This is a genomic window from Acidimicrobiales bacterium (assembly GCA_035316325.1).
Taxonomy (GTDB): Bacteria; Actinomycetota; Acidimicrobiia; order Acidimicrobiales; family VFJN01; genus DASXTK01.
Map to the genome: position 1 here is coordinate 1 of DATHJB010000012.1, position 49512 is coordinate 49512.

General features: G+C 72.9%; 41 protein-coding genes and 3 tRNA genes. 15 read left to right on the top strand and 29 right to left on the bottom strand.

The window, feature by feature from the left end; translation table 11 throughout:
• Positions 1–173: IS3 family transposase (locus VK611_01510; GenBank protein HMG39968.1), on the top strand; the 173-nt coding region annotated here is incomplete at its 5' end.
• 102 nt (positions 174–275) lie between these two features.
• Here VK611_01510 and VK611_01515 read toward each other — a convergent pair.
• Positions 276–1163: an aldo/keto reductase gene (locus VK611_01515; protein HMG39969.1), complete on the bottom strand. Its 888-nt coding sequence runs from the start codon at positions 1161–1163 to the stop codon at positions 276–278.
• A 44-nt stretch (positions 1164–1207) separates the two neighbouring features.
• Positions 1208–1495, bottom strand: coding sequence for a hypothetical protein (locus VK611_01520; protein HMG39970.1), 288 nt, complete (start codon positions 1493–1495; stop codon positions 1208–1210).
• Positions 1496–1832: 337 nt separating this feature from the next.
• Here VK611_01520 and VK611_01525 point away from each other — a divergent pair, with 337 nt between their 5' ends.
• A complete protein-coding gene (locus VK611_01525) occupies positions 1833–2219 on the top strand; it encodes a CBS domain-containing protein (protein HMG39971.1) in 387 nt (128 codons plus the stop codon).
• Here VK611_01525 and VK611_01530 read toward each other — a convergent pair.
• From VK611_01530 to VK611_01540, 3 genes are all read right to left on the bottom strand, one after another.
• The gene (locus VK611_01530; GenBank protein HMG39972.1) at positions 2203–3492 is read right to left on the bottom strand and encodes an AarF/ABC1/UbiB kinase family protein; all 1290 of its coding nucleotides are present in this window, start codon (positions 3490–3492) and stop codon (positions 2203–2205) included. The genes VK611_01525 and VK611_01530 overlap by 17 nt on opposite strands.
• A gap of 90 nt (positions 3493–3582) precedes the next feature.
• Positions 3583–4005 (bottom strand): SRPBCC family protein, encoded by a 423-nt coding sequence (locus VK611_01535; GenBank protein HMG39973.1) that lies wholly within the window; start codon positions 4003–4005, stop codon positions 3583–3585.
• A gap of 46 nt (positions 4006–4051) precedes the next feature.
• Positions 4052–4897 carry an AraC family transcriptional regulator gene (locus VK611_01540; GenBank protein HMG39974.1) on the bottom strand — a complete coding sequence of 282 codons (846 nt, stop codon included), beginning with the start codon at positions 4895–4897 and terminating at the stop codon, positions 4052–4054.
• Positions 4898–5013: 116 nt separating this feature from the next.
• Here VK611_01540 and VK611_01545 point away from each other — a divergent pair, with 116 nt between their 5' ends.
• Positions 5014–6222 (top strand): amidohydrolase family protein, encoded by a 1209-nt coding sequence (locus VK611_01545; GenBank protein HMG39975.1) that lies wholly within the window; start codon positions 5014–5016, stop codon positions 6220–6222.
• 39 nt (positions 6223–6261) lie between these two features.
• On the top strand, positions 6262–7455 hold the full coding sequence (locus tag VK611_01550; protein HMG39976.1) for a cytochrome P450: 1194 nt from the start codon (positions 6262–6264) through the stop codon (positions 7453–7455).
• Here VK611_01550 and VK611_01555 read toward each other — a convergent pair.
• From VK611_01555 to VK611_01565, 3 genes are read right to left on the bottom strand one after another with little or no spacing between them, the layout of a single operon-like run.
• The gene (locus VK611_01555; protein ID HMG39977.1) at positions 7432–8253 is read right to left on the bottom strand and encodes an SDR family oxidoreductase; all 822 of its coding nucleotides are present in this window, start codon (positions 8251–8253) and stop codon (positions 7432–7434) included. The genes VK611_01550 and VK611_01555 overlap by 24 nt on opposite strands.
• A complete protein-coding gene (locus tag VK611_01560; protein ID HMG39978.1) occupies positions 8250–9719 on the bottom strand; it encodes an aldehyde dehydrogenase family protein in 1470 nt (489 codons plus the stop codon). The genes VK611_01555 and VK611_01560 overlap by 4 nt, the downstream gene beginning before the upstream one ends.
• Complete coding sequence (locus VK611_01565) at positions 9709–10770, bottom strand: amidohydrolase family protein (GenBank protein ID HMG39979.1); 1062 nt, start codon at positions 10768–10770, stop codon at positions 9709–9711. Before VK611_01565 ends, VK611_01560 begins: the two co-directional genes overlap by 11 nt.
• Before the next feature lie 226 nt (positions 10771–10996).
• Here VK611_01565 and VK611_01570 point away from each other — a divergent pair, with 226 nt between their 5' ends.
• From VK611_01570 to VK611_01580, 3 genes are read left to right on the top strand one after another with little or no spacing between them, the layout of a single operon-like run.
• Complete coding sequence (locus VK611_01570) at positions 10997–11140, top strand: hypothetical protein (protein HMG39980.1); 144 nt, start codon at positions 10997–10999, stop codon at positions 11138–11140.
• A 1-nt stretch (position 11141) separates the two neighbouring features.
• Positions 11142–12596, top strand: a complete 1455-nt coding sequence (locus VK611_01575; protein ID HMG39981.1) for a fatty acid--CoA ligase family protein — start codon at positions 11142–11144, stop codon at positions 12594–12596.
• A 5-nt stretch (positions 12597–12601) separates the two neighbouring features.
• Positions 12602–13270, top strand: a complete 669-nt coding sequence (locus tag VK611_01580) for a TetR/AcrR family transcriptional regulator (protein ID HMG39982.1) — start codon at positions 12602–12604, stop codon at positions 13268–13270.
• Positions 13271–13276: 6 nt separating this feature from the next.
• On the opposite strand, the gene VK611_01585 is transcribed toward VK611_01580, so the two are convergent.
• From VK611_01585 to VK611_01635, 11 genes are all read right to left on the bottom strand, one after another.
• A complete protein-coding gene (locus VK611_01585) occupies positions 13277–14221 on the bottom strand; it encodes an alpha/beta fold hydrolase (protein ID HMG39983.1) in 945 nt (314 codons plus the stop codon).
• Positions 14208–15368, bottom strand: coding sequence for a hypothetical protein (locus tag VK611_01590; protein ID HMG39984.1), 1161 nt, complete (start codon positions 15366–15368; stop codon positions 14208–14210). Before VK611_01590 ends, VK611_01585 begins: the two co-directional genes overlap by 14 nt.
• Positions 15365–15790, bottom strand: a complete 426-nt coding sequence (locus VK611_01595; GenBank protein HMG39985.1) for a Zn-ribbon domain-containing OB-fold protein — start codon at positions 15788–15790, stop codon at positions 15365–15367. The genes VK611_01590 and VK611_01595 overlap by 4 nt, the downstream gene beginning before the upstream one ends.
• Positions 15787–18198, bottom strand: coding sequence for a CoA transferase (locus VK611_01600; GenBank protein ID HMG39986.1), 2412 nt, complete (start codon positions 18196–18198; stop codon positions 15787–15789). The genes VK611_01595 and VK611_01600 overlap by 4 nt, the downstream gene beginning before the upstream one ends.
• Complete coding sequence (locus VK611_01605; GenBank protein HMG39987.1) at positions 18195–21095, bottom strand: branched-chain amino acid ABC transporter permease/ATP-binding protein; 2901 nt, start codon at positions 21093–21095, stop codon at positions 18195–18197. Before VK611_01605 ends, VK611_01600 begins: the two co-directional genes overlap by 4 nt.
• Positions 21092–23212 (bottom strand): MFS transporter, encoded by a 2121-nt coding sequence (locus VK611_01610; protein ID HMG39988.1) that lies wholly within the window; start codon positions 23210–23212, stop codon positions 21092–21094. Before VK611_01610 ends, VK611_01605 begins: the two co-directional genes overlap by 4 nt.
• On the bottom strand, positions 23209–24573 hold the full coding sequence (locus tag VK611_01615; protein ID HMG39989.1) for an ABC transporter substrate-binding protein: 1365 nt from the start codon (positions 24571–24573) through the stop codon (positions 23209–23211). The genes VK611_01610 and VK611_01615 overlap by 4 nt, the downstream gene beginning before the upstream one ends.
• An 80-nt stretch (positions 24574–24653) precedes the next feature.
• Positions 24654–26399: an acyclic terpene utilization AtuA family protein gene (locus VK611_01620; GenBank protein ID HMG39990.1), complete on the bottom strand. Its 1746-nt coding sequence runs from the start codon at positions 26397–26399 to the stop codon at positions 24654–24656.
• Positions 26396–27169: a TIGR03084 family metal-binding protein gene (locus VK611_01625; protein ID HMG39991.1), complete on the bottom strand. Its 774-nt coding sequence runs from the start codon at positions 27167–27169 to the stop codon at positions 26396–26398. The genes VK611_01620 and VK611_01625 overlap by 4 nt, the downstream gene beginning before the upstream one ends.
• A complete protein-coding gene (locus tag VK611_01630; GenBank protein HMG39992.1) occupies positions 27166–29076 on the bottom strand; it encodes a biotin carboxylase N-terminal domain-containing protein in 1911 nt (636 codons plus the stop codon). Before VK611_01630 ends, VK611_01625 begins: the two co-directional genes overlap by 4 nt.
• Entirely contained in the window at positions 29073–30677 is a 1605-nt protein-coding gene (locus VK611_01635; protein ID HMG39993.1) for a carboxyl transferase domain-containing protein, read from the bottom strand. Before VK611_01635 ends, VK611_01630 begins: the two co-directional genes overlap by 4 nt.
• Before the next feature lie 63 nt (positions 30678–30740).
• Between VK611_01635 and VK611_01640 the strand changes: the two genes are divergently transcribed.
• A complete protein-coding gene (locus tag VK611_01640; GenBank protein ID HMG39994.1) occupies positions 30741–31310 on the top strand; it encodes a TetR/AcrR family transcriptional regulator in 570 nt (189 codons plus the stop codon).
• 43 nt (positions 31311–31353) lie between these two features.
• Positions 31354–33561 carry a FadD3 family acyl-CoA ligase gene (locus VK611_01645; GenBank protein ID HMG39995.1) on the top strand — a complete coding sequence of 736 codons (2208 nt, stop codon included), beginning with the start codon at positions 31354–31356 and terminating at the stop codon, positions 33559–33561.
• On the opposite strand, the gene VK611_01650 is transcribed toward VK611_01645, so the two are convergent.
• From VK611_01650 to VK611_01660, 3 genes are all read right to left on the bottom strand, one after another.
• Positions 33558–33737, bottom strand: a complete 180-nt coding sequence (locus tag VK611_01650) for a hypothetical protein (GenBank protein HMG39996.1) — start codon at positions 33735–33737, stop codon at positions 33558–33560. The genes VK611_01645 and VK611_01650 overlap by 4 nt on opposite strands.
• A gap of 59 nt (positions 33738–33796) precedes the next feature.
• On the bottom strand, positions 33797–34375 hold the full coding sequence (locus tag VK611_01655) for a dihydrofolate reductase family protein (protein ID HMG39997.1): 579 nt from the start codon (positions 34373–34375) through the stop codon (positions 33797–33799).
• A 246-nt stretch (positions 34376–34621) separates the two neighbouring features.
• Positions 34622–34695: transfer RNA gene (locus VK611_01660), tRNA-Arg, on the bottom strand.
• Between the two features lie 107 nt (positions 34696–34802).
• On the opposite strand from VK611_01660, the gene VK611_01665 reads away from it, so the two are divergent.
• Positions 34803–34879, top strand: a tRNA-His gene (locus VK611_01665).
• Positions 34880–34884: 5 nt separating this feature from the next.
• Here the strand turns inward: VK611_01665 and VK611_01670 are convergent.
• Positions 34885–37797 (bottom strand): LuxR C-terminal-related transcriptional regulator, encoded by a 2913-nt coding sequence (locus VK611_01670; GenBank protein ID HMG39998.1) that lies wholly within the window; start codon positions 37795–37797, stop codon positions 34885–34887.
• 63 nt (positions 37798–37860) lie between these two features.
• Positions 37861–38745, bottom strand: coding sequence for a hypothetical protein (locus tag VK611_01675; protein ID HMG39999.1), 885 nt, complete (start codon positions 38743–38745; stop codon positions 37861–37863).
• Positions 38746–38923: 178 nt separating this feature from the next.
• Here VK611_01675 and VK611_01680 point away from each other — a divergent pair, with 178 nt between their 5' ends.
• The 5 genes from VK611_01680 to VK611_01700 all read left to right on the top strand — a co-directional run bounded on the left by VK611_01680 (position 38924) and on the right by VK611_01700 (position 43528).
• Positions 38924–40036, top strand: coding sequence for an alcohol dehydrogenase catalytic domain-containing protein (locus VK611_01680; protein ID HMG40000.1), 1113 nt, complete (start codon positions 38924–38926; stop codon positions 40034–40036).
• Between the two features lie 22 nt (positions 40037–40058).
• Positions 40059–40131: transfer RNA gene (locus VK611_01685), tRNA-Lys, on the top strand.
• A gap of 467 nt (positions 40132–40598) precedes the next feature.
• A complete protein-coding gene (locus VK611_01690; protein ID HMG40001.1) occupies positions 40599–41234 on the top strand; it encodes a TetR/AcrR family transcriptional regulator in 636 nt (211 codons plus the stop codon).
• An 86-nt stretch (positions 41235–41320) separates the two neighbouring features.
• Positions 41321–42349 (top strand): NADPH:quinone oxidoreductase family protein, encoded by a 1029-nt coding sequence (locus VK611_01695; GenBank protein ID HMG40002.1) that lies wholly within the window; start codon positions 41321–41323, stop codon positions 42347–42349.
• A 9-nt stretch (positions 42350–42358) separates the two neighbouring features.
• Positions 42359–43528 (top strand): sulfotransferase, encoded by a 1170-nt coding sequence (locus VK611_01700; protein HMG40003.1) that lies wholly within the window; start codon positions 42359–42361, stop codon positions 43526–43528.
• 19 nt (positions 43529–43547) lie between these two features.
• Here VK611_01700 and VK611_01705 read toward each other — a convergent pair whose 3' ends face one another.
• The 5 genes from VK611_01705 to VK611_01725 are packed head-to-tail and all read right to left on the bottom strand — an operon-like array spanning position 43548 to position 49252.
• Entirely contained in the window at positions 43548–43940 is a 393-nt protein-coding gene (locus VK611_01705; protein HMG40004.1) for a hypothetical protein, read from the bottom strand.
• A complete protein-coding gene (locus tag VK611_01710) occupies positions 43937–44653 on the bottom strand; it encodes an ABC transporter ATP-binding protein (GenBank protein ID HMG40005.1) in 717 nt (238 codons plus the stop codon). The genes VK611_01705 and VK611_01710 overlap by 4 nt, the downstream gene beginning before the upstream one ends.
• A 38-nt stretch (positions 44654–44691) precedes the next feature.
• Positions 44692–45447, bottom strand: coding sequence for an ABC transporter ATP-binding protein (locus VK611_01715; protein HMG40006.1), 756 nt, complete (start codon positions 45445–45447; stop codon positions 44692–44694).
• The gene (locus VK611_01720) at positions 45444–47864 is read right to left on the bottom strand and encodes an ABC transporter permease (GenBank protein HMG40007.1); all 2421 of its coding nucleotides are present in this window, start codon (positions 47862–47864) and stop codon (positions 45444–45446) included. The genes VK611_01715 and VK611_01720 overlap by 4 nt, the downstream gene beginning before the upstream one ends.
• Positions 47861–49252, bottom strand: a complete 1392-nt coding sequence (locus VK611_01725; GenBank protein ID HMG40008.1) for a hypothetical protein — start codon at positions 49250–49252, stop codon at positions 47861–47863. The genes VK611_01720 and VK611_01725 overlap by 4 nt, the downstream gene beginning before the upstream one ends.
• Between the last annotated feature and the right edge of the window lie 260 nt (positions 49253–49512).

Sequence of the window (49512 nt, forward strand, 5' to 3'; positions counted from 1 at the left end):
ACAAAGGGCCGTGGCGCACGGTCGAAGACGTCGAGCTGGCCACCCTCGGATGGGTCCACTGGCACAACACCGAACGGCTGCACGGCTACCTCGACGACGTGCCACCAACCGAGTTCGAAGCAGCGTTCTACGCTGCCCAACAGACCGACCACACCGTGGTTGGAATCCAATAGCCCGAGCCTCCACCAGACCCAGGGCGATTCAGACCCCCACCAACCACGACACCAGCTAGATGAGTGATTCCTCCGGTGGGAGTTGTGGCCTCTAGCCCGAACCTAGATGCGTTCGAGGGTGGTGCCGCCGAACAGGGGCTCGACGCCGTGGGTGGCGACGTCGGCCTGCAGCTCGTCGTCGCGGGGCGGCGTCGGGGGCAGCTGCTCGGCGGCCGCCAGCGTCAGGGCGAGGACGCGGGCGTCGCTGGAGGTGTTGAGGAACACCTGCGGGTTGCCCAGCACCCAGTGGACCGCCCGGGCGACGGCGTCGGGGTCGAGCAGCGGCTCGTACCAGCTGAAGCGGCGGTCGTCGTGGTCGTCACGCCAGCGCCGCCGGGCGACGGCCTTGATGGTCTGCACCGCCACCTGCCGCTCGGCGCACACCGCCAGCAGCTCCTCGACGTCGGCCCGGTAGGCGGCGTCCTGCAGGCCGACGAAGCTGTACGGCAGCAGCACGGAGTCGAACGGTTGACGCTCGAGGCTGCGCAGGTGCATGCGGGCGATGCGGTTGCCGTGTCCCGTCACGCCGACGAAGCGCACGAGGCCCTCGTCCCGTGCCTGCAGGAGGGCCTCCACGGCGCCGCCGGGCCCGTGGGCGACCTCCCACTCGTCGGGCTCGACCAGGTTGTGGAGCTGGATGAGGTCGACCGCGTCGACCCGGAGCCGGGTGAGCGACCGCTCCAGCTCGGCCCGGGCCCCGATGCCCGAGCGCTCGCCGGTCTTGGTGGCGAGGAAGAACCGGGAGCGGTGCTCGGGCATCCAGGCACCGATCCGCAGCTCCGAATCGCCGTAGCCCGCCGCGGTGTCGATGTGGTTGACGCCGCGCGCCAGCAGCACGTCGAGCAGTTCGTCGGCCCGCTCCTGGCGCATCGACGCCAGCCCCGCCGCCCCGAAGATCACCCGACTGCTGTCGTGCCCGGTTCGGCCGAACGGCGCCACAGGAAGGCTCACGCCTCCGAACCTACCGGCCGGGGCGTGGCCTCCGCTCCGCCCGGTCAGCTCGGCTGGGTGGCCAGGAGGAACTGCACCTGGCCGTCGGACTCGACCTTGGCGTCGAGCACCATGCCGTCGAGCAGGTCGTCGGCGGTCGGGTCGAGGAACACGCGGACGCCCTCCTCCTCGACGACGTTGTCCTCCTGCCGGGGAGCGAGCGCCCAGGCCAGCGCCAAGCCGTCGGGACTGTCGGCGGGGCCGGCGATGCGCAGCCCGGCATCGTCGGGGAGCTCCGGGTGGTCGCTGAGGTTGCGGATCGCCGTGGCGGCGTTGGAAGTGAGAACGAGCAAGGAGCTTCCTCCGGGTCGTGAGTGGCCGGGTCGGGTCTTCCCACCGCGATCCGGGTCAAACACTTCGCCGCCGCCGGGGAGTCCGACGCCCGGCAACCGGGCCCGGAATGAGAGCGGGTCTCCCGTCACGGCGGAACGACGGGAGACCCGGACTCGATGCGGCCGCGTAGGAACGGCGGGGTGTCCCAGCGTCGCGGCCGCGGTCGGTCGTCTACCCCCACGAGAACATCCCAATCAGATTCTTCGAAAATCTTTTCGCGATCGTCAGTTTGGGGTGGCCAGGTGGGGGAAGCGGCTGCCTCGATGCGGACCGTCGTCGAACGGAGGATCACAACCAGTGACCAAGCTCGTGCGCGACGTCATGGCAGTCACCCCCTGGGCGATCGAGGCGACGACCTCCCTCCAGGATGCTGCCCGGATGATGCGCGTCTGGGATCTGCACGAGGTCTTCGTCGTCGACCAGGGCGTCCTGCGCGGCGTGCTGAGCGACGAGGCGATCGTCGTGCTCGCGATCGCGTCCGGGCGGTCGCCGTCGAGCGTCCTCGCTGGTGAGTCCTGCAACCCCGACGTGCCGCGCGTCCAGAGCTCCCAGCCCGTGACCGAGGCGCTCGCCGTCGTGGAGGAGCGCCGGGCGGCCCGGATCCCCGTGGTCGACGGCGACCGGCTCGTCGGCACCATCTCCCTCGGCGACCTCACCCGGACCCGCATCAGGCCGCGGGGCTGAGCACGCCCTCGCCGTAGACCCGGGCCTCGTCGAGCAGGTCGAGGTCGGGGGCGAGCAGCTCGACGGTCGACTGCACGGTGGCGAGGGCCCGGATCGCTCCGAGGACCACCGGTTCGAGCGTCAGGCCGAAGCGGCGCAGGACGTCGCTGAAGGCGGCGAAGAGGGCCAGGTCGGGCGGTGATCCCGGCCGCAGGTGCCGGGCGACGAGGCGGTCGAGCGCCGCGGCCAGCTCCCGCCCGTCGGGGGCCGCGCCTGCCCGGGTCCCTGGCCGCGGCTGCGGTGGCCCGGCGAGGCCCTCGCTCACCGCGGCGGCCATCAGGCGACCGTCGCGTGCGGCGATGCCGACGCACATCAGCCGCAGCCCGGCCTGCTGCGCCGGGGTCAGCCGGCCGACGGCGCCGCAGTCGAGCAGGGCGATGCGCCCGTCGGCGGTGAGGTGGAGGTTGCCGGGGTGGGGATCGGCGTGGAACACACCGGCGGTGAAGATCTGCTCGAAGAAGCAGTGCAGGAGGCTGCGGGCGAGGTCACGGCGGTGGTCCGGCGCCAGGCCGGCCGCCCCCGACGACAGCGGTCGCCCCTCGATCCACTCCATCACCAGCACCCGGCGGCGGCTCAGCGCCAGGACCGGGGCCGGCACCACGATGCGGTCGTGGCGACCGACGGCGTCGGCGATGGCGCGCAGGTTGCGGGCCTCGACGCGGAAGTCGAGCTCCTCGGTGACGCTGTCGGCGAAGCCCTGGACGGCCACGGCCAGCCGCTGCTCGGCGGCCCAGCCGGTGTGCCGCTCGAGCCGGGCCGCCAGGCGGCCGAGGATGTCGAGGTCGCGGGCCACGCGGGCGGCGACGTCGGGGCGCTGCACCTTCACCGCCACCGGGGCACCGTCGGCCAGCCGGCCGCGGTGGACCTGGGCTACCGAGGCGGCCGCCACGGGGCGGGTGTCGAAGTCGTGCAGCACCTCGGCCGGCGGGCGGCCCAGCTCCTCGACGAACAGCCGGTGCACCGCGGCGCCCGACACGGGCGGGGCGTCCTGCTGCAGGAACCGGAGCTCGGTGACGACGTCGGAGGGGATCAGGTCGGGGCGGGTCGACAGGAGCTGCCCGAGCTTCACGTAGATGCCCCCGGCCTGCTCCAGCGCCTGGCGCAGCGACCGGCCCCGGTCGGACTCGTCGGCCCGCCGCCGGCCCCGCCAGAGCCCGGACCGGGCGACGATCCCGCCCAGCTCGACGTAGCGGGCGAGCCGGTCGGTGCGGGTGTGGAGGGTGTCCCGTCGCATGCCTCGACGGTACGGACAACCCGCCGACGGATCGTCGTACGGTCGGCCGATCCTCCCCTACTCCCCCCGCAGTAGGGCGGGTCCTGCGGGTCAGGCCTCGACGAGGGCGCGGAGGTCCTCCATCTGGCCGGCATCGGTACGACGGACGGCGCGGCGGACGACGGGCCCGATGAGCTTCCACCCTCCGTGGGCGTCGACCTCGACGGCGAGGCGGGCCCGGGTGCTCTCGGGGTCGCCGGTCGGGTCGACCCGGTAGTGGTAGCGGGCGACCACGCCGCCCTGCGTGGACGTCAGCGTGAACGATCGGCCGGGCTCCACCGCCGTGATCTCGCTCGTGTGGGACTTGCCCCGCGACACGAACGTGAGCGTCGTCCCCACCTCGGTCGGGCCGTCGGCGTGCAGCGACTCGACGGCCTCCATCCACTCCGGGGCCCGCTCCCAGTCGGTGAGCGCGCCCCAGACGTCGGCGACGGGGCGCTTGATGGTCGTTTCCGTGGCGAAGGCCTGACTCATGCGACGCAGCGTCACCCGGCCGGGCGAGGGGCCGCTTGTACGGAATTCACGTCTCGGGCACGAAGCCCGGGGCCTGCTGGCCGACGTCGAACACGGCCCGCTGCGCGGCGACGTAGCCGGAGGGCGTCACTCCCGTGTGCCGCTTGAAGTCCCGGATGAAGTGGGACTGGTCGAACCACCCCCACTCCGCCGCCAGGTCGGTCCAGGTGATCGGGGCGTGGACGTCGACGTCGGCGAGGAGGCGGCGCAGCCGCAGGATCCGCGCCAGAGACCGGGGTGTGAGGCCCACCACCCGCGTGAACTCCCGGTCGAGGTGGGCGTGGGAGATGCCCATCTCCTCGGCGACGTCCGAGATGCGCCGCCGCGGGTCGCCCTCCAGCGCCGCCACCGCCGCCGCGCAGCGCTCCCATCCGGGGACGTCGGCCTGCAGCCCCGCCAGGAGCGTGGCTTCCACGGCGTCGAGGCAGGAGAAGGGCGCGATGCCGTCGAGCACCGCTCCGAGCAGCGCCGTCCGGAGCGGGCCCGCGGCCGGCCACACGCCCGGCAGGTCGACCACCCGGCCCCGCAACGGCGACGGGTCGACGCCGAACAGCGCCCGGCACCCGAACGGCGTCGTCACGATCCCGACCGCCAGGGTCTCGGCCGTCGGGGCGTTGATCACCGGGCCGTCGTGCGGTCCGGCGAGCCAACCTTCGGCGGCGACGAACGGCGTGCCGGCGCCGTTGCGGGGCGTCTGCACGATCGGCGACCCGAGCACCACCACCGCCACCGTCGACCCCGTGGGACCGATCCGCTCCTGCCGGTAGGGGATGTGGCCCCGGGCGAACCACACCGACTCGACGAACGGCTCGAGCGGTGGGTCGGGCCGCCGCGTCTCGAACTCGAACTCCATGACAGCTCCTCGCCCGTCAGCCTGCATCCGGGAGTCGACGGGAGGCCAGCGGGCTCAGTGTTCAACAGAATGAACCAGGCTTCATCTTGTTCGCATCGGGATGTACAGTGACCGGCATGGGCCTCGACGAGCGGGACTTCCCGATGATCGTGAGCGTCGACGACCACGTGGTCGAACCGGCGCACGTGTGGTCGACGTGGCTGCCCCGGCGGTTCCGCGACCGGGGCCCCCGGGTGGAGCGGCGGGGCATCGGGGCCATGCGCCACGTCGGCGGCGGCGCCTACGAGCAGTCGTTCGACCCCGACGGCCCGCAGGCCGACTGCTGGATCTACGAGGACCTCGTCTACATCCACAAGCGCCACGTGGCCGCCGTGGGCTTCGACCGCGACGACATGACGATGGCGCCGATCACCTACGACGAGATGCGCGACGGCTGCTACGACCCCCGGGCCCGGGTCGCCGACATGGAGCTGAACCACGTCGAGGCGTCGCTGTGCTTCCCCACCTTCCCCCGCTTCTGCGGCCAGACCTTCACCGAGGCGAAGGACCGGGAGCTGGGCGAGGCCTGCGTGCACGCCTACAACGACTGGATGGTCGAGGAGTGGTGCGGCGACTCGGGCGGCCGGCTCGTCCCCCTGACCATCGTGCCGCTGTGGGACGCCGAGCTGGCCGCCGCGGAGGTGCGCCGCAACGCCGCCCGGGGCGTCCACGCCGTGTGCTTCAGCGAGATCCCCGCGCACCTCGGCCTGCCGTCGATCCACTCGGGGTCCTGGGACCCGTTCTTCGCCGCCTGCGCCGAGACGGCCACCGTGGTCAACATGCACATCGGCTCGTCGTCGCGCATGCCGGCCACGTCGGGCGACGCCCCCACGGGGGTGGCCGCCACGCTGAGCTTCAACAACGCCATGGCGTCGATGAGCGACTGGCTGTTCTCCGGCAAGCTCGTGCAGTTCCCCGACCTGCGCCTGGCCTACAGCGAGGGCCAGATCGGCTGGATCCCCTACATCCTCGAGCGGGCCGACACGGTGTGGGAGGAGCACCGGGCGTGGGCCGGCACGAAGGAGCTCGTGCCCGAGCCGCCCAGCACCTACTACTACCGCCAGGTGTTCGGCTGCTTCTTCAGCGACCAGCACGGCATCGACAGCATCGACAAGGTCGGCGTCGACAACACCACCTTCGAGACCGACTACCCCCACACCGACTCCACGTGGCCCCACACGAAGAAGATCGCCATGGAGATGACCGCCGGCCTCGACCCCGACGTCATCCGCAAGATCATGCGGGGCAACGCCATCCGCATGCTCTCCCTCGACCTCGCCCCGTGACCCCTCGCCACCACTGTCCATAGTGGTTACTATGGTGTGGTGAGCCCTCTCCTCTACGACCCGTCGTCCTACGCCCTGCACGACGACCCGTTCCCGACCTACCGGCGACTGCAGGCCGAGGCGCCGCTCTTCCGCAACGAGGAGCTCGGGTTCTGGGCGCTCACCCGCTTCGACGACGTGATCGGCGGCCTGGGTGACCCCGCCACCTACAGCTCCGCCCAGGGCACGCTCGTCGAGCACATCCAGAGCACCGACCCGCCGCCGGACATGATGATCTTCGCCGACCCGCCCCACCACGACGTGCTGCGCAAGCTGGTCAGCCGGGCGTTCACCCCGCGGCGGATCGCCGACATGGAGGCCAAGGTCCGCACGATGTGCGACGACTGGCTCGACCCCCTCGTGGAGGCCCGGGGCGGCGAGGTGGTGGCCGACCTGGCCGGCCTGCTGCCGATGGCCGTGATCGGCGCCCTGCTCGGCGCGCCGCCCGAGGACAACGCCCGCCTCAAGGCGCTGTCGGACCGGCTGCTGCACCGGGAGGACGGGTCGGTGGCAAGGCCCGAGGACGCGGCTGTGGCGGGCGCCGAGCTGTGGATGTACTTCAGCGAGCTGGTCGCCGCCCGGCGGGCCGCCCCTGGCGACGACATGATGACCGCCCTCGTCGAGGCCGAGATCCCCGACGACGCCGCCGACGGCGCGCCCCGGCGCCTCACCGAGGACGAGATCGTGTACTTCTGCCTACTGCTGGGGGTGGCGGGCAACGAGACGACGGCCAAGATGATCGCCACCGGCACCGTGGTGCTGGCCGAGTTCCCGGACGAGCGGGCGCGGCTGGCCGCCGACCCCGGGCTCTGGCCCGGCGCGGTGGAGGAGCTGCTGCGGTTCGACCCGCCGTCGCACTACCAGGGCCGCGTCACCACCCGGCCGGTGGTGTGGCACGGACACGAGGTCGCCGAGGGCGAGATCGTCCTGCTGGTCAACGGCGCGGCCAACCGCGATCCGGCGGCCTTCGACGAACCGGGCCGCTTCGTCGCCGACCGGCGCATCGAGCGGCACCTGGCCTTCGGGCACGGCGTCCACTACTGCCTGGGCGCCGCGCTGGCTCGGCTGGAGACCCGGGTCGCCCTGGAGGAGCTGGTGCGCCGCTTCCCCGACTACGAGGTCGACCGCGGCGGGATCGAGCGGTTCCACTCGACCAACATCCGCGGCCTGTCACGCGTGCCGTTCGCCGCCTGACCCCGGGTCGCGGGAGGCCGCGGCGATCGCGACCGCCTCCTCGGCGTCGCCCACGGGGGGCGCCGGCGACCGCAGCGTGAGGCGCTCGATCCCGATCGTGGGGGCCACCAGCAGCGAGCCGAGCGTCGCGGCGAGAACGTCGCACACCTGCTCGGTGTCCATGAAGGCGGCCAGCTGGCGGCCGGAGCTGGTCCAGGCATCCAGCGCCTCGACGATCTCGTCGGCGTCGAAGCCGTGGCCGAACTCCGTCGGGACCGTGGCGCCCAGCGAGATCGTGGTCAGCCGCAGCCAGGGGTGCTCCTCGCGCCACTGGGCCAGCGAGTGCTCCAGGGCCGCCTTGCTGGCGCCGTAGGCACCGAGGTGACTGCGCGGCGCCTCGACCACCTCGGACGACACGACGGCCACGACCGACTCGGGCCCCAGGAGGTCGACGAGCGCGACCAGCACGCGGTTGATGCCGACGAGGTTGGTCTCGAGGGCATCGCGCCAGTCCTCGGGCCGGGTCGCCACCAGCCGCCGCAGGGGCGCGGCGCCGGCCGACACGACGAGCAGGTCGACGTGGCCGAGCGTGGCGCGCACGTCGTCGGCGAGCTGCCGGCACGTCTCGTCGTCGCGGAGGTCGACCACCACCGGGCGGCCGCCACCGGCCTCGGTGGCGACCTCGGCGAGGCGGTCGGCCCGCCGGGCGGCGAGGACGACGTCGGCGCCGGCGCGGACGGCGCGCACGGCGACGCCCCGGCCGAGCCCCGACGAAGCCCCCACGACCACGACCCTGCGGCCCGCGAGGGCACTGCTCATGCCGGCTCCGCGATGCTCTTGGTCTCGAGGTACTCCTCGAAACCGGCCACGCCGGACTCCCGGCCCACACCGCTCTGCTTGTAGCCGCCGAACGGCACGTCCGGGGCGTACCACTGGCCGCCGTTGATCGAGACCGTGCCGGTGCGCAGGCGGGCGGCCACGGCGCGGGCCCGGTCGAGGTCGGTGGCGACCACCCCGCCGGAGAGGCCGTAGTCCGAGTCGTTCGCCAGGGCCACGGCGTGGTCGTCGCCGTCGTGGGGCAGGACGCACAGCACCGGGCCGAAGATCTCCTCGCGCACGGCCCGGGCGTCGGGCGGCAGCCCCGTCAGGACCGTCGGCTCGACGTAGTACCCGGTCGGCAGGTGCGCCGGGACCCCTCCCCCGGTCGCGACGGTCCCGCCGGCGTCGACCGCAGAGGCGACGTGGTCGAGCACCCGCCGGCGCTGCGGTTCGCTGATCAGCGGGCCCATGAGGTTGCCGGGGTTGGTGGGGTCGCCGTAGGGGATCGCACCCAGGGTGCGCACGACCGCCTCGACGCCCTCGTCGTAGCGGTCGCGTGGGAGCAGCAGCCGGCTGGTGACCGCGCAGCCCTGCCCGGCGTGGGTGGTGATGTTGAAGGCGGCGATGGTCGCCGCGAGCTCGAGGTCGGCGTCGTCGAGCGCGACGAGGGCCGACTTGCCGCCCAGCTCGAGGAACAGTCGCTTCACCGTGGGCGCGGCGGTCGCCATGATCGCCCGGCCGGTGGCCGTCGAGCCCGTGAACGACACGACGTCGACCCGCGGGTCCTCGACCAGCCGCTGTCCGGCGGCGTTGCGCGACGAGGTGATCACGTTGAGCACGCCGGGCGGCAGGTCGGTCTCCTCGACGGCGATCCGGCCGAGCAGGGCGGCGGTCCACGGCGTGGCCGGGGCCGCCTTGAGGACGACCGTGCACCCGGCGGCGAGGGCCGGGCCCACCTTGGCCAGCTGGATCTGCATCGGGAAGTTCCACGGCACGATGGCCGCCACGACCCCGGCCGGCTCACGGACGACGGCACGGGTGGCGCCCCCGCCGAAGCCCTCCGCCACCCCGAGCTCGCTCCGCCAGGCGTAGCTCTCGGCGAGGTCGGCGGCGTAGGCGAGGCCGGCGATCGGGGTGTCGAGCTGGGCGCTGTAGGTGAGGGCGACCGGCGTGCCGACCTCGGCGACCAGCGTGGGCCGCAGCTCGTCGGCGTGCCGCTGGAGAGCGTCCTGCAGCTGCCGCAGGCACCGCACCCGAAGACCCACGTCGGTCGGCCAGGTCGTGGTGTCGAACGCGGTGCGGGCCGACGCCACCGCCGCGTCGACGTCGCGGTCGGCGGCGTCGGCGGCGATGCCGATCACCTGCTCGGTGGCCGGGTCGACGTTGTCGTAGGTGGCGCCGCCGGTCGCCTCGACCAGCTTCCCGTCGATCAGCAGGCGCTCCTCACGCCACAGCTCAGAAGCCATAGAGCCGCGACGCGTTGCCGGCGACGATGAGGTCGCGCTCGTCGTCGGGGATCCCGGCGAAGTTCTTCTCGACGATCGCGTGCGAGTTGGGCCACGACGTCGCCGGGTGCGGGAAGTCGGTGGACCACATGATCCGGTCGACGCCGATGTCGTGGCGGTAGCCGAGGCCGCGGGGGTCGTCGACGAACGTGAGGTACATCTGCCGGTGGAAGTAGGCGCTCGGCTTGTCGGTGAGGCCCGGGAAGTCGTAGGGACCGGCCGCCATCGAGTCGAGGACGTCCAGGTAGTGCGGCACCCAGCCGAGGCTCGGCTCGACGAGGACGATCTTGAGCTTCGGGAAGCGCTCGAGCACGCCGGGCAGGATCCAGAAGCCGATCGTCTCGGCCAGGCGCATGGCCGGCTGCGAGGTGAAGATGCCCTTCTGGGGCGTCGGGTCACGGCGCAGCAGCTCGAACAGCGACTTCACGAGGCCGAGGTGCTGGCTGATCGACATCCCGGTCTCGGAGATCGCCGACCAGACGGGGTCGTAGCGCTCGTCGTGGTACTCGGCCAGGCCGACCTCGGACGGGAACGTGGGGATGTGCACCGCCCGGGCACCCTCGGCGGCCAGGGCGTGCACCTGCTTGACGGAGTAGTCGATGTCGATGAGCGGCACCTGGTACGCCGGCACGAGCCGCGAGGGGTCGGCCTTCGAGAAGTCGAGGAGGACGCGGTTGAACGCCTCGGACGCCTCCTTCCAGCCCTCGCGCATGTGGGGGTAGTGGCGGAACGCGCTGACCTCGCTGTAGAGGACCTCGGCGTCGACGCCGTCACGGTCCATCGCCTGCAGGCGGGCGACCGGCTCGCTGTAGCCGGGGTTGGTGAACGCCTCGTGGCTGAAACCCGCCGCCAGCACCTTGGGATCGGTGTCACCGAACTCCCGGCGGTGCTCGGCGTCCTCGGCCGCGACGGCGTCGTCCCAGACCGTGTGGAACTTCGACGCCAGGTTGGCCTTGATCTGCTCGGGCTCGATGCGGACGTGCGAATCGACCGAGATCAGCTTGGTGCTCATCGTCCCCCCTTTCGTCGGAGCCGTCCTCGTGACTACTCCATAGTGACTGCTATGGTGACGATAGCGCCGGCGAGAGCCGCCGACAAGCGCCGGAGGTGATCGATGGAACCAGTGCGAACGGGGGCTCGGCTGACCTGCGCCACCTGCGGCACGCAGGTGATGGTGGTCAAGCCGCCGAGCGCCGTCCCCCACTGCTGTGGCATGCCCCTGTCGGAGGTGGGCCGCGATGTCGAACGATCTCGGTAAGCGCTACACGTGCCAGGACTGCGGCGCCATCTACCTGGTCGTGAAGGCGGGCGCCGGCACCGTCGAGTGCCACGGTCGCCCGGCGTTGCAACAGGCCGCCAAGCAGCTGCCCTCGTCGGACTGACGTGAACCTCGCCATCGCGCTGGCCATGGCGGCCGACGGGCACGGCGACCGGACGGCCGTGGTCGACGCCGAGCGCTCCCTCTCCTACCACCGGCTGCACGAGGTCGCCGAGACCGTGGCCGCCCGACTGCCCGACGACGCGGACACCGTGGTGGCCGCCGGCGTCCACGGCACTGCGCTGGCCGCGTCCCTGTTCGGCGCGGCGTGGGCCGGGCGCTCGTTCGCACCGGTCAACCACCGCCTGCCGGCCGACCGGGTCGCCTCCCTCGCCCGGCGTCTGGCACCCGCCCAGGGGGTCGCCGCGCCGCCCTACCTGGCGCCGCTCGACCGGGAGCTGCCCGGCAGCTGGAGCGCCGAGGACCTGTTCGCCGACACCGGCGGGCGCGGCGCGGCGTTCGTGGAGGAGCCGGTGCGCCCGGCCGTCGTCCTCTACACCAGCGGCACGGCGGCCGAGCCGAAGGCCGCGGTCGTCGACCACGACAACCTCCTCGCCTACCTCGTGAACACCGTGGAGTACGGCGCCGCCGGAACCGACGAGGCCGTGCTGATCGCCGTGCCGCCCTTCCACATCGCCGGCGTCGCCGCCGTGCTGAGCGCGGTCTGGGCCGGTCGCCGCATCGTGGCGCTCGACGGCTTCTCCCCCGCGAGCTGGATCGACGCCGTGCGGGCCGAGTCGGTCACCCACGCCTTCGTCGTGCCGACGATGCTGGCCCGCATCGTCGAGGTCGCGGCGCCGCTCCCGTCGCTCCGCTCGCTCGCCTACGGCGGAGCCCGCATGCCGGTCCCGGTGCTGGAGCGGGCGCTCGCGCTGTACCCCCACGTCGACTTCGTGAACGCCTACGGGCTCACCGAGACGAGCTCGACGATCGCGGTCCTCGGGCCCGACGAGCACCGCGCGGGCAACCGGCTCGCGTCGGTGGGGCGGCCGGTGCCGGGCGTGGAGGTCGAGATCGTCGACGACGGCCACGTGCCCGTGCCGCCGGGAGCCACCGGACGGGTGCGGATCCGGGGTGCCCAGGTGAGCGGCCGCTACCTGGGCGACGACCCGCGGGCTCCCGACGGCTGGCTCACCACCGGCGACCTCGGGCACCTCGACGCCGACGGCTACCTCTACATCGAGGGCCGGTCCGACGACGTGGTGATCCGCGGCGGCGAGAACATCGCCCCCGCGGAGATCGAGGACGCCCTGCTGCGGCACCCCGGGGTGGCGCAGGCGGCGGTCGTCGGCGTGCCCCACCCGGAGTGGGGCGAGCAGATCGCCGCCGCTGTCGTGCTCCACGCCGACGCCGACCCGCCGGCACCGGACGACCTCCGCGCCCACGTGCGGAGCCTGCTCGGCGGCCTCAAGTGCCCCGACGTCGTCGCTGTGGTCGACGACCTGCCGCTGACGGCGACGGGCAAGGTGGTGCGCCGCGAGGTGCGCCGGCTGCTGTCCGAGCGCGTCGACATAGGGTGACGGGCGTGACCGACTCCGCTGCAGTTCGACGCGGCCGGCGAGCCGCCGGCGACGGCGCCGACCAGGCCACCCGCCGGGCCGTCATCGACGCCGCCGTGGCCTCGATCCTCGAGCGGGGCTTCTACCGGGCCAGCAGCAACGAGATCGCCCGTCGGGCCAACGTGAGCTGGGGGGTCATCCAGCACTACTTCGGCACCCGCGAGGCGCTGATGCTGGCCGTGCTCCAGGACGGCGCCAGCCGGTTCGCCGACGTGGTCCGCGAGGGGTCGATCGACGGCGAGACGGCCGCCGAGCGCCTCGAGCAGCTTCTCGACATCCTGGCGCGCCACTACGGCACGCCCGAGTACCTGGCGTACATCCAGGTGACGCTGAACCTGGACCACGACCCCGCCACCAGCGCCGAGGTGCGCACCACCATGCGGGAGGTGGCCGAGCGCGCCACCGAACAGCTCAGGAGGCTGATCCGCGAGGCGCTCGGGCCCGCGGCCGGCGAGCCCGACCTGGCGACGACCACGTTCCTCGCCCTCCGGGGCTTCGTCGTGTCCCAGCAGCTCCTCGACACGATGGCCTACGACTCGACGCCACCCAAGACCGACCGCACCGCCCAACAGCGGCGGCTGCTCAGCCGGATCCTGGCCCCGTACATCGAGCAGGCCGCGTCGTCGAAGGGCTGAGGTGACTCATCCGCTCGGTCCGCACGACCGGGCGAACGTGGCCAGGCGGTCCCACAGCTCGGTGCGTCGACCCGCGAGGTTGTGGAGGTGGCCCGACCCCGCCAGCTCGAAGCGGGTCGTCGGCGCGGACGCGTAGCGGTTGGCCGCTCCGTCGATGTCGGTGCAGATGTCGTGCTCGCCGAAGGCCAGCAGCACCGGGACGTCGATGGCGGCCTTGTCGGCGTCGGTCGCACCCGGCACCATCGCGGTGAGGCCGCAGGTGGGGAGCAGCGGTGCCCGTTGGGCGGCGAAGGAGGCCCGGGCCGCGGCCGGCACATCCGGGGCGAAGAAGGCGCCGTGGGTGAGCGCGCGGCGCTCGACCCTCGAGCCGGGAGCGAAGCGCTGCCGGGCCAGGGCGACCAGCTCGGCGTCCGGTCGGCCGGCGGCGCCGCGCTCGGCGTCGGTCAGCACCTCGGGCACGCCGGCGCCGCTGGCCCCGAGCACGGCGATCCCGTCGAACGACCGGTGCCGGGCCTGCTGCACGTCCACGAGCATCCCGCCCATGGAGTGCCCCACCCCCACGACGAGGGACCCCGGGTCGAGCCGCCGGCGCAGGTCGGCCACCGCCGCAGCGTGCGCCGCCGCCACGACGCCGGGGGTCAACTGGAAGAGGTCGTCGACCGGCGTCGACCGCCCGAGGCCGGGGTGGTCGAGGGCGACGACCACGAGGCCCTTGCCGGCGAGGTGCCGCGCCATGCTGTAGCCGTCGAGGCCGGCGGGCGGTTCCAGGTCGAAGTACCCCGTGGTGCAGCCCCCGCCGGCGAGGCAGTACAGCAGCGTGAGAGGCCCCGTGCCGTCGACCTCCCGCGGCACCCAGGCCCGGCCGCCGAGGCGATGGCGCCCCGGGAACGGCAGCTCCGACGACACGTCGACCTCGACGGGCGACACGGCGACGGTGTCACGGCGCGGCATCGGGATGCTGCAGGACCACGCCCGTCCGGCTGGCGGTCACCAGGGCGGTCCAGGCGTCGGGCACCTGGTTGACCGCGGTCCCCCGGAGCTGACGGACGGCTTCGAGCGTCAGGTTCAGGCCGTGGATGTACCCCTCGCCGATGAGCCCGCCGTTGGTGTTGCAGGGCAGCGAACCCTCGGGGCCGAGGTGGCCGTCGGCGACGAAGTCCTTCGCCTCGCCGAAGCCGCAGAAGCCCAGTGCCTCGAGCTGCATCAGCAGGATCGGCGAGAAGGCGTCGTAGACCAGGGCGACGTCGACGTCGTCGCGGGCGATGCCGGTGGCGTCGAAGAGCCGTTTGGCCAGGGCCACGGAGCCGTCCATCACCGCCAGGTCGGGGCGGTAGTGGTTGCTCCCGATCTCCTCCTCGAAGAGACCCGCCCCGGCCGCCGCGGCGATGGCGACCGGGGCGGGCGTGTCGCCGGCCCGGTCGGCGCGGGTGATCACCAGGGCCGCGGCGCCGTCGGTCTCCTGGCAGCAGTCGAACAGCCGGATCGCGGGCTCGGCGATCCAGCGGGAGGCCTGGTGGTCCTCCAGCGTGATGGGCCGGCCGTAGAAGTGGGCCGCCGGGTTGGTGGCCGCGTACGCCCGGAGCTGCACGACCGCCCGCCCGAAGTCCTCGTTGGTGGCCCCCGAGGCGTGCATGTACCGCACGGCGTTGAGCGACATCCACGACGCCGGCGTGATGACCCCGAACGGGTTGGACCACTGCATCGCCGTCGACCCCGAATGGGCGGAGGTCGGGCGCCCGCTGAGCTGGGCGGCGCCGAAGCGCGAGCCGGAGCGGGCCTTGATGGCCCGGTAGGCGACGACCACGTCGGCGGCCCCGACCGCCAGCGCCGCGGCGGCGTGCAGGAGGACGCCCTGCGACCCCCCGCCGCCGTACGGGACCCGGCTGGACCAGCCGATCTCCCGGGCGCCCAGGGCCCGCACCAGCTCGGTCTCCTCGACCGGGTCGATCGTGTAGCTGACGATGCCGTCGACCTGCTCGGGCTTGAGGCCGGCGTCGGCGACCGCGGCGAGGATCGCCTCGCCGGCGAGCAGCGTCTCGCTCCGCCCGGCCGACTTCGAGTACTCGGTCTGGCCGATGCCCACGATCGCCGCGGTCATCGGTCGTCCCCCACGGGCCGGAACACCGGGACGGCCATGTCGTCGACGGTCGGAGCGAACACGACCTCCACCTCCATGCCGATGCGCACCTCCGACGGGTCGATCTCCACGAGGTTCGTCACGACGCGGAGGCCTTCGTCGAGGTCGACCAGCGCGGCGATCAAGGGATAGTCGAACGCCGGGTTCTGCGGGTGGTGCAGGATCGCGTAGCTGTACACGGTCCCCGTCCCCGCCAGGTCGAAGAGCTCGTGCTCCAGCGAGTGGCAGTACGGGCAGATGGGCCGGGGTGGGTGCCGGAAGCGCCGACACCCGCTGCAGCGCTGGGCGACGAGCCTCCCGTCGCTCACCGCCGTCCAGAAGGCCTCGCTGTCGTCGGTGACGACGGGTGCGGGCCGCGTCGCGCTCAGGCGGATCACGGTCACGGCCGGTCCACCGGGGCGTCGAGGACCACCCGATCGGCGGCCATGGCGTCGACCTCGGCATCGCTGTAGCCCAGCTCGCGGAGGATCTCGCGGGTGTGCTCGCCGCACATGCTGGGCCCCCGCTGGACGACGCCGGGCGTCTCGCTGAAGTCGACCAGCAGGCCGGGGTCCTCGAAGCGTCCGACGCTCCCGGCCCACGTCGTCGAGGTCAGGCCCGACGCCCGGGCCTCCTCGTCGTCGAAGAGGCGGCGGCAGAACAGCTCGTCGACGATCTCGACCGGGACGACGGGGTCGAGGTCGGCGAACCAGTCGGCGGCCGGTCGGCTCGCGAAGCGTTCCTCCAACCGCGCCGCCGCCTTCTCGTCGTCGACGTCGGCATCGCCGTCGACCAGCCGGCGACGGCTCTCGGGGTCGAGGGCGGCGACGAAGATCCACCGGTCGTCGGCGCACCGGTACATCCGGTAGAAGGGCGAGAGCCCGTACTGGTCACCGTCGACGTGGCCCCACGGGGCCGGCGTGCCGTCGGCGTGGATCCAGGCGTACGACGTGTGGAGCAGTCCGGCGTTGACGATCGACGTGCTCACCGACTGGCCCTCGCCGGTCCGGTCGCGGTGGTAGAGCGCGGCGATGATGGCGACGGCGGCGAGCAGGGCGTTGCCGGTGTCGCCCATGTTGGACCGGCTCCACAGCGGAGGGTTGCCGGCGTCGCAGGCCCCGTCCTCCCACTCGGTGCCGGTCAGCGCCGCGGCGGTCTGGTCGGTGCCGGGCAGGGCCGAGCGCGGGCCCTTCTCGAAGCCGCGGGTGTTGCAGAAGATCAGGCGGGGGTGGCGCTCGCGCAGGGTGGCCTCGTCGAGCCCCAGCCGGGCGGCGGCACCGGGCCGCCAGTTGGTCATCACCACGTCGGCCCCGTCGACCAGCCGGTCGAGCACCGTCCGCCCCGCCGGGCTCTTGAGGTTCACGGCGACGCTGCGCTTGCCCCGGTTGGTGCCCAGGCCCATGTGGGTCCCCGCCCAGTAGGTGTCGTGCAGGGCGTTGACCTTCACCACGTCGGCGCCGAGGTCGGCCAGGACCCGGCCCGTGAACGGGCCGGCGACGCCGAGGCCGAGGTCGAGCACCCGGATGCCGGACAAGGGGTGCGTCAGCTCGCCGCCGCCGTCCGGCAGAGTCGTCGAGGGGTCGGGCGGCACCCGGGCCGCCTCGGCGAGCACCTCGTCGGTGTGCTGTCCGGGCCTCGGGGCGGGACCACGCACGGCGCCGGGGGTCGTCGAGAACTCCAGCAGGGTGCCGGCGTGGCGGATCGGGCCCACGTCCGGGTCGTCGACCTCGACGACGCAGCCGTCGGCGAGGAACGACTCGTCGGCCAGCGCCTCGGCCGGCGAGCGCACCAGCGCCACGCCCATCCCCGCGGCCTCGCCGGCGCGCACCCAGTCGTCGGAGGGGAACTTCTTGAACGCCTCGGCCAGGAGGGGGTGGAGGTACATCCCGGTGAGCATCCCGTCCGGCTCCATCGACACACGGTCCGGGTCGTCACGGTAGGCGCCGTCGAGTGCGGCGGCCGCCAGGTCGTCGCCCTCGGCCGAAGAGAGCACCCAGTTGGGGCGGACCGTCCAGTGGTGGACCCAGCGCCCGTCGGCGCACTCGTACAGCCCCTCGATCGATCGCCCGTCGGTCGGCCACATCCAGTAGAGGGGCGCATCCGGGTTCTCGACCCGCTGCCAGTTCAGGCACACGGCCGCCAGCGCACCCTGCAGCAGCGACGTCTCCACGTGCTGCCCCCGGCCGGTGACCTCACGCGCCCGCAGGGCGGCGGCGATGCCGACGGCCGCGAAGTAGGTGGCGCCGATGCTGGGCCACGGCGACCGGGGGAACACCGGGCTGGGCCGGTCGGCCCCGCGCACCAGGCCTTCGGGAACGTCCTGCTCGGGGTGGGGCGCCGCCCGCCCACCGATGAGGTCGAACGCGGTGCCGTGGCGGCCCTTGTGGTCGTAGAGAAGTCCGGTGCGGGCCGCCACGAGGGCATCGATGCCCGGCCGGTCGCGATGCGCCGGGTGGTCGCCGTAGCCGGAGATCGAGCAGGTGATCAGCCGAGGGTTGGCGTCCGACAGCGTCTGGTGGTCGACGCCGAGGTACGCCGCGGTGCCGGGAGCGAAGCTCTCGACCACGACGTCGGCCTCCGACGCCAGCGCCCAGAAGGCGGCGAGACCGTCGGCCGAGGCGAGGTCGAGCCGGGCGCTGCGCTTGCCCCGGTTCCACACCCGGTAGCCGGCCTGCCCGGCGAAGGGATCGCCGCCCGGACGCTCGATGCGGGTGACCAGCGCACCGTTGTCGGCGAGCAGCATCGTGGTCATCGGGCCTGCGGTCCCCCAGGACAGGTCGAGTACCCGCAGCCCATCGAAGACTCCTGTCACGCACGCGCTCCTTCGGTCGTCTCGGTCGTCGCACCGCCCTGGCCGCTGCGAGCGATCGCCCGCTCGTCGGTGCCGAGGTAGCTGGCGATCACCGCGGGGTCGGACCGCACCTCGGAGGGGGTCCCGGCGGCGATGACCCGGCCGGCCTCCATGCAGTACACCCGGTCGCTGATCCGCATGATCAGGGGCATGTCGTGCTCGATGACGACGAGCGCGGCATCGAGGTCGTGCTGCACCTGGCGGATCAGCGGCGCGAACGCCTCGGTCTCGCGCTGCGCCATGCCGGCGGTCGGCTCGTCGAGCAGCAGCACCTTGGCGTCGGTGGCGATGAGGCAGGCGAGCTCGGCGACCCGGCGCGTGCCGGTCGACAGGTCGGCGGCGAAGTGGTCCGCGTACGGCCCCAGCCCGAGGAAGGTCAGGATCTCGTCGGCCTCGGTGCGCTTGCGCCGCTCCGACGACGGCGACGGCGGGAGCGCCAGCATCGACGGCACGAGCAGCGAGTGCTGCCGGGCCTCGAGCGCGACCAGGACGGTCTCGCGCACGGTGAGTCCGCCGAAGAGGCGGGCGTCCTGGAAGCCGCGCCCGAGGCCGGCGGCGTGCCGGCGGTGGGCCGACCGGTTGGTGACGTCGTGGTCGAGCAGGCGGATCGTGCCGCCGTGGGGCGTGAACCCCGAGATGGCGTTCATCAGCGTCGACTTGCCGGCGCCGTTCGTGCCGATGAGGCCGACGACCTCGCCCCGGTGGACCTCGATCGACGCGTCGGCGACGGCCCGCACGCCGCCGAAGGTGACCGTCACGTCCCGGGCCTCCAGCCACGGTCGGTCCCCCTCCGGGAGGGCCACCAGTCGCTCGCGGGTCGTCAGGTGCGGGGTCGCCGCCGGCTCGGCCACCTCGCGGGGGACGCGGCGGCCGAGCCAGCTGACGACGAAGTCGCGGACGTTGTAGATGACCTGCACGAGGCCGCCCGGGAAGTACAGGAGCAGCAGCAGCAGACCGACGTTGGCGGAGAGGAGGCGCACGGTGTCGTTGGCACCGAACGCCGCCGGCAGCCCGACGACCCAGAGCGCGCCGAGGATGCCCCCGGCGACCGTCCCGATCCCACCGATGATGGCGATGGCGACGAGCTGGAGCGACGCCTCCGGCGAGAACGGGCTCTCCGAGCCCGAGGCCAGGAAGCCGGGGAGCAGGTAGGAGTACAGGGCGCCGGCCAGCGCGGCGATGCCACCGGAGACGGCGAAGGCGCTCAGCTTGGTGCGCGTCGGCGACACCGTGGCGGCCGACGTCATGGGCTCGTTGTCGCGCACCGCGATCATCGTCCGGCCGGCCCCGGTCCGGCGCAGCCGGCTGACCAGGAGGACGACGCCGACCAGGAAGACCAGGCACAGGTAGTAGTAGTTCGACGGCTCGCCGAAGTCGACGCCGCCGAGCACCGGCCGGTCGCGGGTCACCGACGGCACCGACGGACGGCCGCCGCTCCAGAACTCGCGGGCGAACATCCAGTTCGAGGCCATGTTGGCGAAGGCGAGCGTGGTGACGGCGAGGAACAGGCCCTTCACCCGCAACGCCGGCAGGCCCACGAGCACGGCGAAGCCGATGCCGACGGCCGTGGCGGCGACGAGCGCGGCCAGCCAGGGGAGCTCGATCGTCACCTCCGTCAGCTGGCCGACCCAGGGCGCGCCGATCCCCAGCGTGTGCCCCTGGGTGAAGGCGATCATCGACAGGCCGCCGACCCCCGCGAACGCGAACTGCCCGAGCGAGAGCTGGCCGGCCCAACCGGTGAGCAGCGAGAGCGACACCGCCACCATCGCCACGATCAGCAGCTCGGTCCAGATCAGGAGCTCCGACGACTTGGTCACCACCTGCGGCACCACCAGCGCGGGCACCAGGAAGAGCAGCATGCCGATCCCGGGAAGCCGCCCGATCCACCGGTTCCGCTGCAGGCGGTCCGGGATGGGGGCGCGCCGGGCGCCGACGGTGAACCCGGTCTCCTGCCGGGTCCCGGCCCGGGCCAGCAGGAGGACGAGGACGAGGACGCCGACGAACAGGAACGCGTTGAACACGCCGATGTTCCGGTTCAGGTTCACCGAGACGATCGACTCGGTCATGCCCAGTGCCAGCCCGCCGAGGATCACGATCGGGATCGAGCGCATCCGCGCCGCCATCGCCACGATCAGCGCCCGGAGCAGCAGGCCGATGGTCGAGACGCCGGCCAGGTCGTCCGCGGTGCGGGTGACGACGGGGGCGAGGGCGATCTGGGTGTAGGCGGCGAAGCCGGCCGCCAGCCCCCAGACCAGCGTCGACACCCGCTTCGGGCTGACACCGACGAGCCGGGCGTTCTCGGGGCTGTCGGCGACCGCACGGATGTGGAGGCCGAGGCGCGTCCGGCTCAGGAAGAACCCGAGCGCGACCACGACGGGCACGATCAGCAGGATCAGCGAGCTCTGGCGCGGGCCGATGGTCAGACCGTCGCTGACCTGGATCTCCGCCCACGTCGCGTCGAACGCGACGGGGATCACGCCGCCCTGGACGTCGGGCAGGGCCTCGACGATGAGGACGGTGACGAGCTGCGCGACGCCGACGGTGGCGATGAGGAGCACGACGCGCGGGGCGTCGAACAGCCGCCGGACGACCAGCAGCTCGGTGAGCACCCCGATCGCCACGGCGCCGGCGACGCCGAGCGCCATGGCCAGCGGGTACGGCAGGTCGTAGTTCTGGAACAGCACCACGAACGAGGCGACGCCGAACGCGCCGATGGCGGCCTGGGCGAAGTTGACGATGCCCGAGGACCGGTAGATCAACACGATGCCGGCGGCGATGACCGAGTAGCCGAGGCCGATCGCCAGGCCGTTGAACGCCACCTGTGCCGAGAACGACCAATCGAGGAGGGCGAGGATCACAGGGTCACTCCCCCGTTGACGGCGGCGCCGGCGAACACGGTGTCGACCAGGTCAGGGCGGCGGAGCAGCTCGTCGGCGGCCCCTTCGAACACGACGCGACCCTTCTCGAGGTAGACGGCGCGGTCGCACACCGACAGGGCGATGTTCATCGACTGCTCCACCAGGACCATCGTCTGGCCCCGCTCGCGCAGCCGCTCGACCACCTCGATGAGCGACTGGACCACGATCGGTGCCAGGCCGAGCGACAGCTCGTCGATCAGCAGCACGTCGGGCTCGTGGACCAGCGCGCGGGCGAGGGCGAGCTGCTGGCGCTGACCCCCGGACAGGTCGCCGGCGACCGCGCCGAGGCGCTCGTCGAGGAACGGGAAGACCTCGACGGCTCCGTCGATGCGCCGTTGGCGCTCCTGCCGGCCGAGGTCGAGGGTGGTCAACGACAGCTCGAGGTTCTCGCGCACCGACAGTCCCGGGAAGATCCCCTCGCCGCCGCGGACGGCGACGACGCCGCGGGCGAAGCGGTACTCGGCCGTGGTGTAGGTGATCGTCCGACCGTGCAGGCGCACCACACCCCGGTCGGGCAGCATCAGCCCCAGCATCGCCCGCAGCAGCGTCGACTTGCCGGCCCCGTTCGTCCCGAGGACGGCCAGGCTCTCGCCCTGGCGCACCTCGAGGTCGCAGCCGAAGAGGACCTGCACCGGCCCGTAGGAGACGTCGAGGTTGCGGACCTGCATCACCGGTACGTCGGAGGTCGCCGCGACGCGCTGGCGCTCGGCGTGCTCCTCCCGCATCTCCTCGGCGACGAGGGCGATGTCGGCCGTCAGGAACCGCGATCCGTACACGATGAACGCCGCGCCGACGAGCGCGGCCGGGGGCACGACGAGGGTGAGCGCCGAGCGCTCGCCGATGGCGTCGCTCAAGGACCCGGCGAGGAGGTTCCCGAGGAAACCGCCCAGCAGGAAGATGTAGAGGCCCACGAGCGCGAACGCCTGGCTCCGCATGCGGGGCGGCACCGCCGACGCGATCGCGGGCGACGTCAGCACGAACGCTCCCGCCTGGAGCGCGTTGGCCACGCTGTAGAGCAGCAGGAACCAGGCCGGCGCGTGCAGGCGCATGGCGACGGTGACGAAGATGCCGTAGCCGAGCAGCAGCAGGCCAGACAGGCGCAGCAACGACGGGGGGTTCTTGGTGAGGAGCCGGTCGCCGACCACGCCGATCACCGGGATGGTGACGAGCGAGCCGCTCCACGCCAGCGCCAGCATCCAGCCCCGGGTGGAGGCGCCGTAGCCGTACTCGTCCTCGAGCACGAGCGACACCAGGTTCGGCACGCTGACGAGGGCGAAGCCGAGCACGCCGATGCCGACCGCCAGCAGGTAGAAGCTCCGGACCTTCCGGAGCCGCACGAAGGCGGCCGACAGCGAGACGGGCGGGTCGCCGGCGTCGGCATCCATGACCTCGCCGAGCACCTCCCGCTGCTCGTACTGGCCGCGCGGCGGATCGCGGAGGAAGAGGGCCCAGACGGCGAGCAGTCCGAGCGGCAGGGACAGCACCGCGAAGACCCAGCGCCAGGCCTCGGGCCCGCCGATCGCGGCGGCGACCCCACCGGCGAAGAGCGGGCCCATGAGCTGGCCGAGCGGCCGGCTGGCGCCCTCGACGGCGAAGACGCGCGCCCGGGCCCGCAGGGGGTACCCGTCGGCGAGCAGCGACGACGCGTTCGGCAGCCGGCTGCCGACGCCCATGCCGGTCCCCGTGAGGGCGATGCCCATGAGGAACGGGTTGGGGGCCAGGCCGGTGAACGTCGTGAACACGGCGACGGCCACGGTCCCGTAGCCCACGACCCGGGTGCGGCGCACGCGGTCGCCGAGCGCGGCGGCCGGCAGCGTCGTCAGCACCAGGGCCACACCGACCAGCCCGATCATGCCCAGCAACACGGTGTCGCTGATGTCGAACGTCGCCTGGATGTCGGGGGCCAGCACCACGGCGGCGGCCCGGGGGAACTCATCGAGGATCCCGATGAGCAGGAGCACGCCGAGCAGGCCGGCGCCGCCGCCGTCTTGGAGGGCAGCCCGCAGCGGCAGGCGGCCGGCGCTGCTCGACGGCGGCGGCGGCGGCTCGGTGGTCACGGTTCGAGCTCGAACGTGTCCTCGTCGGTCGCCACCGTGTTGGTGGCGCCGTCGTAGATCTGCCTCGCGAAGACGGCGGGACCGGCGTGCTCGTCGGCCGACCAGTCGATCTCGCCCAGCACCGGCGGGACCCGGTAGGCCGGGAGCTCCTGGAGGGCGGCGACGAAGCGGTCACGGGTCAGGTCGCCGCCGGCCAGCGACAGGGCCGCCGCCAGCACGTCGACCTGCACGCACGTCGCGGTGATCTGGTTGTAGTCGAACGTCGCGGGCTCGATCTCGTCGCCGGTCCGGCGGGTCCAGATCTCGTGGCAGGACGCCGCGATGGGGTCGTCCGCGCCCAGCTCGGTGGCGCCGAGCGTGAAGGTCACGAACTCCTGCCCGTCGGCGATCTCGCGGGTGCCGAAGCGGTCGGCGAACACCTCGTTCGACGAGTTGGCCGAGATCGGCGCCGAGATGAACCGGGGCGAGAGGCCCTGGGCGTCGAGCTCGGTCTCGATCCCCGTGTGGTTGGTGTTCTGCACGAACATCAACACCGTGTCGACCTCTTGGCTGGCGAAGTCGGTCGCCGCGGAGGTCAGCACCGTGTTGCCCTCGGGGTCGCTGGGGCCGGCGTAGTCGGTCCGGTAGGCGGTGTAGTCGACACCGGCCTCGTCGAGCATCGGCAGCACGGTCTCCTCGACGGCGTCGCCCTGGTTGGGGAAGACGCTGCCGTACCAGACGCCGACCTTGCCCTCCAGGGCGCCGTCGTCGAGAGCGTGCTGGACCGTCGCCGCGTACTGCTCCTCGAGCACGGGGAACCGCGTGAACAGCAGGCCCTCCGAGTCCTCCAGGTCGGCCTCGGTCACGTCGGCGCCCGTGTAGGCCGGCACCCCGGCATCGGTGAGGCAGAGGACCTCGTCGTAGGTGGCCGTGTTCACGACGAGGTTGGACCGGTCCTCGGTGGCCTCGACGCAGGCCTGGCCGCCCTGGGCCTGCAGGACGTCGTAGACGACCCGCTGGACGTCGACCGTGCGGCCGCAGACGCCGCCGTTCTCGTTCAGCTCGTCGGCGAAGACCTCGTAGGTCTCGGTGGGGTCGACCCCGGCGACGGTGAATCCGATCTCGGCGAGCGCAGTGAAGTCGATGCTCAACGTGGCCACGTTCACCGAGTCGGCGCTGACGCCGTCGTCGTCGCTGGCCACGTTGTCGCCGGAGCACTCGACCGGTTGCAGTCGCCCGACGTCGTCGACGGTGACCTCTCCGGTGAAGTCGGCGTCTCCGCCGGCCGGAGCGTCGCTCCCCGAACCTTCGTCGTCGTCGCCACCACACGCTGCCATCAGCAGCGCGCCGCACGTGAGCGCCGCGAACAACCGTCTCCTCATGATTCCCCCTAGGTCACCTGAACTGCGGCTGACCCTAGCAGTTACTATGGAATTTCCAAAGTAGTTGCTATGTGTGCAGCTCAGAGCAACTCTGAGGGGACCTCGACGAGCTGGGATCGCACCTGCTCGGCCAGGCTCTTGGCCTGCGGGTCGGGGCGCACGGACGAGGCGACGCCCTCGCCCAGCAGCCCGACGACCACGAAGTTGAGCGCCCGCAGGTTCGGGAGCGGGTGGCGCCGCACCTCCAGGTCGGCCGCCTCGGGCACGAGGTCCCGGAAGCGCTCCACGGTGAGCTCGGTGGCCAGCCAGCGGTAGGCGTCGTCGCTGCGGGCCCAGAGGCCGACGTTGGCGTTGCCGCCCTTGTCGCCCGACCGCCCACCGCACACCACGCCGAGCGGCACTTCCTCCGTGGCTCCCCCGGGCCGCCACGGCGGCGGCAGCTCCGCAGCGGCGACCGGCGACCCGCCTACGGTCGTGGTGGTGGTGGTCGGCGCGGGTGGGATCCGCTCCCGGGCGCCGTCGGGCAGCACCACCGCGTGGTCGACAGCGGCTGCCGGCACCAGCGCCGGCCAGTACACGCCGTACTCGGCGGCGTCGGTGGGCGGCGTCGTGGCGTAGGCCCCGGCGTAGGAGGCCAGCAGCAGCTCCATGACCGCGTTCGAGAAACGGCGGCCGACCTTGTCGCGGTCGCGGTCCTTCACGGTGATCCGCAGGCTCGACCCGACCCGGCGGATGTCGGACGTCCCGTACTGATCCCAGCCGCCGAGCGCCTCACCCAGCTGGGCGACGGCCCGGGCGGCCTTGTCGTCCTGGTCGAGCCCGGCGAGCTCCAGGGTCATCGTGTTGCGCCAGCCGCCGACGTGGTTGAGCGCCACCTTCAGCCGGCCCGACGGCGCCTCGCCGCGCACGCCGTCGATCCGCACCCGGTCCGGCGTCCCCTGCACCAGGCGGATCGTGTCGAAGCGGGCGACGACGTCGGGGTTGGCGTAGGCCGGCTCGGCGATCTCGTACAGCAGCTGGGCGGTGACGGTGCCGACCGTGACCGCGCCGCCGGTGCCGGGCTGCTTGGTGATCACGCTCGACCCGTCGGCCGCCACCTCGGCGACGGGGAACCCGGGCGAACGGTGATCGGGCAGCTCCTCGGCGGCGAAGCAGTAGTTGCCGCCGGTGGCCTGCGGGCCGCACTCGATCACGTGGCCGGCCACGACGGCGCCGGCGAGGGCGTCGAGGTCGGTGGGCGACCAGCCGTGCCACCACGCCGCCGGGCCGACGACCAGCGCCGCGTCGGTCACCCGCGGCGTCACCACCACGTCGGCGTCGGCGGCGAGCCCGGCGGCGATGCCGAAGCCGCCCAGGTAGGCGTTGGCGGTCACCGGCGTGACGCCGGCGTCGGCCAGGTGCCGGCCGGTGTCGAGGTGGGCCAAGGCCTCGCCGGCGGCCTGCAGCTCGGCGAGGCGCGGCAGCAGGTCGTCGCCCTCGACCACCGCGATCCGCGGGGCGAGGCCGAGCCGACCCGACAGCTCGTGCAGCCGGCCGGCGAGCCCGTGGGGGTTGAGGCCGCCGGCGTTGGCCACCACGCGCACGCCCCGGTCGAGGCAGGTGCCGAGTGTCTGCTCCATCTGGCGGAGGAACGTGGTGGCGTACCCAGCCGTTGGGTCCTTCCGCCGCGCCTTCCACAGGATCAGCATCGTCAGCTCGGCGAGGTAGTCGCCGGTGAGGACGTCGACGGGGTCCGGCCCCGCCAGCATCTCGGCCGCGACGGCCACGCGGTCGCCGTAGAAGCCCGAGACGTTGGCGATCCTGACCGGCGACCGCGCCGGCGTCACGAGAACTGCCCCGGCCGGCGGCCCTGGCCGGGCGGGCCGGCGAAGGCCTGGGCGATCGTGAGCCACGCGGAGGCGACGGGGCCCTCCGCGACGAGCGCCGTGTCGTCGGGGTGGCGGCGCTGGGTGACGACCAGGCAGAAGTCGAGCAGCGGGCCGCGCACCACGTCGGCCGCGCCCTCGGGCCCGAACTCGTAGCCGCCGACCTCGACCCGCACGGGTGCCTCGGGGACCGGCCGTCCGTTGGCCCCGAAGGCGTGGGGCAGCGCCCGCCAGCCGAGGAAGGCGACGTGGCGCAGCCGGGCGGTCGGCGCCCGGGTGACGCCGAGCGCGTCGGCGACGTCCTGGCCGTGGGCCCAGGTCTCCATCACCCGCGCCGTGACCGACGACGCGACCGTCATGTCGGGGCCGTACCAGGGCACGCGCACCGACGGCCCGACGTCGAGGGCGACGGCGGCCAGGTGCTCGCCGACGGTCTCGAGCCAGGCGAGCGCCTCGGTCCCGCCCAGGTGGCGGGACGCGGCCGTGGCCCGGTCGACCAGGCCGTCGACGTCGGCGATCGCCTGGTCACGCTCCGCCCGGAAGGCGTCGGGGTCGACGATCGCCCGCGTGGCGGCCTCGTCGAACCAGGCCAGGTGGGTCACCTGGTCGAGCACCGACCAACCCGGCGCCGGCGTGGGCGTGCGCCAGCCGTCGTCGTCCAGCGACCCGACCAGGGTGACCAGGTCGGCCCGCTCCGCCAGGAGGTCGGCGCACAGCTCGTCGAGGTTCACTCGCCGCCCGCCTCGCCGACCACGACCAGCACCTGGCCGCTCTCCACCTGGTCGCCTTCGCCGACCCGCACCTCGTCGACGGTGCCGTCGTGGGTGCTGTGGACGCCGTGCTCCATCTTCATCGCCTCCAGCACCACCAGCGCCTGGCCGGCGGTCACCCGGTCGCCGGGAGCCACCAGCACCCGCACGACCGCGCCCGGCAGGGGCGCGACCGTCGAGCCGGGCACCGTGGGCCGCTCGGGGGCCGGGAAGCGCTCGACCTCCTCCCACGTGCTGCCGGTCCCGCCACCGTCGACGTAGGCGGTGCGCCCCACCCGGTGCACGGCGTAGCGGCGGCGGACGCCCTCGACGGTGAGGTCGACGGCGGCCGTGTCGGCACGCCCCAGCTCGACGCCGACCAGCGGCGCGCCGTCGACCTCGATCTCGATGCCGCCCCGAGCGCACCGGTAGCCCACGTCGACCTGCTGCCCGCCGGTCGTGAAGGCGACCTGCTGGAGAGCCGTCGGCACGTTGCGCCACCCCGAGGGCAGCGTCGCCTGCACCGACGACGCGGCGCGCCGGACCGCGTGCCCGGCGAGGGCCGCGGCCACGGCGTGGAGCGGGTCCGGGGCCGCACGCCCGCTCAGCTCGGCGGGGTCGTGGCGGTCGAGGAAGCCGGTGTCGGTCTGCCCGGCGAGGAACTCGGGGTGGCGCAGCACCCCCACGAGGAGGTCGCGGTTGGTCGGCACGCCGTGCACCTGGGTCGACGCCAGGGCCTCGGCCAGCCGGTGGACCGCGTCGTCGCGGCGGTCGCCGACCGCGACGACCTTGGCGAGCATCGCGTCGTAGAAGGTCGACACCGACGACCCGGTCTCGTAGCCGCTGTCGACGCGCACGCCCTCGCCCGCGGGGATCGACAGCCGGGCGATGCGACCGCTCGCCGGCACGAAGCCCGCCGGCACGTCCTCGGCGTAGAGCCGCGCCTCCACGGCGTGGCCGCGGAGCACGGGCTCGACGTCCAGGCGCTCGCCCCGGGCCACCCGCAGCTGCAGCTCGACCAGGTCGAGCCCGGTGACCAGCTCGGTCACGGGGTGCTCCACCTGCAGTCGCGTGTTGACCTCCAGGAAGAAGAAGGCGCCCGTCGGGTCGAGCACGAACTCGACCGTCCCCGCCCCGACGTAGTCGAGCGCCTTGCCGGCGGCGACCGCCGCGTCGCACAGGGCGGCCCGCAGCTCCGGGTCGACGGCGGGCGACGGCGCCTCCTCGATCACCTTCTGGAACCGGCGCTGGATCGAGCACTCGCGCTCGAAGAGGTGCACGACGTTGCCGTGCCGGTCGCCGAAGATCTGCACCTCGACGTGCCGCGGGCGCTCGACGTAGCGCTCGAGGAACACCGTCCCGTCGCCGAACGCGGCCGCGGCCTCCCGTTCGGCCGACGCCCGCGCCTCGGCCAGCTCGGAAGGGTCGCGCACGATGCGCATCCCCCGCCCGCCCCCGCCGAAGGCCGCTTTGACCAGCAGCGGGAACCCGTCGGACGGCAGCACCGGCACGCCGGCGTCGGCCATGAGCTGCTTGGCGGCGATCTTCGAGCCCATCGCCTCGATCGCCTCGGGCGACGGCCCCACGAACACCAGCCCGGCGTCCGCGCAGGCCCGGGCGAACGCCGCGTTCTCGGAGAGGAAGCCGTAGCCCGGGTGCACCGCGTCGGCTCCCGTGGCCGCCGCGGCGGCGAGGATCCGCTCGACGTCGAGGTAGGTCTCCTGGGCCGTGCTGCCGGGCAGTCGGACGGCCTCGTCGGCCTCGTGGGCGTGGGGCGCGTCGGTGTCGGGGTCCGAGTGGACGGCGACGGTGGCGATGCCCATGGCGCGGGCGGTGCGGAACACCCGCCGGGCGATCTCCCCGCGGTTGGCGACGAGGAGCTTCCTCACATCCGGAACACCCCGAAGCCGCGGCGACCCGCGACGACGTCGCCGTGCGCGGCCGACAGCGCCAGCCCCAGCACCGTGCGGGTGTCGCGGGGGTCGACGATCCCGTCGTCGTAGAGCTTGCCGGTCATGAACAGGGCCTGGGACTCACGGTCGATCTGCTCCTCGATGCGGCGGCGTCGGATCGTGTCGGCGTCCTCGTCGAAGGGCCGGCCCGCGGCGTCGGCCGCCTGGCGCGCCACGATCGACAGCACGCCCGCGAGCTGCTGGGGGCCCATCACCGCCACCCGTGCGTTGGGCCAGGCGAAGAGGAACCGGGGGCCGTACGCCCGGCCGCACATGCCGTAGTTGCCGGCCCCGTAGGAGGCGCCGACGATCACCGTGATGTGCGGCACGGTGCTGTTGGCGACGGCGTTGATCATCTTGGCGCCGTCCTTGATGATCCCGGCCTGCTCGTAGTCCCGACCGACCATGTAGCCGGTCACGTTCTGGAGGAACACGAGCGGTGTGTCGGACTGGTTGGCCAGGAGGATGAACTCGGTCGCCTTCTTCGACTCGTCCATGAACAGGACGCCCTGGGCGTTGGCGAGGATCCCGACCCGGTACCCGTGGATCGACGCCCAGCCGGTGACCAGCGAGGTGCCGTAGTCGGCCTTGTACTCGTCGAACCGCGAGCCGTCGACCACCCGGGCGATCACCTCACGCGGGTCGAACGGCACGCGCAGGTCGACCGAGGCGATGCCGAGCAGCTCGTCGGGGTCGTGGAGCGGTTCGTCGACCTCGGCGGCGGGCGCCGGGGACGGGCCGAGCTTGCGCCAGTTCAGGTCGGCGACGATCTCGCGGCCGATGCGGATGCAGTCGACCTCGTCAACGGCGAAGTGGTCGGCCAGGCCCGACACCCGGGCGTGCATGGCGGCGCCACCGAGCGACTCGTCGTCGGACTCCTCCCCCGTCGCCATCTTCACCAGCGGCGGGCCGCCGAGGAACACCTTCGCCTGCCGGTCGACCATCACCGTGTGGTCGCACATGCCGGGCACGTAGGCGCCGCCGGCGGTCGAGTTGCCGAACACCAGGGCGATCGTGGGGATGCCGAGCGCCGAGAGCTGCGTCAGCTCCCGGAAGATGTTGCCGGCGGGCACGAACAGGTCGGCCTGCGTGGGCAGGTCGGCGCCGCCCGACTCGACCAGGTAGACGACCGGCAGCCGGTTGGCGCGGGCGATCTCGAAGGCCCGGAGGTTCTTGGCCAGCGTGTGGGGGTTCATCGACCCGCCCCGCACGGTCGGCTCGTGGGCGATGACCACGCACTCGACGCCGGACACCACGCCGATGCCGGTCACGATCGAGGCGCCGACGTGGAAGTCGGAGCCGTAGGCGGCGAGCGGCGAGAGCTCGAGGAACGCCGTGTCGCGGTCGACCAGGAGTTCGATGCGCTCGCGGACCAGCAGCTTGCCGCGGGCCCGGTGGCGCTCGACGTAGCGGGGCCCGCCGCCGGCGCAGGCGACGGCGACCTGCTCGTCGTGGGCCGCGAGCAGCGCCAGCATGCCGGCGCGGTTGGCCCGGTAGACCTCCGAGGCGACGTCGACCGTCGAGGACAGCTCCCCCATCGGCAGCTATGTTATTCACCAATAACGTTATTGGCCAACAACATCCTCCCGAGGTACTCGCTCATGCCCCCGACACCCCGTGGACAGCAGCGGCGGGAGCGGATCCTCGAGGCGGCCGCCGACCTCGTCGCCACCCGGGGTTTCCACTCCGTCGGCGTGGCCGACATCGGCGCCGCGGCCGGCGTCAGCGGGGCCGCCCTCTACCGCCACTTCGGGAACAAGACGGAGCTGCTCGTCGCGCTCTTCGACCGGGTCGTCGACGAGCTGCTGGCCGCGGCGCACCGGGCCACTGCCGCCGGTGTCGGGCCGCTCGACACGCTGGAGACGCTGGTGGCGGGCCACGTCGAGTTCGCGCTCCGCGACCGCTCGGTGCTGGCCGTCTACGGCCAGGAGGCCCACAACCTGCTCGCCGACGACCGTCGCCGGCTGCGCCGCAAGCAACGCCAGTACGTCGAGCTGTGGCGGGCGCAACTCGAGGCCCTCCAGCCGGGGCTGCCGAAGGCGCGGGCCCTCGTGCGCGTCGAGGCCGTGTTCGGCCTCCTCAACTCGGTGCCGAACCTGTCCCGCTCGGTCCCCGACGACTCGCTGCGGGACGAGCTGTGCCGCATGGCCCTCGCCGCCCTCGCCACCTAGAGTCCGCCATAGTCACGGCTATGGGGCTCGACGAGGGGGCAGCATGAACGGCAGCGACGGAGAGCCCCGCACGATCCCCGAGGCGCTGGCCCGCGCCGCGGCGCGGTGGCCCGATCAGGAGGCGGTCGTCGGCGACGATGGGCGCTGGACCTACGCCGACCTGCTGGCCCGCTCGCAGGAGGTGGGCCGGGCGCTGATGGCCAGTGGGGTCGAGCCGGGCGACCGGGTCGCGCTGTGGGCGCCGAACGGCCAGCTGTGGATCGCGGCGTCGTTCGGCGTGTACCTCGCCGGGGCCGTGCTGGTGCCGCTGAACAGCCGCTACAAGGGCACCGAGGCGTCCCACGTGCTGCGGACCTCGGAGGCCCGGCTGCTCGTCAGCGTGACCGACGTGGTGGGCCGTGACCCGCTCGCGGAGCTCGACGCGGTCGCCGGCGCCGACGGCCCCACGGTGGGCGGCGAGCGGGTCGTGCTCACGGGGCCGACCCCGCCGGGGGCCACCTCGTGGGCGGCGTTCCTGGCCCGCGGCGACGCCGTGTCCTCCGCCGAGCTGGCGGCGCGGTCGGCGGCGGTCGGCCCCGACGACCCCAGCGACATCATCTTCACCTCCGGCACCACGGGCGCGGCGAAGGGCGTCGTCCTGGGCCACGGCGCCAGCGTCCGGACGTACCTGGTGTGGTCCGACAAGGTCGGTCTCCGCAGCGACGACCGGTACCTGATGGTGTACCCGTTCTCCCACACCGCCGGGTTGAAGTCGTGCGTGCTCGCCTCCGTGCTCACCGGCGCCACGATGGTGCCGCACCCGGTGTTCGATCCGACCGCCGTGATGCAGCGGGTGGTCGACGAGCACGTCACGATGCTCCCCGGGCCGCCGACGGTCTTCCAGGCCATCCTCGACGCCCCCGACCGGCCGGCGTTCGACCTGTCGTCGCTGCGGCTGTCGGTCACGGGGGCCGCGGTCGTGCCCGTGACGGTGGTCGAGCGGATGCGGTCGGAGCTGCGGTTCGAGAAGGTCGTGACCGGCTACGGGCTCACCGAGACCACCGGCACCGTCAGCATGTGCCACCACGACGACCCGCCCGACGTCGTGGCGCGCACCGTCGGCAAGCCCCTGCCGGGCGTCGAGGTCCGGGTGGTCGACCCCGACGGTGTGGTCCTCGACTCGGGCGAGCCCGGGGAGATCCAGGTACGGGGGTTCAACGTGATGCAGGGGTACTTCCGCGCCCCCGAGGCCACCGCGGCGGCGATCGACCCGGACGGCTGGCTGGCCACCGGCGACGTCGGCCTCCTCGACGACCAGGGCAACATCCGCATCACCGACCGGCTGAAGGACATGTTCATCGTCGGCGGCTTCAACGCCTACCCCGCCGAGATCGAGGCCCAGCTCCTACGCCACCCCGACATCGCCCAGGCCGCCGTCGTCGGCATCCCCGACGACCGCCTCGGCGAGGTCGGAGCCGCCTTCGTCATCCCCACCCGGGGCCACGAGGTGCACCCCGACGAGATCGTCGCCTGGTGCAGGGAGCACATGGCCAGCTTCAAGGTGCCCCGCCACGTCCACCCGGTCGACGCCTTCCCTCTCAACGCCTCCGGCAAGGTCGTGAAGACCGACCTCCGCACCCACCACCCGTTCGGTGGCCGGCAGCCGACCAGCCACGAACGGATGACGGGACGGCCCTGGGATGCGTCGTACCACGACGGCCCGGCGCCCTGGGACGTCGGCCACCCGCAGCCGGCGGTTGTGCGCCTGGCATCCGCAGGCGGGTTCGCCGGAGCGGTGCTCGACGCGGGCTGCGGGACCGGCGAGAACGCTCTTCACGTCGCGTCGCTGGGATTGCCGGTTCTGGGCGTCGACGTGGCCGAGACGGCACTGGCGATCGCCCGGGAGAAGGCCGCCGACCGTGGGATCGAGGCCGAGTTCGCGGTGGCTGACGGGCTCCACCTGGAGCGCTTGGGGCGCAGGTTCGAGACGGTGTTGGACTGCGGGCTGTTCCACACCTTCGACGGCGACGAGCGACCGGGATACGTGGCGAGCCTGGCGTCGGTGACCGAGCACGGTGGAACCCTGTACGTGCTGTGCTTCAGCGACGACGGTCCCGACACCGGCCCGCACCCCGTCAGTCGGGACGAGCTGAGAGCGGCGTTCAACCCCGGCGATGGATGGCACGTCGCCGCCGTCGAACCGGACCGGCTGCAGACGAGGTTCCACGACGACGGCGCACCGGCCTGGTTCGCGACGATCGAACGGATCTAGGCCGAGGGCCGGGTCGGCTCGGTCGGCCCGGTGGGCCCGGTGGGCGATCCCGGCTTCGCCGCAACGATGTCGACGTGGTCGACCGCCGGAGCCGCGGTGAACAGCTCCGACGCCGTGGCTCTCATCGCCTCACCGGCCGCGGGCTTGGCTTCGAAATGGACCAGTACACCAACCATCGAACGAATCCTCTCTCCAGTGATCGCTACGGAACTTCGGCACTTCGACCCGGTCGCCGCTAGGTGTCCCGGACGACCTCGTAGGTGAGGGAGGCGAGGCCGTCACCGATGGTCCCGGTGTGGAGGAGACGCAGGGTCTTCTTGTCGCCGGTCTCGCCGAAGAGGCGCTCGCCGTCGCCGAGCACGACCGGGAAGACGACCAGCCGCAACTCGTCGACCAGGTCGTGGTCGATCAGCGTGCGCCCGAGCTGGTAGCTGGCGTAGACGACGATCTCCCCGTCGAGCTCCTGCTTGAGCTTCGAGACCTCGGCCACCACGTCACCCTCGAGCACCGTGGACCTCGTCCAGCGGGGCTCCACGAGAGTGGACGACACGACGTACTTGGGCAGGCTGTTCAACCTGTCCGCCCACTCGCCACCCCGGGACGACCACCGCGTTCCGAACCACTCGTCGCTGCGCCGACCCAGCAGGAGGGCCTCGGTGCGCTGCGCCTCCTCGAACTCGACCTCGGCCCACGCTTCGAGGTCCTTGCCCCCGAACTGGCCGAACCAGCCGCCGTGCCTGAAGCCCTCTTCACCGTCCGGGTCCTGGACGACTCCGTCGAGCGAGACGTTCGTGCTGATCACGATCTTTCCCATGCCGGTTCTCCTCCGTTGGCGTTGTCAGCTACGGAGGTAGACACCGCGCCCTCGGGAAAGTGGGCGCCACCACCCGCCCAGTTCTGGAGCCCTCGCCATCACGGGCCGCGGGCTACGTAGGTCGATCCTCGTCACCCCGGACCACGCCGGCGACACCCCCAGCCGATGACGTCGCTCGACCTAAGCCGGTCAACCCTCCGAGGCCGTGAGCTGGGCGTTCGGCCTGCTAGAAGGGTCTCGACAGGGCGCCCCCGGTAGGACTCGAACCCACGACATGCTGCTTAGAAGGCAGCCGCTCTATCCATCTGAGCTACGAGGGCGTGTAGCGCACCCACCGTAGCGGTACGTCGTCGCGCTCTGGGTACCGCGGTGGCCGCTACCGGCTGGTCGGCCGTCGGGGGTGGTCAGCTAAGGTGATCCGTTCTTGGTGGCCGTAGCTCAGGTGGTTAGAGCGCCAGGTTGTGGCCCTGGAGGTCGGGGGTTCAAGTCCCCTCGGTCACCCCACCAGCTCATGCGGGCGTCGCCATCGGGGCGGCGCCCGTCGACGTCATGAGCGCCTCGCCCTCGGCCCGCGCCGGGCCGCCAGCGAGGAGCAGCGTCCGGGCCTGCTGGTAGACGCAGCCGGCCGACGCGAACGCCTCGGCCAGGGGGACGAGGCCGTCGCCACTCCCCTCCCCCGACTCCGACCCCTGCCCCGACACCGACCGCAGCAGCTCCGCCCGGTCGACGATGACGCCGGCGACGGGGTTGCCGGCCGTGATCGACCGGGCCGTCGCCAGGCGTTCGTCCTGGTCGTCGAGCCCGGCCAGCACCGCCGACTCGGCCCACAGGGCGGCGTACCAGTGCCGCCACACCGCGGTGTGCGACCGGTCGAACGACTCCGGCCCGTGCTCCAGCACGGCGACCGCGGCGTCGACCTCGCCCCGGTGCAGCCGCAGGATCGCCTCGAACGTCGGCTCGTACCCTGTCTCCGGCCCCGAGTAGGCGGAATACGCCGACGACCGCATCGCCGTGAAGACCTCCAGCCACTCCGCCCGCGCCTCGTCGTCGCCCCGCAGGCCGAACGTCATCGCCGCAGCCGCCGGAGCGACGGCGAACCCGTGGAGCCGCCGCCGCCCGACCCGCTCCCAGCCGATCCGGAACTGCTCGGCCAGCTTCACCACCTCGTCGAGCTCGCCCGCCAGCGCCGAGCGCACCATGAGCCAGTTGACCAGGAGGTGGTCCTCGCCCCGGTGGAACAGCAGGTCGCGCCGGCGCTCGGCGTAGCGACGGGCGGTGGCCAGGTCGCCGGCGCCGATGCTGGTCATCGTGGCCATGTGCAGGGCGTCGGTCAGCTCGAAGGCCAGGTCGACCCTCGCCGGCTGGCCGGCCAGGTACTCGAGCCGGCGCCGGGTGGTGGCGGCACCCTCCAGCACCTGTCCGTGCGCCAGGTGGATGACGGTGAGGTAGTCGAGGGCAGCGCTCTCCATGCGCTGGTCGTCGACCTGCCCGGCCAGCTCCAGGGCTCGCTCGCCCTCGGCCACGCTCGACGAGCGCGGTGCACAGCCACCTACCTCCACGGTGAGGACGGCGGCCGCCACCCGAGGGTCGTTGCCGGCGACGGTCCGGGCCTGGGCGAGCAGCTCCGCCACCTCTTCCGTTGGCGGCAGCTCCGACAGCAGGCCCGGCGACCGGCTGAGCAGCTCGGCCGCCCGGGTGAGCCAGAGCGCCGCGGCGACGTGGTCGTCGGCTCGGCGGGCGGCGTCGGCGGCAGCCCGGAACAGCCGTAGGGCCTCGTCGCCGTCGAGCCTCGACAGGGCGGTGTCGCCGGCCAGCCCCAGCGCCGGCGCGGCCACCCGGTCGTCGTCGCCGGCGAGCCGTGCGGCGTCCTCGAACCGGCTCTGCGCCTCGCTGGCCAGGCCCCGGGCGAACGTCAGCTCGGCCAGCCGCAACGCCAGCTCGTGCGCCTCTACCTGCAGCTTCTCGACTCCCGTGGCCCAGCCGAGCGCGGCCCGGAGGTCGTCGGCGACGGCGTCGAACGACGGGCCGGCGTCGTCGTCGTCGAGGTCGAGGGAGCGGGCGGTCGCCAGGCACCACGCCAGGTGACGAGTGCGGACGTCGTCGCCCTCGCCGACCTCGTCGAGCCGCTCCTGGCCGTACTGCCGGATCGTCTCCAGCATCCGGTACCGGGTGACGCCCCGAGCCGGGTCGACACCCACGACGAGGAGGCTGTGATCAGCCAGCCGGGCCAGGGTCTCCGCCACACCGCCCGACCCAGGGTCAGCCACGCCCGACGACCCGAGGTCGGACCGACCGTCCGTCGCCGTCACCACGACCGTGGCGGCGTCGGCCGTGAAGGGCGCTGCGAGCACGGCCACCCGCCGGAGGACAGCCTGGTCGTCGGAGGTGAGCAGCTCGTAGCTCCAGTCGAGCATCGAGCGCAGCGACCGGTGGCGGTCGTCGAGCCGGGAGCCGCCGGTGAGGACGCCCAGCCGGTGGGCCAGCCCGGCCTCGAGCCCGCCCAGCCCCAGGGCGCTGACTCGAGCAGCCCCGAGCTCGATCGCCAGGGCCAGGCCGTCGAGGCTCTCGCAGACGGCCTCGACCCGGCGGCGGTCGTCGTCCGACGCCGGCACCCACCCGGCCAGGCCGGCACGGTCGAGGAACAGGGCCACGGCGTCGCCCCCGTCGTCGCCCGACCGGGACAGGCCGGCCACCGGGAACACCGACTCGTACGGCACCAGCAGCCGGGCCCGGCTCGTCGCCAGCACCACGACCTGCGGGCAGTCCGACAGCAGCCGCTCCACGAACCGGACGACGCCGTCGACCAGGTGCTCGCAGTTGTCCAGCACGAGCAGGGCCTCCGCGTCGCGCAGTCGGGCGGTGACAGTGTCGGTGAGCGACTGGCCCGGCAGCTCGCCGTAGCCGAGAGACGCCGCCACCGCCGCGCCGACCATGGCGGGGTCGGTCACGGGCACGAGGTCGACGTACCGGCTGCCGGCGGCGTAGCGGTCGGCGACGTCGGCGGCCACGGCCAGCGCCAGCCGGGTCTTGCCCACCCCACCGGGACCGACGGCGGTGACCAGGCGGTTCCGGGTGAGCGCCGCGGCCAGGTCGGCCCGCTCCGACGCCCGCCCCACGAACGACGTCAACGGCCGCGGCAGCACCGGAGCGACGGCGGCCGGGGTGACGGCGGGTGGCACAACGGAGTCACCGCCATCACTGCCCGCTTCGGCCCCGAGGCTCTCGGCGACGTCGACCAGGCCCCGGCGGTCGTCCACCATCAACTTGCGCAACAGCGACGACACGTGGCTCTCGACCGTCCGCACCGAGATGTACAGCCGGGCGGCGATCTCGGCGTTGGTCCGGTGCTCGCCGACCAGGGCCAGCACCTCGGCCTCCCGATCGGAGACCAAGGCATCACGGAGCACGGACGACGACTTCACGCCCTCAATCCTCGCAGCCCGGCGCCCAACCACCCACGGTGGCGGGCGCCGGGGCGTGCAGGGTCAGGGCAGGTTCTTCTCTGCCTGGTTCTCCCAGCTGGTGTTGGTGTTGATCTCCGGCGGGCTACCGACGTACGCCCCGCGGGCCGTCGCGTTGCCCTGCAGGGTGTACAGCAGCCAGGCGGTGAGGTAGCCGAGGTAACCCCCTCCGTTGCCCTGGATGTTGTTGTGACCGGCGCCCTTGAGCGACGCCTTGGCGGCCGGCCCGGGGAGCTGGTTGTAGTAGCCGGTCTGACCGGCGGCGCTGGCGATGAGCCAGTCGGTGCTGCCGGTCATGAGCAGGACGGGGTTGGTGAGCGCCCCCCAGTTGGTGACGTGCTCGGGGCTGACCCACGTCGGGTTCGGATAGTTGAAAGCCACCGTGCTCTTGATGAGGCCGCCCGACAGGACCGTGGCGTTGGTCGCACCGGACGCCCCCTGCGAGTGGCCGGCCGCGGCGACCTTCGTCGTGTCGAGCTTCCCGAAGAAGGTGCTCGACGCGCTGCTGTTCTGGTTCACCAGGTAGTTCGCCCCGGCGAGCACCTCGACGCCGCTGCCGGTCGCCGTGCTGGTGCTCGCCACCACGGCGAAGCCCCAGCTGGCGAGGTGCTGCAGCACGCCCGTGTAGTTGCTCGGCGTGGCACCGGTGCCGTTGCCCCAGGTCACGATCGGGTGGTCGACGCCACCCGCACCGAGGTTGGTCGGGTAGTACAGGACGTACGACCCGGCCGCGTCGCTGACGTTGGCCGTGCTGACGGCCCAGGTCCCGGCGACCTTGTACTGCGTCTCGATCGCCGAGGCCGCTCCAGCCGGTTGGGGCGCGAGGGCCCCCATCGACGTGATCAGGGCGGCCAAAGCCACCATGACCGCGACGTGCCGGCGCCAACCGGCGCTGCGCGCTGCCCGCATGTTGTTGTCTCCCAGATGTCCCCATGACGCCGCGGTGCGACGTCGGTTCCCCAATAGGTCCGCCCGCCGGACGACCAGTCCGCGCCGCCAGCAGAGCGGGCGTGACCTTACGCTGTATGGCTGCGGCTCGCCCGGGCGACTAGAACGGTTGCTCTAGTCACGGATCGGGAGGACTCGGATGCAGCAACTCACGTGTGTCGGGCCCGGGCGGGTCGAGTGGATCGACGTGCCCGAGCCGGAGATCGAGGGCCCCGACGAGGCGCTCGTCCGGCCGCTGGCGACCGCCCGCTGCGCCATCGATCCGATCCTGATGGCCGGCGGTCCTGTGGGCGCGGGCGGGGGCGGGGGCGGCGCTTCGGGTGGGTCCGGCGACGGCGGCGGGGGTGGGTTCGCCCTGGGTCACGAGGCGGTGGCGGAGGTCGTGGCCGTGGGGTCGGCGGTGACGGGGCTCTCGGTCGGGCAGGTGGTGGTGCCGGCGTTCCAGGTGAGCTGCGGTCGGTGCGGGCGGTGCGCCCGGGGGCAGACGGCGGTGTGCGAGAGCTACCCGGTGCTGTCCGACTACGGGATGCAGCCGCTGTCGGGGGTCGAGTACGGCGGGATGCTGTCAGACCTGGTGCGGGTGCCGCACGCCTCGGCGATGCTGCACGTGGCGCCGCCGGGTGTGCCGCCGGTCGAGCTGGCGGGCGTGGCCGACAACGTGGCCGACGGCTACCGGGCCGTGGCACCCCACGTGGCCGAGCTCCCGGGCGCCGACGTGTTGGTGGCGTGCCACGGCAACCACGGGATCGGGTTGTTCGCGGCGCAGGCGGCGGTGGCGCTGGGCGCCGGGCGGGTGACGTTCGCCTCCGACGACCCGGCGGCGCTGGCGCTGGCGGAGCGGGTGGGCGCGGCGCCGTTGCGGACCGCCTTCGGCCGGCGTGACGGCCGCTTCCCCATCGTCGTCGACTGCGGCCTGCGGGCGGAAGGGCTGCAGTACGCCGTGGCGTCGACCGAGCCGGAGGGCGTCTGCCACAGCGTGTCCGGCTACGTCGACACCCGAGGGCCCGAGTTCGCCCTGCCGTTCCTGAGGATGTACACGCTGGGGATCCGGTTCCTGATGGGCCGCGTGCACGCCACCGCCGTGATCCCCGAGGTGCTCGACCTGATCGCCGCCGGCCGCCTCCGCCCCTCCGAGGTGACCACACAGCTCGTCGCCTGGGACGACGCCGCCGCCCGCTACACCGACCCCACCATCAAGCTCGTCGTGGCCCGAGACGAGGCCCACAACCAAGTCGAGCCCCCCACGCCGTGAGCGTTACACTGTCCTGCTCCACGCTCCTCTAGCTCAATTGGCAGAGCAACGGACTCTTAATCCGCAGGTTCTGGGTTCGAGTCCCAGGGGGAGTACGACGAAGGTCCTGGTCAGCGCCCCTGACCGGGACCTTCTGCGTCATTCCCGGGAAGGTGTACCGGGAAGACCTTCGCGCTTTCCGGGAACGCCGGTACACCTCCCCGAGTGCCCCGTCTTGAATCGGCCTCCGTCGCGATATGCCAGCCGGCCGCCAACTGGGACCCGCTGGCGGCCGGCACTGAGCGTGGCGGTTCAGCCGGACATCGACCGACACACAGGGTGAGCGGGATCACCCTGATGGAGGATTGCTTCGGGCGTTGTGGGTGTGGTCGTAGCGTCGGGGGTCTGGTGGGTGGCCGAGGGCTTGCCGACGATCCCCGCCGGCGACGGCCGGTACGCGGCACCGACCGGTGAGAGCCGCATCACGTTCCTGCCATGACCGACGGTCTGCCTCAGTTCCAGGACTCGGGTCGGTGTAGGCGTCGGCGAAGGCCGTGATGCGCTCGACCGTAGGATCCCGGCGATGCCGCCATCCTCGGAGGAGACCCGCCGCAAGCTGATCGACGCTGCGGCTCGGGGCTTTGCCGACGAGGGGGTGTTCACGGCGTCGCTCCTCGACATCACCCGCCGGGCGGGCCAACGCAACCGGGGGGCGCTGCACTACCACTTCGGGTCGCGCGACGGGGTGCTGTGCGCCGTGCTGGACCGTCACGTCGACTTCCTCCGCCGGCGTGAGGGCGAGCTGCTGGGGGTGGCCCGCCGGTCGAGCGACGACGATGTGCGCTCGGTGGTGGAGGCCATCGTCCGCCCTGCGGTGGAGCTGGCCGAGACCGGATGGCGCGGGCGTTGCTTCCTCGTGATCCTGGCTCAGCTGGTGGAGGAGGACCAGGCCTCGCTGGCGCCCGAGGTGCAGGAGGTGCTGTCGCGCACCGGCGGTTACGAGGTCTACGCCCTGTTGGCCGAGCGCATGACGCCGGTGGCCGACGACGTCGCCACCGAACGCATCTCGCTCGTGACCACCTTCATCCTCCGCGCGGTGGCCGACCGGGCCCGCGCCCGCGAGCGCACCACCCGCGGCGGTCGACGCCAGCTCGACCTCGACGGCTTCACCGCCAACCTCGTCTCCCTCGTCACCGCCATGGCCACCGCCCCCGCGTGACGACGTCCGCCGTCGCGAGCGTTGACATAAGGACCCCTCTTTAGTTACGGTCACGCCAGGGGAACGGCGAGCGTAGGGGGACGGTCGTGCAGGCAGTTCGGGTCGTCCGTCACGGGCGACCGACCGAGGCCATCGAGCTGGGCGACGTCGAGGTGCCCGAGCCGGGGCCGGGCCAGGTGCGGGTGGCGGTCAGCGCCGCGTCGCTGAACTTCGGCGACATCGCGCGCTGCCGTGGCGGCGTGGCGGCGGTGATGGCCGAGCCCCCGTTCACGCTGGGCATGGACGTGGCCGGCACAGTCGACGCCGTAGGTGACGGCGCCGATGCCACCGTCGGTCAGCGGGTAGTTGGCATCGCCTCGCAATCGCTCGGCGGGATGGCCGAGTACGCGCTGTGCGGTGCCGTGTTCGAGGCGCCGCCGGAGCTCGACGACGTGCAGGCCGCGGCGTTCACCCTGCCGTTCCACCTCGGCTGGCTGGCCCTGCACGAGCGGGCCCGGCTGGAGGCCGGCGAGACCGTGCTGGTGCGGGCCGGGGCCAGCGCCGTCGGCACCGCCGCCATCCAGCTCGCCGTCGCTGCCAAGGCCCACGTGCTCGCCGTGGCCGGCGGGCCCGACAAGGCGAAGCTGTGCCTCGACCTCGGCGCCGAGCGGGCGATCGACCACACGGCCGACGACGTGTTCGACGTCGTGATGGACCACACCGACGGCCACGGAGCCGACGTCATCTACGACCCCATCGGGGGCGAGCAGACCGAGGCCATGTGGACGTGTGCGGCCCTTGGGGGGCGCTACCTGCCGGTGGGCTTCAACGACGATCCCGAGTCGGGGCTCACCGGCCGCCCGCTGCGCAAGGTGTCGATGGCGAACGTGTCGGTGGTCGGCGTGATCCTCGCCTACCTCGAGGCGCCGCTCGAGTTCCGGCGCTTCGGCATCAACCCGTTCCCGCCCGAGACCGGTCGGCGGGTCCATGCGGCCCTGCTCGAGCTGGTGGCCAGCGGGGCGATCCGCCCCACCATCGGCCGTCGCATCGGCCTGGCCGACGTGGCGTCAGCCCTCGAGGACCACGAGGCCCGGCGCACGTCGGGCCGCACGGTCGTCGACCTCTCACGCTCGTAGGACGCAGACATGGGTGCACTCGACGCCGACGCCGAGGCCCTCCTGGGCGAGGCGGTGGCAGCCACGGGCCTCGACGACCCCGGCCCCGGGGACTTCCGCGAGGGCCTGGAGACGTACGTGGCGTCGGTCGAGGAGGAGGCGCAGCTGACCGAGCTCGGTGGCCTCGCCATCCACTCGACGATCGTGGCCGCGCTGGCCAACCGGCTGCGTGTCGCCGACTGGGCTAAGTCGCACCCCGAGGTGGCCGATGAGCGGATCGAGGCGCCGGTGGTGGTGATCGGCATGTTCCGCGCCGGCACCACGTTCCTCAGCAACCTGCTCGACCGGGACCGGACGAACCGGCCGCTCCTGCGGTGGGAGGCGACCGACAGCGCGCCGCCCCCCTCCCCCGCCGACCACCGGGTCGGGCCCCGGGTCGACGAGGCGCGGGTCGCCGGCGAGATGCTGGAGGCGTTCAACCCTGCCGTGCGGGCGATCCACCACGAGGAGGCCGACGGCCCCACCGAGTGCATCGCGGTGATGAGCCAGGACTTCAAGAGCCTGTCGTGGGAGGCCATCGCCAACGTGCCCACCTACGGCGCCTGGCTCCGGGCCGCCGACCAGCGATCGGCCTACGAGTACCACCGCACCGTGCTCCAGGTCCTCCAGAGCGCCGGCGTCCGTGGTCGGTGGACGCTCAAGAGCCCCCACCACGCCCTGGCCCTCGACGCCCTCACCGCCGTCTACCCCGACGCCCGCCTGGTGCTGCTGCACCGCGACCCGGTGGTGCTGTCAGCGTCGGTGTGCAGCCTCATCTCGACCCTGTCGGGCACGTTCACCGACGCCGACCACCAGCGCTACATCGCCGACCACTGGACGTCGATGCTCGAGGAGTCGGTGAACCGCATCGGCGCCTTCCGCGACCGCCACCCTGAGCACCCGATCACCGACGTGCGCTACGCCGACCTCGTCAGCGACCCGCTCGAGGCGATGGGGTCCCTCTACGACGCCCTCGGCGAGGAGCTCACGGGCCCGGCCCACGAAGCCATGGCCCGCTACGTCGAGACCCACCCCAAGGGCACCTTCGGCACCCACGGGTACGACCTCGCCTCCCACGGCCTCGACGCCGACGAGCTCGCCGACCGCTTCGCCGCCTACACCGCGCGCTACGACGTCCCGGCCGAGTCCCTCCGCATCTGAACCCGCTGGCCCCGGTGGGTCAGTCGGGGCGGCCGGCGGCGTCGACGGCGCGCTGCTGGTCGTAGGACTGGCGGAGGAGCCAGAAGCGGAGGAACTGGGCCAGCGAGTAGCGCAGGAACACGAAGCCGCCGACCACGCTCGTGGCCACGCCGACCAGGGCCAACGCCTCGTAGGAGTTCGAGTTGAGGACATCGACGTTGGTGCCGGGGGTGGCGGCCACGTCGAGCGAGGCCGCGTACGCACCCAGCGCCAGGACGATGCCGCCGACCATGAGCACGACGCCCACCACCTGGAGGACGTGTTCGGTGCGGGTCCGGCCGGTCTTGAGCTTCATGTCGGCGACCTCGGCGGTGAACCGGATCATGCGATCGCTGGTCCCCGTCGCGGTCTCGGCGGTGTTCGTGTCGGTCATGGTCGCGCCCCTCGAGCGCCCAGATATGCGGTAGAGAGCTCGGCTTCGATGTCGGCAGGCGTGCCCACCGTGGTGACCCGACCGTGCACCACGATGGCGGCCCGGTCGGCCACGCCCAGGACGGCCCGGGCGAACTGCTCGACCACGAGGATCGAGACCCCGGCGGCGGCCAGCCGGGCCACGAGCTCGTAGAGCTCGCCGACGACGATCGGCGCCAATCCCATCGACAGCTCGTCGAGGAGGAGCACCGCCGGGTCGGTAGCGAGAGCCCGGGCCATGGCCAGCATCTGCTGCTCGCCGCCCGACAGGGAGCCGGCGAGCTGCGTGCGCCGCTCGCCGAGCCGGGGGAACCGTGCGTAGGCGATCTCCTCGATGTCATGCACCGGGACGCCCCGGTGCGAATCCATCCACAAGTTCTCGCGCACAGACAGGTTCGGGAACACGCCCCGGCCCTCGGGCACGAGGCAGAGCCCGAGCCGGGCCAGGACGTCCGGGGCCGCGCCGTTGACGACGCGGCCGGCCAGGACCACCTCGCCGGCCGTCGCCGGCACCTGGCCGGCCACCACCCGCAACGCCGTCGACTTGCCGGCACCGTTCGGGCCGAGCAGCGCCACGACCTCGCCAGGTGCGACGACGAGGTCGAATCCGTGCAGGACCTCGATCGAGCCGTAGGTCGCTCGGACGCCCCGCAGCTCCAGCGCGGGCACGGTCACGGGCGCGGACGCGTCGGCCTCCCCACGCCTGTCGACGGTCACGCGCCCGGGGCCCCGAGGTAGGCCGCGAGGACACGCTCGTCGGCCCGCACCTCGTCGGGCGTGCCGTGGGCGATGACCTGGCCGAAGTCGAGGACGTGGACGTGGTCGCAGACCTCCATCACCAGGGTCATGTCGTGCTCGACCAACAGGACCGTGACGCCCTCGTCGTCGACCAACCGTCGCAGCAGCACGCCGAACGCCTCGGTCTCCCGCTCGGTCAGCCCCGAGGCCGGTTCGTCGAGCAGCACCAGCCGAGGCCTGGCGATCAGGGCCCGCCCCAGCTCCACCAGGCGAGCGGTGCCCGTGGGGACCTCGCCCGCGTCGACGTCGGCGACAGCGCGGAGGCCCAGCAGGTCGAGCAGCCGCTCGGCCTCCCGGTCGACGTCGAGCCGGCCGCCGCCGACCCCGAGGAATCGCCACCGGTTGCGGATCTCGCCGGCCACCCGCACGTTGTCGCGCACGGTCAGGTCGCCGAACAGCTCCAATCGCTGGAACGTGCGGCCGATGCCCCGGCGGGCGCGATGGTGGGTGTCGAGGCGGCTGATGTCGACCCGGTCGAAGCGCACCCGTCCCCGGGTGGGGCGCTGGAGCCCGGTCACCACGTTGAACAAGGTGGTCTTGCCGGCACCGTTCGGCCCGATGAGGCCGACCACCTCGCCGGCCGGCACCACCAGGTCGACGTCGGTCAGTACCTGGTTGGCCCCGAACCGCACGGTGACCTCGTCGAGCGCCAGGAGCGGGTGGCGGCTCACCAGCCGCGCTCCCCCAGGTCGAGCACCCGCTCCATCTCATGACGGTCAGCGTCACCGAAGGGCCGGGCGATGCCCACCAGCTCGAGCGGCACGCCATCGGCCGCGGGCGACGAGCGTGCCGCGACGGGCGGGCGCCCGTAGGCCTCGGGCCGGAGCAGCGCCGCCGCCCGAGGCGCGGCCCAGGCGAGCGCGATCGTGGCCAGCGCGAACGTCCAGTTGCCGATCGTCCCCCGCACGGCCAGGGCCCACAGGACGACCTCGGCCGCCACCCAGGCGGCCAGCACCGGCTTCACCGAGCGGAACAACGGCCGGTGGTCGGCAAAGAGGTCGCTGAGGAACCCGCTGGGGTTGCGCCCGAGTCCGATGCCGATCAGGGCCGGCAGCACAGCAGTGAACTGCGCGAGCCACCGCAGTGACCCACCGAACGCCTCTTGGTTCTCGCCGACCGACACCAGCACGTTCTGGAGCACCACGAAGGCGGCGCCGTAGAGCAGGCCGGCGGTCAGCCCGCCCGACACGAACCCGGCGCCGGCCACCACCAGCAGCATCAGCAACGACATCGACTCGAACAGGCTGAACCGGTCGGCGGTGACCGAGCCGATCTGTTGGGCGTAGAGGCACCCACCGAGCCCGGCGACGGCGGCCGACAGCATGAACACCGAAAGCTTGAGCCGGACGATGTCCATGCCGAGCGTGGCGCAGGCCGCCGGGCTGTTCTTCATGGCCGTGAGGCGGCGGCCGTACGCGCCGCGGCGGAGGCCCACCAACAGCAGGCCGACGGCCACGAAGACGGTCGACAGGAGTAGGAGGAAGTTGGCCTGCGGGGCGAAGTCGATCCCGAGGAGGCGGGGCCGGGGCACGGTCAGGTTGCCGTTCGGGAAGATCGGGCTCCACCGCTCCCGCTGGAGCCACCCGTTCGTGGCGGCCAGGACGATCACCGCCGCCGACACGGCGAGCGACGCCGTGCCGGCCCGCAGACCCCGGGACCGGGCCACCGACCACGTGACCAACGCACCGAGCCCCGCCAACACGACGAGCGACGCCGGGTAGATCCGCCGGGACTCGGCGAACTCCTTGAAGACCAGCTGCTCCACGCCGAGCGAGAACGCCGCGGTGGCCAGCGCCAGGTACAGGCCCCGCAGGCGCAGGGCGGGCAGAGCCATGGCCGCCCCCACCAGCGCGCAGACCACCACCGCGATCAGATACGCCATCGGCCCGGCTCGATCGGCGGCGTCTCGACCGACGTGGTGGAAGAGCACCGTGCCCCCGATGCCGGCCAGCGCCATCGTGGCCAGGCTGACCTCGCCGGCGTAGCCCACGAGCAGGACCAGCGACAGCAGGATGATCCCCGCCGCCACCGCGTTGCTCACCAGCAGGAGAGGCGACGGCTCGAGGATCCGGGTCAGCCCGAAGGTGATGACGAGGAAGGCGGCGCCGGCGACCACTGCGTCCCGGCCGCTCGGCAGGGCGAAGCGCTCACGGTCGCGCCGCTGCACCGCTCCCCGCAGCCGGTCCTGCGGCAGCACCAGCAGCACCACGAACAGCAGGATCATCGGCACCGCCACCCGGAGGTTGCCCCGCCAGTCGAACGACGTGGGCATGAGCCCGGTCGGCCGCTCGAACGCCATGCGGGTGGCCAGGCCCAACACGATCGCGCCGACGAACGTCAGCGGGAGGTTGCGCAAGCGGCCGAACATGGCGGCGGCGAAGGCGTTGATCACCAGCAGGGTGAGCAGCGTGGTGCTGAGCGAGCCGCCGTTGAACGGCGTGATGAGGATCCCGGCCAGCGCCGACAGCGAGACGCCGAGCATCCAGCTCACCAGCGAGGTGCGGTCGGGCCGGCCGCCGGTGAGCTCCAGCAGCGGACGGTCGTCGACCACGGCCCGCATGGCCACGCCGGTGCGGGTCCGGTACAGCAGCAGGCGCAGGCCCAACGCCAGCCCGACGGCCACCGCGACCACGGTCAGGTCGTGCCACAGGAGCACGACGCCGAAGACGGTCACCTGGTGGTCGGCCCCGAAGAAGGGCTGGATGGTGTGGGGCCGGTCGGTCTTCCAGATCCAGTTCGCCAGGCTGATGAGAGCGAGCAGCACCGAGATGGGCACCACCAGCTTCACGATCTCCGACGAGTCGACGATGCCGCCGATCACCGCTTTGTACAGCCCGGCGCCGAGCAGCGGAGCGACGACCAGGAGCACGGTGGCCAACGCCACCGGAGCCGGCCACGGCCCGTCGGGCACCAGCGGCCAGTCACGCGCGGCGTTGTACCGCAGGTCCCAGTAGACGTAGGCGCAGAACATCCCGAGTGCCCCGTGGGCGAAGTTGAAGATGCCCGACGTCGAGTAGGTGACCACCAGCCCGCAGGCCGCGATGGCGAAGATCGCGCCGGTCACGAGGCCGTTGACGAGCAGGTTCACGGTGTGAAGGTGCCGTACTCCGTGGCCACGCGGTCACCGTCGAGCCTCGCCAGGTCCAGCGCGTCGGTGCTCAGGCCGTCGATCAGGTAGTCGTCCCGGCAGTCGAACCCGTCCTCACCGTCGGCGGGGACCACCTGCTCGAAACCGTCGCCGTCGAGCTTGAGCAGGATCCCGCAGGTGGCGGCCTGGTTCCCCGTCGGGTTGGTCGGCGAGTGCAGCCCGCCGGCGGTCCACTCGTCCTGCTCGCCGATCTGCTCGAACACGCAGGCGGCGGTCACGTCCGACCCGCAGCCGTCGACGGCGGTGGCCCACAGGAGGAAGGCGGACGTGGCCTGCACCCCCAGGAGCGCCGGGGTGCCACCCGAGCCCTCGACGAGGTCGAGGTACTGCTGCACCGCCGGCACCGAGTCGGCCTGCTCGAACGGCGTGGTGGCGATGCGCACGTACACGTCGTCACCGACCCCGCCGTTCTCGCCGTTCCACTGGGCGAAGGCAGCGTCGTACTGGTTGGCGTCGCTGAGCCACGCCTGCGGCTCGAAGCCCACCTGGTCGGCGGCGGCCAGGAAGTTCTCGAAGTTCGGGTTGGGCGAGCCGACCCAGACCACGGCCTCGATGCCGCAGTCCTTCAGGTTGCTGGCGAACGGCTTCCAGTCCGACTCACCGGCGATGTTGTAGATCTGGTCGCAGTCCTGGAACTCCCAGCCGGCCTCGGGGAACGAGGCCTCGTACTTGTCGCGGGTCTCCCGGGTGGCGGGGAACTCGGCGAACACGAACGCCGCGTGCGTCACCGCCTCGGGGAACAGCTCGGCCAGCTGGAAGGCGGCCGAGGCCGGCACCTGGTCGCCCGGGTTCGGCAGCGGCTGCACGATGCCCGGGCCGTGGGCGACGGAGGTGGCCACCGTGTAGCCCGGCACCGACGGCAGCTCGCACTCGATGCGCGCCGTCTCCTGGCCGCTGTCGAGCACCCAGCCCTGACCCACGAGCATGAACACTCCGTCGTTGCAGGCCTGCGTGATGGCCGCGCTCACCTCGGTGGCCTTGGCGTCGTAGTAGTTGCCGACGATGTCCCGGCCGTTGATGCCGCCCTGCTCGTTGCACCACTCGATCATCGGCGCCATGGCGTCGGAGAGCTCCTTGTCGAGCCCGGGCGCCGCCGCATAGCCGGCGTCGTCGCCGTAGCCGATCGTGATCGCGTCGTCGGTCACCCCGGTGGCCGTGGCCCCGGCGGCGTCGCCCGCGCCGCACGGCGATGCGAGCGTCCCGAACGCCTCGCCGTCGCCCGCGCCGCCCGCAGCTTCAGTGGTCGTGCTGGCGCCGGGCGCCGCGGCCTCGGTGCCGTCCGACGAGCCGTGGTCGCCGCTGCACGAGGCGGCGACGAGTCCGACCACGGCGAGGCACGCGACGGTCGCCGCCCGCCGGCCGCCCCTCGGCCGCCGGGGTGCCAGGCGTCCGGCCGTGGTCGATCGTGGAGCCGGCGGCGCGCCACGCGTCCCCGACATCGGCGAACCGGTCCCCTCAACCATGTGCCCTCCGGTTGTTCTGCCCCCGCGGGCGGGCCGTCAGGGCCCGTCCCCAGATCCCCCTTGCCGGACCTAACCTAAGCACATCTCTCTAAGTCCGCAAGCACCTTCTTTCACTCGGCGTGGTC

Bases quoted from the DNA above. Each gene is read 5' to 3' on its own strand.
- VK611_01530 (HMG39972.1), bottom strand. From the start codon at position 3,492: ATGCGACGGGACACCCTCCACACCCGCACCGACCGGCTCGCCCGCTAC.
- VK611_01535 (HMG39973.1), bottom strand. From the start codon at position 4,005: ATGAGTCAGGCCTTCGCCACGGAAACGACCATCAAGCGCCCCGTCGCC.
- VK611_01540 (HMG39974.1), bottom strand. From the start codon at position 4,897: ATGGAGTTCGAGTTCGAGACGCGGCGGCCCGACCCACCGCTCGAGCCG.
- VK611_01545 (HMG39975.1), top strand. From the start codon at position 5,014: ATGGGCCTCGACGAGCGGGACTTCCCGATGATCGTGAGCGTCGACGAC.
- VK611_01555 (HMG39977.1), bottom strand. From the start codon at position 8,253: ATGAGCAGTGCCCTCGCGGGCCGCAGGGTCGTGGTCGTGGGGGCTTCG.
- VK611_01560 (HMG39978.1), bottom strand. From the start codon at position 9,719: ATGGCTTCTGAGCTGTGGCGTGAGGAGCGCCTGCTGATCGACGGGAAG.
- VK611_01565 (HMG39979.1), bottom strand. From the start codon at position 10,770: ATGAGCACCAAGCTGATCTCGGTCGATTCGCACGTCCGCATCGAGCCC.
- VK611_01570 (HMG39980.1), top strand. From the start codon at position 10,997: ATGTCGAACGATCTCGGTAAGCGCTACACGTGCCAGGACTGCGGCGCC.
- VK611_01585 (HMG39983.1), bottom strand. From the start codon at position 14,221: ATGCCGCGCCGTGACACCGTCGCCGTGTCGCCCGTCGAGGTCGACGTG.
- VK611_01590 (HMG39984.1), bottom strand. From the start codon at position 15,368: ATGACCGCGGCGATCGTGGGCATCGGCCAGACCGAGTACTCGAAGTCG.
- VK611_01615 (HMG39989.1), bottom strand. From the start codon at position 24,573: ATGAGGAGACGGTTGTTCGCGGCGCTCACGTGCGGCGCGCTGCTGATG.
- VK611_01635 (HMG39993.1), bottom strand. From the start codon at position 30,677: ATGGGGGAGCTGTCCTCGACGGTCGACGTCGCCTCGGAGGTCTACCGG.
- VK611_01640 (HMG39994.1), top strand. From the start codon at position 30,741: ATGCCCCCGACACCCCGTGGACAGCAGCGGCGGGAGCGGATCCTCGAG.
- VK611_01645 (HMG39995.1), top strand. From the start codon at position 31,354: ATGAACGGCAGCGACGGAGAGCCCCGCACGATCCCCGAGGCGCTGGCC.
- VK611_01650 (HMG39996.1), bottom strand. From the start codon at position 33,737: ATGGTTGGTGTACTGGTCCATTTCGAAGCCAAGCCCGCGGCCGGTGAG.
- VK611_01655 (HMG39997.1), bottom strand. From the start codon at position 34,375: ATGGGAAAGATCGTGATCAGCACGAACGTCTCGCTCGACGGAGTCGTC.
- VK611_01675 (HMG39999.1), bottom strand. From the start codon at position 38,745: ATGCGGGCAGCGCGCAGCGCCGGTTGGCGCCGGCACGTCGCGGTCATG.
- VK611_01680 (HMG40000.1), top strand. From the start codon at position 38,924: ATGCAGCAACTCACGTGTGTCGGGCCCGGGCGGGTCGAGTGGATCGAC.
- VK611_01690 (HMG40001.1), top strand. From the start codon at position 40,599: ATGCCGCCATCCTCGGAGGAGACCCGCCGCAAGCTGATCGACGCTGCG.
- VK611_01700 (HMG40003.1), top strand. From the start codon at position 42,359: ATGGGTGCACTCGACGCCGACGCCGAGGCCCTCCTGGGCGAGGCGGTG.
- VK611_01705 (HMG40004.1), bottom strand. From the start codon at position 43,940: ATGACCGACACGAACACCGCCGAGACCGCGACGGGGACCAGCGATCGC.